This window comes from Streptomyces sp. NPDC002386 (assembly GCF_053593175.1).
This window is the reverse complement of the sequence record NZ_JBSFBX010000020.1, coordinates 1-56,550: the sequence shown is the minus strand read 5'-3', so window position 1 is coordinate 56,550 and position 56,550 is coordinate 1. Positions and strand designations below refer to the sequence as shown.

Here is a 56,550-nt window from a genome sequence, read left to right as displayed (position 1 = left end):
GCGCCGGCACCGGCGCACGGTGTGGAAGCTGTGGGGTCCCTCCAGCGCCATCCTGACCGGTGACGCGATGCTGGCGCTCGCCCAGGAGGTGCTGCTGGACACCGGGCTGCCGACGGCTGCGCCCGCCGCCCGGCTGCTGGCGCGCACCACCCGGCATCTGATCCGCGGCCAGGTCCAGGACCTGGCCTTCGAACAGCGCTCGCACGTCACGGTCGAGGAGTGCGTCGACATGGCCGCCGGCAAGACCGGCGCGCTGCTGTCGGCGAGCGCGGCGATCGGCGCCGTCCTCGCCGGTGCACCGGAGGCCACGGTGGACGCGCTGGCGCTCTACGGCGACCAGGTCGGCATCGCCTTCCAGCTCGTCGACGACGTGCTCGGCATCTGGGGCGACCCGGCCGTCACCGGCAAGTCGGTCCACTCCGACCTGCGCTCCCGCAAGAAGTCCCTGCCGGTGAGCCACGCGCTGAACCAGGACGGTCCGCTCGGCGACGAGCTGGCCACCTGGTTCAGCACCTCCGGCGAACCGGACGAGGCGGAACTGCGGCGCGTCGCCGTCCTGATCGAGGACGCCGGCGGCAGGGACTGGGCGCTGGCCGAGGCCGCCCGGCGCATGGCGCTGGCCGAGGACGCGCTGCGCGGTGTCGAGCTGGACGCCGGAGCGCGGGACGAACTCCTCGCGCTCGGGCGGTTCGTCGTGGACCGCGAGGTCTGAGACCGGACCCGCCCCCTGCGCCCACCCCTCGCCTCCCGTCCCCCATCCCGCCCTTTGACCATGCCCGCCGCACCCCCGCAACCCACTCCTAAGGACTTCCCCCCATGCCCCAGGACGTCGACTTCCACATACCCCTGCCGGGTCGGCAGAGCCCGGACCACGCCCGCGCCGACGCCGAGCAGCTCATCTGGCCGCGCTCGCTCGGGCTGATCAAGTCCGAGGCGGCGGCCGAGCGCCATCTGCGCGGCGGCTACGCCGACCTGGCCTCCCGTTTCTACCCCCACGCCACCGGTGCCGACCTGGACCTGGGCGTCGATCTGATGTCGTGGTTCTTCCTGTTCGACGACCTCTTCGACGGGCCGCGCGGCGAGCACCCGGAGGAGACCAAACAGCTCACCGACGCGGTCGCGGCGGCGCTGGACGGCCCCCTCCCCGACACCGCGCCCCCCATCGCCCACGGCTTCGCCGACATCTGGCGGCGCACCAGCGAGGGCATGACGCCCGCCTGGTGCGTGCGCAGCGCCCGGCACTGGCGCAGCTACTTCGACGGCTACGTCGACGAGGCGGAGAGCCGCTTCCGGGACCGGCCGTACAACTCAGCCGCCCAGTACCTGGCCGTGCGCCGGCAGACCATCGGGGTGCAGCCGACGGTCGACCTCGCCGAGCGCGCGGGCCGCTTCGAGGTGCCGCACCGGGTATTCGACAGCGCCGTGCTCTCCGCGATGCTCCAGATCGCCGTGGACGTCAATCTGCTGCTCAACGACATCGCCTCGCTGGAGAAGGAGGAGGCCCGCGGCGAGCAGAACAACATGGTCATGATCCTGCGCCGGGAGCACGGCTGGTCCAAGGACCGCAGCGTCGCCCATATCCAGAGCGAGGTGCGGGTCCGCCTGGAGCAGTACCTCCTGCTGGAGTCCTGCCTGCCGCAGGTCGGCGACATCTACCGGCTCGACGATGCCGAGCGCGAGGCACTGGAGCGCTACCGCGACAACGCGGTGCGCACCGTGATCCGGGGTTCCTACGACTGGCACCGTTCCTCGGGCCGCTACGACGCCGAGTTCGCGCTCGCCGCCGGTGCCCAGGGCTACCTGGAGGAGCTCGGCAGCACCGCCCGTTAGCGGCACCGCCCACCAGCCCACGCGGCGCGCCCGGTCGGCGCGGGCGGCGGCACAGCCGCGGGCGGTCCGGACCGGCTGTCAACAGATCAGTAGAGACGGGAAGTTGAGAATCGAATGAGCGAGCAGACCACCTTCTCTGCGGGAGCGGCGCCCGGCGCGCTGCCCATCGTGGGACACGCCCTCCAGATGATGCGTCATCCCGTAAACTTCATGACCTCGCTGTCCGCCCACGGCGATCTGGTCGAGATCAGGATCGGCCCCACCACGGCCTACGTCCCGACCCACCCCGAACTGCTGCGGCAGGTCCTGACCAACGACCGCGTCTTCGACAAGGGCGGCGTCTTCTACGACCGCGCCCGTGACATCGCCGGCAACGGCCTGGTCACCTGCCCGTTCGCCGACCACCGCCGCCAGCGCCGGCTGATGCAGTCGGCGTTCACCCGCGGCCAGCTCAAGCGGTACGCCGAGGCCATGCACGCCGAGATCGAGGACACGGCGTCGCGCTGGCAGGACGGCATGGTCGTGGACGCCTTCCAGGAGATGTACGGCATGGCCCTGCGAACGGTCGGCCGCACCCTGTACTCCACGCCCGTCAGCCCCGAGCTGGCCGCCAAGGTGGAACGTTCCTTCGATGTCGTGCTCAACGGCCTGTTCCGGCAGATGTTCCTGCCGGCCTCCATCCGCCGGATGCCCCTGCCCTCCCAGCGCCGGTACAAGAGCAACCTGGACTTCCTGCACGAGACCACCCAGCAGCTCATCGACGACTACCGCAGCTCCGACACCGAGCACGACGACCTGCTCGCCGCCCTGATCGCCTCCCGCGACGACGACGGCGGCCGGCTCGGCGACACGGAGATCCACGACCAGGTCATCACCGTCATGGCGGCCGGCACCGAGACCGTCGCGGGCACCCTCACCTGGGTCTTCTACCTCCTCTCCCAGCACCCGGAGATCGAGGCGGCGCTGTACGACGAGATCGACACCGTCCTCGACGGCCGCGCCCCCGAGTGGGACGACCTGCCGAACCTCTCCCTGGCCGACCGGATCATCTCCGAGACGCTGCGACTGCACCCGCCGGCCTGGCTGTTCACCCGCCTCACCACCTCCCCGGCCGAGCTCGCGGGCCGCCTGCTGCCGGCCGGCTCCACCGTCGTGTTCAGCCCCGCCGCGGTCGCCCAGTACGAGGACGCCTTCGAGGACCCGACGAGGTTCGACCCCGACCGCTGGCTCCCCGACCGTGTCTCGCCGGGCGCCCGCCCCGCCTACGTGCCGTTCGGCACCGGCGCCCGCAAGTGCATCGGCGACCTCTACGCACGTACCGAGGCCACCCTGGGGCTCGCCACCATCCTCGGCCGCTGGCGGGTCACCTGCGAGCCCGGCATGGACATCCGCCCGGTCCCGCTGGCCACCGTCTACCACCCGCGCCGGCTGCGGCTGCGGCTGGACGCACGCACCCCCCGCCGGATGTCCTCCGCCGTCCCCGCGCCGGCCGGGGGCGACGCGACATGAGTGAGGGGAACGTCGTCCTGGCCCAGCGGCGCGGCTTCCGCGCGGGCGTGCGGTGCGCCCACGGCATCGTCGAGCGGGCGCTGGACCTGCACGGAACGCCGGTGTACGTCCGCAAGGAGATCGTGCACAACCACAACATCGTCTCGGAGCTGCGAAAGCGCGGTGCGGTCATCGTCGACAGCGACGCGGAGGCGCACCCGGCGGCAGCCCGGTTCCCGGCCCCTCGTCGTCCTCCAGCGCCTGACGGCCGTCGCGGCGTCCGAGGCGCCGCCGACCGCTGACAGGGACGAGCCGAGCGGACGTCTCGGGCGGGCCAAGCCGCGGCCGGCCCAGGGCGCGTCCGCTCGCCGGGCAGCCGTCCGGGGTCCCGGACGCGCCAGGGGTCCGGCAACAGCCTCCAGCGCGTCCACGATCCGCGACCGCCAGGTCCACCGCCGGTCGACCGGCCCTTGCATCACTCCGTTACGGGCATGCACTCGGCGAGCAGGTCGGTGACGTCACGCCAGGCTCGCCGCGCATGCTGCGGGTGGTAGCCGACGCCGGGGCGTACGGGATGGTCGACGGGCGGGTGGTGGAAGGCGTGCAAGGCGCCGCCGTAGACCACGAGGCGCCAGTCGACGCCCGCGGCCCGCATCTCGGCGGTGAACGCCTCCCGTTGTGCGGGCGGCATGATCGGGTCTTCGGACCCGACCCCGGCCCACACCGGGCAGCGGATGCGCGCCGTCTCCTCCGGTCGGCCCGTGGTCAGGGCGTTGACCGTCGCGATCGCGCGCAGGTCCACGCCGTCGCGCCCGAGTTCCAGGCCGATGGCGCCCCCGGTGCCGTAGCCGATGGCGGCGACGCGGCCGGGGTCGGTACGCGGCTCGGCGCGCAGCACGTCCAGGGCCGCGTGGCCGAGGCGCCGCATCCGCCGGGGGTCGGCGAGAAGCGGCATGCAACGAGCCAGCATGTCCTCGGGATCACTCAGGTAGCGTCCACCGTGGAGGTCGAAGGCCAGCACCACGTATCCCCGTTCGGCCAGCGCATCGGCCCGGGCGCGCTCGACGTCGCCGAGTCCCGGCCCCTCCGGTCCGAGCAGTACCGCGGGCCGGCGGTCGGTGCCGGCCGGGAGGGCGAGGTGCCCGATCATCGTCAGGCCGTCGGCCGGGTACTCGACCTTGCGCCGTGTCACCGTCGTCATGCGACTGGACTGTAGTGAACGACGAACTGGGACAGGCCGGCATTCTCCGGTCGGCAGAACAGGTCGGACGGGCCCTCGCGGTGCGCGACTGCGAGACTGGCTCCGTGCAGGCGATCATCGAGGGTATGGCCGGCCGTCTGGCCGAGGTGCCGGGCGTGGTCGGAGTCATGCTCGGCGGCAGCCGGGCACGGGGAGAGCACCGGCCCGACTCGGACTGGGACCTCGGCGTCTACTACCGCGGCGAACTCGATCTTGCCGCGTTGCGCGTGCTGGCGGGCCCCGATGTGGAGGTGGCCGGCCCGGGCGAGTGGGGGCCCTGGGTGAACGGTGGTGCCTGGCTCCGCGTCGACGGCGTGGCGGTGGACTGGATCCTGCGGGACCTGGACCGGGTCGGGCAGGTGTGGGCGGACTGCCGGGCCGGCCGGTACGAAGTGGGCGTGCAGCCGGGGCATCCGCTCGGCTTCTGGTCACCGTGTTACGCGGGCGAGGTGGCGCTCGGTCGGGTACTGGCCGACCCTTCCGGCGAGTTGACGGACCTTCGGCGCCGGACCGCGGACTATCCGGAGCCGTTGCGCGAGGCGCTGGTGGCGGGAGCCTGGGAAGCGGAGTTCCTGACCGGTCTCGCGGGAAAGGGCGTGGCCCGGGCGGACGTCCTCTACGTCTCGCTCTGCCTGTCCCGGGCCGTAGGCGTGCTGGTGCAGGCGGTGTTCGCCGCGGAACGGCGATGGTGCCTCAATGAGAAGGGCGCGCTGGCCGTCGCCGAGGGACTGCCCGTGGCACCGACCGGTTTCGGCCCGCGAGTCCGCCGACTGCTGGGGGCTCCGGGCGAGACGGCCGAGTCGTTGGCGGTGACGGTGGTCGAGGCGCGGGCTCTGGTGGAGGACACTCTCGCCGCGCTGCGGAACCGCACCGAGTGACGACAGCCGTCCTGAGTACCGGAAATCGCATGCGCCGCCGGTGCGGTGCGGGACACCGGGACCCACCGGGTTCACCAGCCCGGACAACCGCTCCTGCCGGCACGGCGATGCGGGAATCCGGAGCCGCCGGAAGACCTGTGCCCGTGTCGCCGGCGCCGTAGTATCGGTGATCTCTGGGGAGGTGGTCATGGGCAGGCGGCAGCCGGGCGCTCCGACACTCGAGGAGGTGGCCGCCCGCGCCGGGGTGGGCCGGGGCACCGTCTCCCGGGTCGTCAACAACGCGGCGGGCGTCAAGGAGTCGACGCGGCGAGCGGTGAAGCGAGCCATCGCGGAACTGGGGTACGTGCCCAACCTTGCGGCGCGTTCGCTCGCCGGGCAGCGGGCCGACGCCGTCGCGCTCGTGATGACGGAGCCCAGGTGGCGGCAGTTCGCCGAGCCCTTCTTCTCCGAGATCGTCCACGCGATCGGCGACGCGCTGGCGGGCACCGGGCCGCAGCTGCTGCTGACCCTGGTCCGCTCGGACGCGGAGCGGCAGCGCTTCCTCGAGTACGCGCGCGGCGGGCGGGTCGACGGCGTCCTGCTGATGTCCGTCCACGCCGACGATCCGCTGCCCGACATGCTCGCCGAGGCCCGGATGCCGACGGTGCTGATGGGACGCCGCTCGAGCGAGGAGCGGGTCAGCTACGTCGACGCGGACAACGCGGGCGGGGCCCGCGCCGCGGTCGCCCACCTGCTGGCCGCCGGACGGCGGACGATCGCCACGATCACCGGGCCGCTCGACATGTACGTCGCCCAGTGCCGGCTGCGCGGCTACCGGGAGGCCCTCGCGCTGGGCGGGCTGGAAGCCCGGCCGTCGTGGGTCGGCGAGGGCGACTTCACCGAGGAGGGCGGCCACCGGGCCATGGCCCGGCTCCTCGAACGGCATCCGGAGATCGACGGTGTCCTCGCGGCTTCGGACACCACGGCCGAAGGCGCCCTGGCGGCGCTGCGGGCGGCGGGCCGCCGGGTGCCGGAGGACGTCGCCGTCGTGGGTTTCGACGACTTCCCGCTCGCCGAGCGGACCGATCCGCGCCTGACGACGGTGCGTCAGCCGCTCGAGGAGATCGGCCGGACCATGGTCCGTCTCCTCCTGCAGGAGATCGAGGAGCCGTCCGTGGCGTGGCGCCACGTCATCCTCCGGACCGAACTGGTGTTGCGCGACTCCGCCTGAGCGACGCCGCCGGCCGGGACGACGGCGGGAACCCGCGTGCTGCGGCGCGGTGCCGTGCCCCAGAACGGTTCGGGAGCGCTCCCAGTCCAGCGGCGGCCTGGTCGCCGCATCCGCCCCACCCGGCCGACCTGCACCTTCGAAAGAGTTTCGACGGGATCCCGCGCACTGCCTTGTCAGGGCCACGACGCTCTCCTACAGTCCCCGAAAACGGAGGCGATGGGAGCGCTCCCAATCCAACCCCGGATCCAGGTCCGGTTCGGGCGCTCCCGCTATCTCTCCCCACCCCTCCGAGAGGACCCGCATGCGAACCTCACGGCACCCCCTCACCAGCAGGACACACGCCCTGTTAGGCACACTGCTCGCCTCGCTCGCCACCCTGGCGGCGCTGCTCGGCACCGCCCCGGCGGCCCACGCAGACACCTCCATCTGCGACGCGTTCGGAACGACCACGATCCAGGGCCGCTACGTCGTCCAGAACAACCGCTGGGGAACCAGCCAGACCCAGTGCATCACCGCGACCGACTCCGGGTTCAGGATCACCCAGGCCGACGGCTCGGTCCCGACGAACGGCGCGCCGAAGTCCTACCCCTCCCTCTACAACGGCTGCCACTACACCAAATGCTCGCCGGGCACCCGCCTCCCGGCGCAGCTCAGCGCCATATCCAGCGCACCGACCGGCATCTCCTACAGCTACGTGAGCGACGCGGCGTACGACGCCGCGTACGACATCTGGCTCGACCCCACACCTCGCACCGACGGGGTCAACCGGACCGAGATCATGATCTGGTTCAACAGGGTGGGTTCCGTCCAGCCCGTCGGCTCGCAGGTGGGTGCCGCGACCGTGGCCGGACGCCAGTGGCAGGTGTGGTCCGGCAACAACGGCTCCAACGACGTCCTGTCCTTCGTCGCCCCGTCGGCGATCGCCAGTTGGAACTTCGACGTCATGGACTTCGCCCGGCAGGCCGTCTCCCGGGGGCTGGCACAGAACAACTGGTACCTGACCAGCGTTCAGGCGGGCTTCGAGCCCTGGCAGAACGGCACCGGCCTTGCGGTCACCTCCTTCTCCTCCACCGTCAACACCGGCGGCGGGGACACCGGGAACCCCGGGACCCCCGCGGGCTGCACCGTGTCGTACGCGACGAACGTGTGGCAGGGCGGGTTCACCGCCGACATCACCCTCACCAACGCCGGCTCCTCCCCCGTCGACGACTGGAGGCTGGGGTTCACGCTGCCGTCCGGGCAGCAGATCACCGGCGTCTGGAACGCGAGTCTGACCCCGTCGTCCGGAACGGTCACGGCGAGCGGTGTCGCCTACAACGCGCAGATACCGGCCGGCGGCAAGGTCTCCTTCGGCTTCCAGGGGACGTACGGCGGCACCTTCGCCAAGCCCGCGGCCTTCAGCCTCAACGGGACGGCCTGCGGCACCGCGTGACCCACCCCGTGCGGCCGTTCGCGCGCCGCACGGAGGGTCCCCCACCTCCGGTAGGGCGCACCCCGGACGGGGTCGCACACCCGGGGCCCGCCCCGCTCGGTCAGCACGGCCGGGCGGGCCCCGGCATTTCCCGCACCACGGTGCCGGACGGCTCGTCGCCGGCACCGTGGACCCCGGGGCGGCGTCGCCACCCGGGGGACCGATGTCTTCGGGCCGTCTCGGAGAATCTATGGCACGACCAAGCGTGATAACTCCCGATGAGTACCCCCATCGATTCCGTCGGCGCTCTCTCCTGGGTCTTTCGCCGACGTCTTCGGGCGTTAGGGTGACGGGCGCCTGACGGTTGCGCGTCCCAGGCGGCCGGGCTCTCGGCGTAGGTATCCGCTCACGCGTGGGCGGGGCTCTCGGCGGTTCCGGTCCAGCGTCCGACGATGACGTCGTCACGCTCCTGTTGAGGGTGTCGGCGTGGAGAGAAGAAGGTACGTGAGTCCCATGTACAGCGCTCGCCTGCGAACCGGCGTCGCGCCTGTCGCAGCCACGTCGCGCCACGGCGACGCCCATGCCGGAAGCCACCCCGCGACACCAGCGGCCGGGCGCGCGGCTGTCATCCCCTCCCCCGCCCCGGCCCTCGGACGGACGTCTCCGGCCCGAACCCCGTCGGGCCGACGTCGCCCGGCCCCGGGCAGCACCCGAAGAAGGTGCCGCGACTCACAGGAATCGGACGTCCTGACCGCCGGGCGGCGGCACGCGGGCGACACGGTTGGACTGGGCCGACTCGTGGAAGAAGTGTCCTGCCTTCACGTCTGTGCGGCTTCAGTGACGAATCATGCCTGGGATCGGCGATGACGGGCAGGTTCGAGTCCATGCAACTCACCTCGCACGCCGACAGAGCCACCGGGCCGGCGGACGCATGGAGCAGGGCCGCCGCGGCCCGCCCGGCTCCGCCTTCCATGCCCGGTCACACAGCAGCAGCCCAGCCCCCTGTCAGTGCTGAGGACATCGCGCTCGTGCGGGCCAGCCTCGACGTCGTCAGTCCTCACGTCGCCGAGCTGGCCGCCCACTTCTACAGCATCCTGTTCGCGCGTTACCCGCAGGTCAGGGATTTGTTTCCGGCGGATCTCGATGTCCAGCGGGAACGTCTGGTGCGCGCCCTGCTGCGCATCGTGGAACTGGTCGACGACCCGGCCAACCTCGTGGCGTTCTGCTCCCGTCTGGGACGCGGCCACCGCAAGTTCGGCACGCAGAGCGCCCACTACCCCGCGGTCGGCGAATGCCTGCTGCAGGCGCTCGCCCACTTCGCGGGCCCGGCCTGGAGTCCGGCGCTGGCGGGGGCGTGGCAGCGTGCCTACACCGCTGCCGCGGACGTGATGGTCCGGGCCGCGGAGGACGACGCCCGTGAGCGGCCGGCCGTGTGGGACGCGCACATCGTCGGGCACGTGCACCGCGGACACGGAATCGCCGAGATAACCGTCCAGCCACAGCTGCCGTATCCGTTCGTGGCGGGCCAGTACGTGACGGTCGAAACACCGTGGGTGCCCAGACAGTGGCGGCAGTACTCCCCCGCGCACGCCCCACGGCCCGACTCCCGGCTGACCTTCCATGTGCGTGCCGTATCGGGAGGGAAGGTCAGCAACGCGCTCGTGCACCACGCCCGTCTGGGAGACCCCGTCCGGCTCGGGCCGCCGGAAGGCGACATGGTCCTGCGTCATACCCCCCAGCGGGACCTGCTCTTCGTGGCCGGCGGGACCGGACTCGCCCCGATCCGCGCCCTCATCGAGGAGGCGGCCCGGGACGGCATCGGTGACGCGCGGGAAGTCAGCCTGTTCATCGGCGCCAGAACGGCGGACGAACTGTACGGGCTCGATGACATGCTGCGCATGTCCCAGCGCTACCACTGGCTCCGCGTCCGGGCAGCGGTGTCCCACGAGCGCATCGCGGGGCTGGAGGGCACGCTGCCCGAGGTGCTGGCGGAGTTCGGCCCCTGGTACCGGCACGAGGCGTACCTGTGCGGCCCGCCGCAGATGCTGGGCGAGGCCGTGCAGGCCCTGCGGCGTCACGGTGTCCCGCCTCGCCACATCCACTACGACCCCTGGGACACCCCCGTGCTGACCGCCCCGCTGGGGCCGCCCCCGTCCGACGAGGAGACCGACCAGCTGTGAACGCCCCCGAGACGACCGGCTCCTTCGGCGAACGAATGCTGCAGCAGCAGCTCGGCACCACCGACCGGGCGGCCGTCTTCTACGACCGTCAGGTGCACGACTACCTGACGCCCGCCATGAGGGAGTTCATAGCCCGGCAGAGCATGGTCTTCCTGTCGACCGCCGACTCCCTGGGAGCATGCGACGCCAGCTTCCGCGCCGGGCCGCCGGGTTTCTGCGTCTCCCTCGACGACCGCTCTCTGACCTACCCCGAGTACCGGGGCAACGGCGTCCTGGCCAGCGCGGGCAACATGACCGAGAACCCCCACCTCGGCATGCTGTTCATGGACTTCACCCATGACCACATAGGGCTGCACGTGAACGGCACGGTCCGGCTGTACACGGACCACGAACTCCGGGCCTCGTACCCGCACCTGCCGACGGACACCGCGCCAGGTCGCCAGCCGCACCTGTGGGTGCACGTCACCGTCGACGAGGCCTACGTCCACTGCTCCAAGCACATTCCCCACCTGGAGCCGGCCCCCCGCCCCCGCTCGACGACGGACCGGAACCGTCCCAAGGACAACGCGTACTTCCCGGAGCCCTCCCCCGCCCACCAGGCCGCGGCCGACTCCGGAACCGACCGTACCTCGTGGCGGGACCGCCTGCGGATCCGCCGCTGACCCCGTCCCGCCGGTCCGGCGACACCTCGGTCCCGGAAAACCCACGTCACACCCGCTGGGTCTGGTCTGTTCGAGGTGCGGTGTCCCGACCGGCGCGGTGGCCCGTGAGTGTTCTCCCGGGTACGGGCGACGGGCGAGCGGCACGGGCCAGGTCGTGTCGGAGGCGGCTGGCACGATGCTCCGCATGGATCTCGTACACCCGCTCGACGGCCTGGACGCCCGCCCCTGGGCCTCCTCCTCCCACGCGTACGGCAGTGCGGCGGATCTCCCGGAGCTGCTGCGGGCGCTGACCGGCGACGACGCCGACGAGGCGGAGGAGGCGCTGTCGGAGCTCTACGGCAGCGTTCTGCACCAGGGCACCGTCTACGCCGCCAGTGTGGAGGCGGTGCCCTTCCTCGCCAGGATCGCGGCGGCCGGCCATCAGCGCCGTCCGGGACCTCCTCGGCCCCGCGGCCCGGCTGCTCGCCACCCGTCTGCGGGCCGCACTCGACGATCCGGCTCAGGCACCGGCCGCGGTGGAGGCGCTCACAGCCGTGGCGGAACCCGACGCGCGAGAGCGCACCGCGCTCGCCGCAGCGGCCCTGCGGTCCGCCGAAGTGGACGCCGATCCGTCGGGCGCCTGCGACGCGCTGGAAGCCCTCGGCGCCGACGCGATGACCGGCGACCATCTCCGCCGCCTCGCCGTTCTCGCCGAGGGCGACGCGCGGATCGTGCGCTCCGGAATCGAGGACCACGTCATTCACCAGGACAACGTCTTCCGAGAACGCGCTCGGGCGCTCCTCACCACCTTCAGGGGTGCCTCAACTCCCTGACGGGTCGCCCTCCTCGGCCGCTCGGACATCAGCGGCCGGCGGCCGCGCCCGGGAGCGTCGGCCCGGATGCGTCCCGGCGGGACGAGTGACAGACTGAAACCAGTGTGGACGGCCGTCCGCGGCGAAGGCCCCATGGCCGCCCACTCCCCCTCCTCGCTGTGGTGCATCCCCCAGCGATCGATCCGTTCGCTGACCCGTCGGGAACCAACCGGCCTCCGAACCGTGGGATCCGCCGGACGCGACGGCTCTTCTGAGGGTCAGCCACTCACAGCCCGGGAGACACGAGGATGACCATGTGCGGCGTGCGCGGGGAGGTACGGGAGCCGCGATGTCATGGCGGTGACCCGCTGTGAGTGCCGCCGGAGAGGCCCGTCCGGTGGGTGGGGGCATGGCCGGACGAACGGTCGTGGTGGTGGGAGGCAGCGCGGGAATCGGTCTGGAGACCGCCCGGCAGGTGCGTGCGGCCGGGGGCGATGTGGTGCTCGCGGCGCGGAACGCCGACCGCCTGGAGCGGCCGGCGGCGGAGTTGAGTCCCCTGAGCACGGCCGCGTTCGACGCCCTGGACGCCGACCGGCTGGAGCGGTTCCTGCGTGACCTGCCGGGGCAGGTCGACCATGTGCTGGTCACGGCGGGCAACCCGACCTACACCCCCCTGGACGATCTCGATCTGACCGACGCCGGACGTGACTTCGGTGGACGTATCGCGATGATGCTGGCGGCGGGACGGGCCGGCCGGGAGAAGGTCAGGGCCGGAGGCACGCTGCTGTTCATCGGTGGCACCGGCGGCCGGCGGCCCGCGGCCGGGATGGCCGTGACGGGCGCGCTCACCGCGGCGCTGCCGGCGCTCACCGCCAACCTGGCGCTGGAAGTGGCCCCGGTCCGGGTCAACCTCATCGCGGCCGGGTTCGTGGACACACCGCTGTCGGCCTCCCTCCTCGGTGACCAGCTCGAAGCACGCCGGGAGGAACTGCGGAAGACCCTGCCCATCGGCCGGGTCGTCGGCCCGGCGGATGTCGCGGCCCTGGCCCTGCACATCATGGCCAACGGCGCCCTCACCGGCGCCACCTACGACATCGACGGCGGCCAGCAGCTCGTCGCGCACTGATCGTCCGAGCAGCGGCCCAGGGCATGATCTCTGGACGGAGACACAGACGATGGACATGAAACTGGAGGTCGTCGTGGTGCCGGTGTCCGACGTCGACCGGGCCAAGGACTTCTACACGGCGCTCGGCTGGAGACTCGACGCGGACATCGCCCCCGACGCCGGGTTCCGGGTGGTCCAGGTGACCCCTCCGGGGTCACCCGCATCGGTCATCTTCGGCACGTCCGTCACGGAGCAGGCGCCGGGCTCGGCGCAGGGCCTGCACCTCGTGGTCGACGACATCGAGGCCGCCCGCGACGAGCTGACGCGGCGTGGTGCCGACCCGAGCGAGGTGTTCCACGACGCCGGCGGCGTGTTCCACCACGCCGGCGGCGACGCACGGGTGCCGGGGCCCGACCCGGAACGCGGCAGCTACGGCTCCTTCCTGTCGTTCACCGACCCGGACGGCAACGGCTGGCTCCTGCAGGAGATCACCACTCGGCTCCCGGGCCGACTGGACCCCGCCACCACCACGTTCGCTTCGGCCGAGGACCTGGCGAGCGCCCTCCGCCGCGCCGCGGCGGCCCACGGCGAACACGAGGCACGCATCGGCGCGGAGGACCCCGACTGGCCGGACTGGTACGCGCGGCACATGGTGAGCGAGCAGGCCGGAACCGAACCACCGTCATAGGCCGACCACACGCTTCGGGACACCGGATCTCGCACCTGGTGGAGGATCTGCTCTTCGACGAGGGCTGAGCAGTCACTGCTGCGCGCAGTGCTTCCTGAGCCAGGTGAGCAGGGCCGCGAAAGCGGGGGTCATGGCGGCGTCCGACTGTTCGAGCACCGTCACGTGGTCGCCGGACTCCGCGGTGATCGTGTAGCTCATCGCATCCGGGGCGGGGTCGGCCCGCTCCTCCTGGGGCGTAGCGGCGGCTTCCGTCAGCAGCCGGGCCAGTTCGGCCGTGGCGGTCTCGGACAGGGCGTCGGTGTCCAGGACCTCGGGCGGGCGGTGAAGGTTCGTCACCGCCGCCAGCCCGCCGTAGGTCTCCAGTCTCATCCTCACCTGGTCCCCCTGAACGCGGCCATCTCCTTGGCCAGTTCCGTGATCTTGTCGTTCAGTGCACCGATCTGCCTGGCGAGGGCCGTCATGCCGTCCTCCCGGCCCGCGCCGCCGTGCCCGTCGGCCGTCAGGCTCCGCAGCCGGGCGACTCCGGCCGGGACGCCCGGGACCGGCACCTCGACCTCCTGCCACGCCGACAGCACGGCCGACTGCTCGTGACTGCCGGCGCCGAACAGTTCCCCGGCCTTTTGGAAGGTGGTGCCCGCGAAGTCCTGGAACTGGTCCTGGGAGCTGGACGCCTTGAGCGACTCGTACCAGATGGTTCCGGCCGCCTCCCACGCGAATCCGCCTATGTGCGCGGCCGTCAGGAAGAACGCCCTGTTCGGAATGCCCGAGTTGAAGTGGACTCCGCCGAAGTCCCCTTGCTTGGTGTCGGGCAGGTGGATGAACCTGCTCATCCGGTCGGGCTGGGGGTCCTTTCCGAACCGCGGGTTGTCGAAGGCGTGCCCCGGCTCCTTCATCGACCGCAGGGCGTCGCCGTCGACGCCCGGGGTCCACACGTCGGCCCCGATCAGCCAGTCCGCCTCCTCGGCCGTCTGCTTCAGGGACCACTGCTTGACCAGCGACCCGAAGACGTCCGACATCGACTCGTTCAGGGCACCCGACTGTTTGTGGTACTCGAATTCGGCCGTGTGATCCGTGACTCCGTGCGTCAGCTCGTGGGCGATCACTTCGAGGGATCCGGTGAGGTTTTTGAACCTCTTACCGTCCCCGTCGCCGAAGAGCATCTGCCGGCCGTCCCAGAAGGCATTGTTGACCTGGAAGCCGAAGTGCACGTATCCGTCCAGACGCATTCCCTTGCCGTCCACCGAATCGCGCTGGAACACCTCCTTGTAGAAATCGCGGGTGAGACCGAGCGCGTCGAACGCCCGGTTGACGGACGGGTCCGCGACCTCCTGGCCGTCCTCGGGCCTGGCCAGAACGGCGTCGGAAAGCGTCTCCCCCTGCTCGCAGTCGAAGACGGTGCGCCGGCCGTTTCCGGGGGCGGCCGCGCCGGCGAAGGACGCCCGGACCGCTCGCTCACCCCGCAGCCGCGCGGTGACCAGCAGCGTGTCCAGAGCCGCCTGTCGAACCTCCCTGTCCTCACTGTCCAGGAGTCTGTCGAGAATGTACGGGGGGATGATGCAGTTGATCGGGCGAGTCCTGCTCATGGGGCACCTCCTGCGTGAGAGGACCGACGGCTGATCGTTCGTCGTCACGACCGCGCACCCGTCTGCTCCCGGATCACCGCTGGTCGCGTTCGCTCACCAACGCGGGAGAGTGGCTTTTCGACACGCGAAATGGGCAGTCGCGAACAAACCGCAGATGCCCGCTCATGGGGCAGCAAAGGGGGAAGCGGTGACACCGGCCATCCCCGTCTCCAGCGGCGCTGTCACGCTGACAGCACCAGTTTCCTGCCGTCCGAAGTGGCTGGCAAACGCAACACGAGGACCGAAAAGACAGATTTGGTTGAACGAGACGGTAATTGACATGCCGTCCCCGAGATGCAGCTGAGCAGCCGTTCCCATAGCGTTGCGAGTAAGAGTGCGTCCAGGGTGTTCCTCTCCCTTTTCGTGGGGTTCGGCCGACGGTCCCGTCAGCGCGAGAATCACCACACCCCCAGGAGACATCATGGCCACGGTTCCCCTCTCGGCCCGCCCTCTGCCGGTCTATGTCCTCGCCGGCATCAGACTGTTCAACGGAGCGGCCGGTCTGCTGGCACCGGAGATGCTCATCCGGCGGTTCGACCCCGACCGCGATCCGCCCAGTCCGGCGGCCGTCTACGCCTTCCGCCTCTTCGGCATCCGAACGGTCCTCCTCGGCCTCGACCTGCTGACCCACAGCGGAGACCGGCTGCGCGACGACGTGTGCGAGGGCATCCTGATCCACGGCAGCGACACCGCGACAGCGGCCACGCTCGGCCTCCACGGGCACGTCCCGCCGCGCACGGCGTTCCTGACCACCTTCATCTCGGCCGTGAACACCGCCCTCGCCATCGGCGCCGGCGTCTCACTCGCCAACTCTTCGAAGGACAAGCGGAAGTGAACACGCAGTCCGGGACCACTCCACCCGCCGAGACCGGCTTCGACTACGTCGTCGTCGGGGCCGGTGCGGGTGGCGGGCCGCTCGCGGCCAACCTCGCCGCAGCGGGCATGCGCACCCTCCTCCTCGACGCCGGCGGTGCGGAGGAGAACGACAACTACCTGGTGCCCGCCTTCCACGCCGACGCCTCCGAGGACCCGGTCCAGTGCTGGAACTACTTCGTCCGGCACTACGCCGACGAGCAGCGGCAGCGGCGCGACAGCAAGCTCGTACCGGACCGGGGTGTCCTCTACCCGCGCGCCGGAACGGTCGGCGGGTGCACCGCGCACCACGCGCTGATCACCGTCTACCCCTACAACCGCGACTGGGACGCCATCGCGGAGGAGACCGGTGACACGACCTGGCGGAGCACCTCCATGCGCCGGTACTTCGAGCGTCTGGAACGCTGCACGTACCGTCCCCGGCCCAAGCAGCCGCCCGGCAACCCGCTGCTGGCCGCGCTGCTCCGGGCGCTTCCCCTCGTGTCGGAGCGGTACCGCAACGACGCCCGGCACGGGTTCGACGGCTGGCTGCCCACCTCGCTGGCCGACCCCCGACTGGCCGTGCAGGACGAACAGTTGCTGAAGGTCGTCCTGTCGGCCGCCGAGGACACCCTCGCGGGATTCCTCGGCCGGCCGCTGTCCCCGCTCGAAGGCCTCGGCTCGCTCGTCGACCCCAACGACTGGCGGGTGCAGACCCAGGCGCTCCAGGGGCTGTGGCAGATTCCCGTATCCACCGCCGACGGCCGCCGCAGCGCCGTACGCGAGCGTGTCCAGGCCGTACAGCGGAGCCATCCGGATCGACTGGTGGTCCGGACCCACGCGCTGGCCGCGCGGATCGTGCTGGACGGGGCCAACGCGGCGACCGGCGTGGACTACCTGGACGCGGCGCACGCCTACGGAGCCGATCCCGGTTCGCGGCCGCGGTCCGGTCCACCGGTGCTGCGCCGGGCCGTCGCCTCACGCGAGGTGGTGCTGGCCGCGGGAGCGTTCAACACACCCCAGCTGCTGATGCTTTCGGGCATCGGACCACCCGAGGAGCTGCAGCGCCACGACATCCCGGTGCGGGTCGGTCTGCACGGAGTGGGCGCCAATCTCCAGGACCGGTACGAGGTCGGCGTGGTCAGCCAGACGGACCGTGACTTCCCCGTCATCAAGGACTGCTCCTTCCACGCTCCGCGGCCCGGGAGCGAACCGGACCGCTGCTACTCGGCCTGGCAGCAGGGCAAGGGCCTCTACACCACCAACGGCGCCGTCCTCGGCATCACCCGGAAGTCACGCCCGGACCTGGACGCCCCCGACCTGTTCATCTTCGGCGGCCCCTTCGACTTCCGGGGATACCGGCCGGGCTACTCCCTGGACCTGACCCACCACAAGGACCGCTTCACCTGGGCCATCCTCAAGAGCCGCACCCACAACACCGGAGGCCGGGTCCGGCTGCGCTCCCCCGACCCCCGCGACACCCCACTGGTCAACTTCCACTACTTCACCGAGGGCACGGACACGGAGGGCCTGGACCTCGAAGCGATGGCCGACGCCGTGGAGTTCGTGCGCGGGATGAACCGCAGGGCCGGCTCCGTGATCCTCAAGGAGCTGTGGCCCGGCGAGGACGTCGGCGACCGCGACGCCGTGCGCGGCTTCGTCCAGGACGAGGCCTGGGGCCACCACGCCTCGTGCACCTGCCGGATGGGACGCTCCGACGATCCCTCGGCCGTGGTCGACAGCGCCTTCCGCGTCCGCGGAGTGGACCGCCTGCGGATCGTCGACGCCTCGGTCTTCCCCCGCATACCCGGGTTCTTCGTCGCAGCGCCGATCTACATGATCAGCGAGAAGGCGAGCGACGTGATCCTCGGCGAAGCGGCCCGCGCCTGAACCCGTACGGGCCGCCCTCGCACGAACGCGCTTCACGCGCGAACGAACAGGAGCCACCCAAGGAGTACCGCGATGAGCACGCACCGACGCGCCGCACGACGTTCCCCGGCCGGATACCGCACGTCACTCCCCTGGCGGATCATCACCGGCGGCGCCCAGTACATCGACCGCCGCTTCGGCTGGGACAGACTCCCCGTCGTCGCCGGCCTGCTGACGCTCTTCGGACTGCGGGTCAGGCTTCGGCAGAAGAACCTGTACGACACCGGCGGGCTGCCCTCGGTCAACGGGCCCGAGCCGGCGCCGCCGTCCGCGAACAACCGGGTCAACCGGACCGCCGACGGCAGCCACAACGACCTCGGCGACCCGCGCATGGGCATGGCGGGCACCCGCTTCGGGCGGAACATCCCACTGGCGGACATCGCCCCGGCCGCGCCCGAGGACGTCCTGTCCGCGCCCAGTCCGCGCGAGGTCAGCCGCACCCTGCTCACCCGCCGCGAGCTCATCGCGGCCGAATCCGTGAACTCCCTCGTGTCGGCCTGGCTCCAGTTCATGATCCGCGACTGGTTCAGTCACGGTACGAGCCCCACGGACCGGCCGTGGGAGGTGCCCCTGCTCGACGACGACCCGTGGCCGGAACACCCCATGCGGATCTTCCGGACCCCGGACGACCCGACCCGTGACCCGAAGGCGCCACCCGGCACACCGGACACCCGCGTCAACGTCTCCTCCCACTGGTGGGACGCCTCCCAGATCTACGGCAGGAACGAGATCGAGCAGCACCAGCTGCGCACCGGGCGACTGGGCGCACTGCACCTGTGGGACGACGAGCAGGCCCCCGTTCCCGCGGACCCCTCCCAGGACCCCACACGGGTTCCCGGCTTCTGGCTGGGCCTCGCGATGATGCAGGACCTGTTCACCCGGGAGCACAACGCGATCTGCGACCACCTGCACGGCGCCTACCCCTCCTGGAGCGACGAGGAGCTGTTCCAGCGGGCCCGGCTGGTCAACGCCGCGCTCCTCGCCAAGATCCACACCGTGGAGTGGACCCCGGCCGTGATCAGCCACCCCACCACCGTCAAGGCGCTGCGGGCCAACTGGTGGGGCGTGGCGGGTGAACGCGTCCACAACCTGTTCGGCCGGATCGGTGACAGCGAGGTCGTCAGCGGCATCCCGGGCGGCGAGACCGACCACTACGGCGTCCCCTACGCCCTCACCGAGGAGTTCGTCGCGGTCTACCGGATGCACCCGCTGATCCGCGACGACTGGCACCTGCGCTCCGTCGCCGACGACTCCACCCTGCGGCAGTGCACCCTGCGCGACATCTCGGGCCCGGGAGCACTGAAGTTCCTGGAGACCACGGAGATGGCCGATCTGCTGTACAGCTTCGGCACGCTCCATCCCGGGCTGGTCACGCTGCACAACTTCCCCAACTTCCTGCAGGAGTTCGAGCGGCCCGACGGTCATCTGCAGGATCTCGCGGCGACCGACATCCTGCGCTCCCGGGAGCTGGGGGTGCCCCGGTACAACGAGTTCCGGAGGCTGCTGCGGCTCAAGCCCGCCAAGAGCTTCGAGGAGCTGGCGCACGACCCGGCGTGGGCCGAGCAGATCGAGCGGCTCTACGGCGGAGACATCGAGAAGGTAGACCTCATGGTCGGGCTGTACGCGGAGCGGCTTCCGGCCGGATTCGCCTTCAGCGACACGGCGTTCCGCATCTTCATCCTGATGGCCTCGCGCCGGCTGAACAGCGACCGCTTCTTCACCACGTACTACACCCCCGAGGTCTACTCCAAGGCCGGCATGGCCTGGATCGACGACAACACCATGGTCACCGTCCTGCTGCGCCACCATCCCGAACTGCGTACGGCCCTGTCCGGGCTGGACAACGCCTTCGTGCCGTGGCACAACGCCGTACCGAAGGAAACCTGAGATGGCAGCGGTGGAGAGGCTCCGGCAGGAGCGCGCGCAGCAACTCGTGGCGGCCGCCGAGCGGTACCGGGCAACCGGCGACGAACGCCGGGCCGTGGAGCGGCAGCAGGACGCCGGGGTCGCGTTCCCGGACTCCCGGCAGGCGCTCGCGGCGCGCGCCGCGCGCCTGCTGGAACGGCACGCGGTACCCGCGGCCTTGGCCGTGGAGGCGGTGCGCGCGGAGCCGCTGGCCGCGCCCGACGCCTACGAGCGCATCCTCGGGGTGTCGAAGGATCTGCAGGCGTGGAGTTTCCTGCCGCGCGGTGCCCGGGCGGCGCGCACCGTCGCCCGGATCTCGACCCGGGAGAACGGACGCGAACTGCCGCTAGGCACCGGCTTCCTGGTGTCGCCGAGCCTGCTGATGACCAACCACCACGTGCTTCCGGACGCGGAGACGGCCCGGCAGTGCTTCGTCGAGTTCGACGCCCAGGTCACCGTCGACAACATCCCGCAGCCCGCGACGCGGCTGGAGTTCGCCCCTGACGCGTTCTTCGTGGCCGACGAGCGCCTGGACTACGCCCTGGTGCCGGTGGCCGCCGGGCCGGACGGGCGGCCGCCGGGCGAGGTGTTCGGCTGGAACCGGCTCAGCGTCCAGCCCGGCAAGCTGGTCATCGGCGAGCCGGTCAACGTGATCGGCCACCCGATGGGGCGGCTGAAGGAGATCGCCGTCCGCGACAACATGCTGCAGGTCCGACTCGACGACTTCCTCCAGTACCGGACGGACACCGAGCCCGGCAATTCGGGTTCCCCGGTCTTCAACGACCAGTGGGAGGTGGTCGCCCTCCACCACAGCGGGGTGCCGAAGACCGACGAGCAGGGGCACGTCCTGCGCACGGACGGGCGGGTGTGGCAGCCGGGGGACGGCGACGACGCGGTCGACTGGGTGTCCAACGAGGGGGTCCGGGTCAGCTCCATCCTGCGGCACCTCGCACAGTTGCCGGCCGGCACGCGGTCGGGTCCGCCGGCGGAGATGGGCGTCGAATCGGGGCTGGGGGTGGCGGAGTCCACGGCTCCCGCCCCGGTGCCCGCGACCGCCGTACCGGGGCCGGTCTCGGCGGCGGCGGTCACGCACACGGGCCTGCGCGCCCGGGACGGCGCGTTCGGCGGCGGGCGTCATCTCGTGTTCCTGCACGGTCGATCCCAGGAGCGCAAGGACCCGCGGGACCTGCGCCGCGAGTGGACGGCCGGGCTCAATCAGGGTCTCGTCCGCGCGGGGCTGCCGCCGGTCGATCCGGCCGACGCCTGGTTCCCGTACTACGGCGACCGGCTGGTGGAGGTGCTCGCCGCGCACGAGGCCGTGCCACGGGTCACCGCCTCGGCCGGCCTCTCCCCGGCCGAGGCGGTCGCGCCGGTCTCGCCCACCGCCCGAGCGGTGTACGAGGAGATGATCGGCGAGGCGGCCCGCCGCTGGGACCTCCCCGAGGAGAGGCAGCCCGACCTCGAACGGATCACCGTCGGCGACGTCGTCGGAGGTCTTCACCGTCAACTGGGCTGGCTGGCCGCGAGGAGCGGCCTCGACGCCTGGACGATCGCCCTGGTCCTGCACGACGTCGCGGCGTATCTGGACGACCGGCCGGTCCGGGACGCGGTGCTGGACGGTGTGCTGGACACGCTGCCCGAGGAGGGCGAGATGATCCTCGTCAGCCACAGCCTCGGCACGGTGGTCGGCATGGACCTCACCACACGGCTGTCCCCCGCCCTGCGCACCGTCCACCTGACCACGGTGGGCAGTCCGCTGGGTCTGGACAGCGTGTACACGCGGCTGCTCATCGGCGGGCCCAAGCGCCCCGACGTGGTGACGGACTGGCTCAACGGGTGGTCACCGGCCGACGCGGTGGCCATCGGCTGCCCCCTGGCCGACGAGTGGGCGGGCACGGTGACCGACGTCGCCGTCATCAACGCCCGCGACCGCGCCCACAACATCGCGGAGTACCTCTCCCACCCGGAGGTCGCCGGGGAGATCGGCAGCCGTCTCGGGCTGACCTCGGCCGTCGCCCGTACGGGCGGAGCCTGAGGCCCCGCCCGTTCCGGACCCTGGTCCTTCACGCCCTTGATGCCGCCCGCGAAAGGGTCTTCACGCCGTTGATGCCGCCCGCGAAGGCGACCAGCTCCGCCTTGGAGGCGAAGACGCTCACGTTGGTGTCCAGCGGTTTGTCGGTGTACTGGTGGAACACCCACTTGCTCCGGATGTCCGGCTTGCCCGCGGGCACCCCGTACACGGCGATCCACAGGAAGTCACCCGCGTTGCCGGTGGTGTCCCGGTGGCGCCAGAAGTCCCGGTTGCAGTACAGCCCGATCTTGTGGCTGGAGCCGCGCAGTCGCCTCACCTCGGCGATGAAGGAGTCCTTCTCCGCACAGGTCGCGGCGGTGCCGTCCGGGTTGGTCTCCCAGTCGACGACCAGCATGTCGTAGTCGACGCTGGCGCTGCCCTCCACGAAGTGAGCCGCCTGCTCCTTGACGTGCCCTGGGTGCAGGAAGTGGTAGAAGCCGACGACCAGTCCCGCGGCGCGGGCGTGCGCGGCCTGCTGCTTCTGCCTGGGGTTGACGTACGACCGTCCCTCGGTTCCCTTGATGAACACGAAACCGGTACCGGCGGTGGGGAAGTTCGCGTCCTGGAAGGCGGATACGTCATGGCCTTTGATCATCACGGTCATCCTCCCGATGCGTTGATCCGGAGGGAACACCGCGGGGCGGCCACGCGGACGGCCTCGCGCCTCGTCCGAGGGAGCCGTCAGTGATCCCGGCGTGATCGAGGCCGAAATCCCGCGGCTCCGGCGGTCGCTGACGAGCGGGCAGCGGACCGGTTCCCCGAGCTGCCCGTCCGTGTCGGTGAGCCCGCTCGGGCCTGTTCTCCGCACGGCCACCACCGTGTTCTGCCGGGGTGGCCGTGATGCCGCCGCTCCAGACACCGGGCGTCCACGCGCCGGTCCGGCACGGTGCGGTCCTCCACGGTCTCCTTCCACGATCTGCCGGGCGGGCGCGTCGCGCAACTTGCGGGTGGCGGTCATGGTGGGATGATGCCGCCGCGCCGAGGGCCTCTCGACCCGCTGCCGACAGGCCCGCTCCTGAGGACCGGTCGGCGACGGGCGCACCCCGGGGGACCTCAGGGCGTCACACGGAAGTCTTCTCCAAGTGCCTGCTTGGGCAGGGGAAGAGTGCGCGGCTGCGCGGGCGTGACGGGTGAAGCGGGGGCCGGGGCCAGCAGCCAGCCGACCGGGGGCCGGGTCAGCGGCTGGGCCAGGCGGCGCACGGGCGCCGAGGCGAGGAGCGCCGTGAGCAGGACGCCGCCCAGCAGCAGGGCGATCAGCTCCGGCGTGGTGTCGGCCCGCTCGATCAGGCCCTTCTCCCGCAGCGGCAGGATGACGAGCGGATGCAGCAGGTAGACCGTGAAGCCGCCCGCGCCGAGCGCGGAGACCATTGGCAGCCGTCGCTTCGGCATCAGCCGCAGCAGGCACAGCACGAGCGTCGCCGCCGAGGCCAGGACCGCCAGCCGCACCAGCCAGGCGCCCTCCATGCCCAGCGCGGTGTCGGCCTGGTAGGCGTGGCGCATCGACAGCCAGGTGCCCTGGATGTCCCGGTGCCACCGCCAGGCCGCGAGTCCCGCCGCGACGACTCCGGCGGCCGCCACCGGGAGGCTCCACCGGCTCTCGAACCACTTGCTGAACATGCCCTGCCCGAGCCGCCAGCCGAAGTAGAACAGCGGCATGTACACGAGGGTCCTGCTGGCCGAGAACTGAAGGCCGAACTCCTCCACGTAGCCGACCGCGAGGGCCACCGCCGTGGTCACCGCCAGCGGGTGGCGCAGCTGGGCCACCAGCGGCAGCAGCAGCCTCCAGAAGAACAGCGACATCAGGAACCACAGGGTCCATGGAAGCTGGGTGATGTGCAGGGTGAAGGGCGAGCCGAGGGCGTACGACTCCACCGAGAAGAGCACGCTGAACAGGAGGGCGGGGAGCACGATGCTGCGCAGCAGGGTGCGCAGATGACGCGGGCCGAGTGGCCCGGCACTGCTGAACACCCCGGCCAGTACGACGAAGGCGGGGACTCGGAACGCCCAGGCCGCGACGTGGAAGGCGTGCAGCGCGCCGTAGCGATCCATGATGCTGCCCATGGTGTGCAGGACCACGATCAGTGCGGCGGACACGAACCGGGTGTTGTCCCACCAGGGGTTGCGGGCCGCACTCTCCTCGGTGGCACGGGTGCGGTCGCAGGGGCCGCGGGTCTCGGCGGGTCTCGGCGTCGGGCTGTCCATCGCGGGCGTGTTCTCCTGACAGGACTTCAGCAACAGGAGAGCCCACTTTCGCGATCCCTGTGGAGGACCCGGTTACGCCACACAGCCTGGACGGTGAACGGCGCGTGTACGGCCTGGGGCACCGGCGCGGTCCGGGGACGGGCGTGGACCGGGCTGAGGCGGGGACCGAACCGCGTTGCTCGATGCTGCGCCGGACGGATCAGATTGCCACGCGGCGGATCGCGACCACGGCCGCGTCGTCGTCGAGATGCCCTTGGACGTGGGCCAGCAGGTCCTCCCGGAGACCGCGCAGGAGTTCGTCGGGGTCGTCCCTCGCCCATGCGGGCGCCCGTTCGGTGAACGGATAGAAGCGTCCGTCGGCACCGCGCGCCTCGATGACGCCGTCCGTGTAGAGGAGTAGCAGGTCGTCCACCTCGAACGGGAACGTCTGGACCTCGTAGGCGGAGATGCCGAAGGTTCCGCCGAGCCCGACCGGGAGGTGGCTCGCCTCGGGAAGGAGCGGGGTGACCCGGGTTCCCCGCAGGAGCAGCGGCGGTGGGTGGCCGCAGCTGATGAGGTGGACGACCGGCTCGTGGTCGGGGATGTCGAGCAGGATCGCGGTTGCGAAGTCCTCGTCGGTGTCCTGAGCCTCCTGTGACCGCCACTGGCTGGTGTCCCAGCGGAACGCCGCGTCCAGGTGGACGGCGAGGCGGGGCAGGGTGGCCTGCCGGTGGGCGGCCGCGCGGAAGGCGCCGAGCAGCAGGGCTGCGTTGTTGATCGTGGCCAGCCCGTTGCCGCGCACATCGCCGATGAGGAGCCGGGTGCTTTGGTGGTCGGTCCGCGCGGCCGCGTACAGGTCTCCGCCCAGATCGGCTTCCTCCTCGGCGGGGAGGTACAGGCCGGCGATCCGAAGCGGGCCGGTGCGGGCGGGCAGCGGCCGCAGCAGGACGCTCTGCGCCGCCTCGGCGACGGACCGCACCCGGTGCAACTGGCGCTCTCGCCGGTCCCGTACCACGCAGATGCTGACGCAGACGACGGAGACGACGATCAGAGCGATGATCTGCGCCTGGATGTTGGCGGTGGGCAGGACCCCTCTGAGCACGCCGATCAGCACCTGTGCCGCCACCGCGAGCGCTCCCATCAGCGCCGTCGCACGGGTCCCGGCGAAGGCCACCGTGATCGCGGGTGCCGCCACCAGCAGCGGCCCGAGGTGGATGTGCGGCGGAGCCAGCACATCCACCACACAGACCATGACGATCAGCCCCAGGGGGATCACCATCAGCGCGGGCGTGTAACCCGGCCACCAGGACAGGCGGCCGTCCCGCCACGGTCGAAAGGCCATGTGCCAAGCCTTCCACCTGCCTCGACATACCGGAATGCGGCGCTCCGGGCGAGGCGGCGGCATGGGAGACGGCAGTTCACCGGACGATCGGGGCCGTCGGACCGCCGACCGCGATCTCGGCTGGTCGTTCCCGTTCACGCCCGACTAGGCTGCCGGTCATGGATCCGGCCTCGACCAGTGATGTGACCACTCGGCCCGCCGTCCTGGATGCCGCGGAACTGGCTTCCGATCCGGAACTGGAGACCGGATTCGTGGAGTCCGCCCACCGGATCCTGGCGGACCTGGTCAGTGGAGGTGCCGCGCTGGGCTGGGTGGAACCCCCCTCGCGGGACGAGGTGGCGGACCTTCTCGGCAACGTCGTGTCGGCGGCGCGGGCCGGGGACGCGGCCCTGCGCGCCGCCTACCTCGGCCGTCGGCTCGTCGGGCTGGGGTACTGGCTCCGCTACGCCCGCCCCACCCACCGACCGCACGCCGACCTGGAGAAGCTCGCCGTCGACGCCGCCGCCCATGGTCGTGGTGCCGGCCGGGCGCTGACCGCCGGCCTGATCACCGACGCCCGGACGGCAGGTATCGAGGTCCTCACCCTGGACGTCCGTGGCGACAACGCCCGTGCCCTGCGCCTCTACCGGTCGCTGGGCTTCACCGAGTACGGCCGGCTGCCCGGCTTCGTGGCAGTCGGCGAACGCCGCTACGACAAGGTCTTCTGCATGCTGGACCTGCGCGGGCACTGTACGGGCACGGCGGATCAGCGGGTGTAGGGACGGTTCCCGGCGTCGCGGGGACCGTCCGCCCGTACGGCACGGGAGACGGGACACGCCCGCGCTCCTTCACGAACTCCGCACGTCCGAGGTCGAGTTCGGGCGCGCTACGATCATGCCTGTGACCGCTCCGGAACCGACCGTCCTCGCCACGTCCGGAGGGCACCGTGTCGGCACTCGCACCCGGTTGCTCTTCGACGCGCTGGTCCACCACGCGGTCGACCTCTCCGGCGTGCACGGCAGACGTCCGCGCATCCTGTACGTCGGCACGGCGACCGGTGACGCCGAGCACGTGACGGCGCGGGTGGCGGAGGCGGCCCGGGCGGCGGGCTACGACCTCACGCCCCTTTACCTGTTCCCCATGCCGAACGTCGAGGACGTCGAGGCCACGGTCCTGGCCCACGACGTGGTCTGGGTGATGGGCGGTTCGGTGGCCAACCTGCTCGCCGTGTGGCGGGTGCACGGCCTGGACGCGATCATGCGGCGCGCCTGGCGGGCGGGTGTGGTGCTCGCCGGGGTCAGCGCGGGGTCCATCTGCTGGTTCGAGGGCGGTGCGACCGACTCCTTCGGGCCCGGACTGCGCCCGGTCACCGACGGGCTGGGCCTGCTGCCGTACGGCAACGGCGTCCACTACGACTCCGACGCGGGGCGCCGCCCGCTGATCCACCGGATGGTCGCCGAGGGCGCCTTCCCGGTGGCGCACTGCACCGACGACGGGGTCGGCCTGGTCTACCGGGGCACCGAGCTGGTCGAGGCCGTGGCGGAACTGCCCGGCAAGGGCGCCTACGTGGTCCGCCGTTCGGGCACCGGGGCGGTGGAGGAGCGGATCGAACCGCGGTTGCTGCCCGCGCCCCGGCTCTGACGCGGTATGCCACGGGGATCGGCCGCGCTGACCTCCGGTTCACAGTGGTCCGGGGCGGTCACGTGACAGTCACTCCCCATCGGTGGGACGGGTGCGCAGGAATATGGGGGTCACTTCCCCATGTGCGGGCCGCCGGGGGTCTGACACCTTCATCCTCGTGACTGAGACCGCCAGCCTCCCCACTCCCCGGACCGCCACCCTCCCGACTCCCAGGAGCTCCGGCCTGCCGCTCGCCTGGTGGGCCCCGGCGCTGACGCTCGCGGAACGGCTCGCCGCGCCCGGCCTGCCGGCGGCGGCCCCAGGTCCGGCCACCGGGCCCGCTCCCTGGGACGTCGGGGACGGCGACGGCTTCGCCCTGCGGCTGGCCCACCTCGCGGTGGAAGGGGCGACCGCGGCCGCCCTCGCCGCGGAGACCGCCGAGCGGCTCGCCGCCCGCGCGGCCAAGCCCCACTGGGCCGAGTACACCGAAGCGGCGCTGGCCGCCGCCCCCGAGAGCCTGGACGAGCTGACCGCGGACGGCACGGGCCCCGAGGTCTTCGCCGTCGTCGTACGGCCGCTCGTCACCCCGGCATCGGACCGGCTCGCCCGCCGCACGGCGGACGTCCCCGCCGCCGAACAGGCCGTGTGGCGGGCCGCGTTCGAACGCCGGCTGACCGAGCAGCTCGTCCGGCAGGCCGCCCGGACCCTGGTCCACGAGCTGTCCCTGGCCCGGCGGGCGGGACGGCTCGCCGGAGCGGGACCGCGCGAGCGGTTCGCGTCGTTCGTCGCCGCCACCGGCGGCGGACCGGGCCTGGTGGCGCTCTTCGCGGCCTATCCGGTGCTGGCCCGGATGCTCGCGCAGACCGCGCTGGACGCGGCGGACGCGGCGGCGGAGCTGGTGACGCGGTTCCAGGCCGACCGGGAGGACCTGGTCGCCGGGCTGCTCGACGGGAGGGGGCCCGGCGCGCTGGCCGGCGTCGACCTCGGCCAGGGGGACGCCCACCAGGGCAACCGGGCGGTCGCGATCCTGCGCTTCGCCGGCGGCGACCGGCTCGTGTACAAGCCCCGGCCGCTCGACCAGCACGCCCTGCTCGACGGCCTGGTGGCCTGGCTCGGCGCCAAGGTGCCCGGCCTGGCGCTGCGCACGCCGCGCAGTGTGCGGCGGCCGGGATACGGCTGGCTGGAGTTCGTGGAGCACCGCTGGTGCCGGTCGGTCACCGAGACCGACGCCTTCTACCGGCGCCAGGGTGCGCTGCTGGCCCTGCTCTACGCGGTGGACGGCGCCGACATGCACTACGAGAACGTCATCGCCTGCGGCGACCAGCCCGTCCTGGTGGACGCCGAGACCTTGTTGCACACCGGTTTGCCGCAGGCCATGACCGCCGGTGCCGATCCGGCCGCCGACGCCCTGCAGGCCTCGGTGCACCGCGCCTGTCTGCTGCCCCACCTGCTGATCGGTGAGCACGGGGCGCTGGACATCTCCGCGCTCGGCCGGTCCGCCGACGGCACCTTCCCGAGCGAGGGTCTGCACTGGGAGGACAGCGGCAGGGACACCATGCGGGCCGTACGGGGGCCCGTGCCCAGCCCCGCCGCGCAGAACCAGCCGCTGCCCGCGGGGGCGCCGCTGGAAGGGGCCGACCACCGGGCGGCCCTGCTGGAGGGATTCCGCGCCGCCTACACGGCGCTGGCCGCGCACGGTGGTGAACTGCTCGGCCCGAACGGGCCGCTGACGGTGCACGCCGGCAGCCCGGCACGGCTCGTCGCACGCTCCACCCGCCTGTACGCCACGCTGCTGGAGGAGTCCGCCCACCCGTCGCTGCTCCGTGACGCGCTCGCGCGGGAGGGCGTGTTCGCGGTGCTGTGGACCGAGTCCGAGCACGACGAGGCGCGTCGGCGGCTGGTCGAGCACGAGACCGCGGACCTGTGGCGCGGTGACGTCCCCCTGTTCGTGCATCGGCCGTCCGGTACAGGGGTCCGGACGGCCGACGGCACGTGGCTGCCGGGAGTGCTGCCGGTGGCGAGCCTGGCCGCGGTCGGCGCGAAGCTGGCCCGGCTGGACGAGGTCGACTGCCACGACCAGGAGTGGGTCATCGCGGCCACGCTGGCGGCGCGGGGTGCCGGTTCGCCCCTCGCACGGCGCTCCGAACTCGCCCTCGCCCCGCTCCCGGCGGTCGTGCCGGACGCCTCACGGCTGCTGGCCGCGGCGTGCGGCATCGCCGACGAGATCGCCGCCCGCGCGATACGCGGCGGCGGCCGGACCAACTGGCTGGGCCTGGAGCAGGTCTCCGGACCGCACTGGGCCGTGCTGCCGATGGGCGCCGGACTGGGTCAGGGGTACTGCGGCGTGGCGCTGTTCCTCGCCCAGGCGGACGTGCTGACCGGGGCCGGACGGTACGCGACGCTGGCCCGGGAGGCGGTCCGGCCGCTGCCCGCCCTGATGAAGGCGCTGGCCGCCGATCCCGAGCTGAGCGCGGCGGCCGGACCGGGTGCCTACACGGGGCTCGCGGGTATCGTCCACGCGCTCGTACGGCTGTCCGCGCTGCTCGGTGAGGACCTGACGGGCTGTCTGCCGGACGCTCTCACCGCGCTCGGGCACGCCGTCGCCGCCTGCTCCGATCCGGGGCTGGCCGGTGGCGTGGCCGGGGCGCTGGCCGCCGCCGTCGCCGTGCACGAGGCGACCGGGTCCCCTGAGGCCCTGCGGCTGGCGGACGCCGTGTCGGATCTGCTCCTGGCGACGGCCTGCGGACCGGAGCTGCCGGCCCCCCTCGGGGACGGAGCGGGCACCGGCGGCGGTCCCGGATTCGCGGACGGCGCGGCCGGGATCGGCTGGGCACTGCGGCGCTACGCCGTCCGCCGCCCGGAGCGCGCCGCCGCGCACGCGGGCGCCGCGGACGCCTTGCTGCGTGCGGCGGTACGCGAGGTACGGACCGTGCCCGCGGACGCGTCCTGGGCCTCCGGGCTCGCCGGAGTGGCCGCCGCCGCGCCCCCGGACGCGGCCGGCACGCTGACGGCCCCGCTGGCCGACGCCGAGGTGTGCCCCGGTCTGAGCCTCGGCCAGGGCGCGCTCGGCACCCTGGAGGCCCTGGCCGTGCTCGCCGGTCGGGGCGACCCGGTCGCCGCGGGCGCGCTGTCGCGGCGTACCGGGCAGGTGCTCGCGCTCGTCGAGGCGCGGAGCCACCGCTGTGCCACCCCCGACCACGTCCCCTCCCCCGGGCTGCTGGCCGGACTGTCCGGCATCGGCTACGGACTCCTCCGCCTCGCCCGGCCCGGACACGTGCCGTCCCTCCTGCTCCTGGAGCAGCCCGGCCGCTGACCCGTCCGCGCCCGCTGCCCCGCGCCAAGGCACTTCCTCCGCCTCCCCCGTGCCCTCCCGCACGGGACACCAGAAGGGGATCACCGTTCATGGACCAGCGCCTCACCTCCGCCTCCGCAGACGCTCCCAGCGCCGGGACCGCCACCGGGATCACCTCGCACGGCCAGGACGCGGCGGGCGGCATCACGCTCAGGGGCCGCAACCGGGCCTGCGCACGCGCCCGTGTGCTGGCCGGCATGGTGCTCACCAGCGGCCTCGTCATCACACTCAGCACGATCGACACCTCGGTCTCCGCGCCGCGGTGACGCCGGGCCGGTGCCGGCCGCCAGGAGCGAGGGCCCGCCCGACGGGCCGTACCCGCCGTTCGGGCGCGGCGGGCACGGCGAGGGCGGAAACGAGTCCGCGTCCGTGCGGCCTGCCGCAGGCCCCGCCGTCCGATTACTATCTGCGTTCATGCGTTCCCATGCGCCCTCCCTGGTCGGACGGGACTCCCAACTGTCCCTTCTCGAAAGCGCCTTGGCCGACGCGCGCCAGGGTCGTGGCGGTGTCGTCTTCCTGGTGGGAGAGGCGGGCGTCGGCAAGTCACGGGTCGCGGCGGAGGCCGTCGGCGGGGCGCTGGGCGCCGGGATGCGGGTGCTGCGCGGCCGCAGCAGCATCACGGGTCCGGCCGTACCGTTCCGGCCGCTCACCGAAGCCCTGATGTCGCTGTTCCGCAGCGGCGAGCCGATGGACGACCTGGCCCTCGGCCCCTACCGGCCGGTTCTGGGGCGGCTGATCCCGGACTGGGACACCGGGGAACGGGACAGCAGTTCCATGGTGATCCTGGGTGAGGCGGTGCTGCGTCTGCTCATGGCAGCCGGGCGCGGGCAGGGCCAGTTACTGCTGCTGGAGGACCTGCACGACGCCGACCCGGAGACGCTCGGGGTCCTCGAATACCTGGTGGACAACCTGGAGTACTCGCCGGTCCTGCTGCTCGCCACGATCCGCACGGACTTCAGCGACGCCCTCGACCTCGCGCAGTCCGCCCGCCGGCGCGGCGCCGCCACCCTGGTGGAACTGCCGCCGCTGACCCGGCCCCAGGCGCACGAGATGATCGCGGCTCAGCTCGGCGCCGACGGTCCGGAGCAGGTGCCCACGGAGGTGCTGGAACGGCTGTGGGAGGACAGCTCGGGAAGCCCGTACCTGGTCGAGGAGCTCCTCCAGTCGATGATCGGCGCCGGCGCCCTGGTGCGGGGGCCGGAGGGCTGGCGGGCCGTGGGCGACCTGCGCAGTGACGTTTCCTCCTCGCTGGCGCGTGGCATTCTGCGGCGCATCGACCGCCTCGGCGCGCAGGGCCTGACCCTGTTGTCCGCCGCCGCCGTGCTCGGCCGCCGCTTCCCGCTCACGGTCCTGCAGCGCATGACCGGCGTCGACGACCGGGCTCTGCTGAGCCATCTGCACGCGGGCGTGGCCGCGCGGCTGGTGATTCCCGACGAACCCGCGCCCGACTGGTACTCCTTCCGGCACTCGCTCACCGTGGAGGCCCTGTTCACCCAGATGACGCCGGGCCAGCGCGCGGACCTGGCGCGGCGGGGCGCGGAGGCGGTCGAGGAACTGCACCCCGGCCTGCCCGGCGACTGGTGCCCACTGGCGGCCGGGCTGCGCAGCGCGGCCGGCGACAAGGTGGAGGCCGGGCTGCTGTTCGCCGAGGCCGGCGGGCGGGCGCTGTCGGCGGGGGCGCTCGGCTCCGCCGTCACCCTGCTCAGCCGGTCCGAGAGCCTGCTGGCCGACGCGGGCGACCCGCAGGCACGGGCCATGGTGCTGGAGAACCTGCTGCCGGCCCTCGCCGAGGCCGGTGACTTCGCCCGCGCCCTCGACCTGGCCGAGGACCTGCACGTGCTGGACGGGTCGGGGCTGAGCCCCGTCCGCCTGGCCACCCTGCACACCCGGCTGGCCAAGGTCGCCCACACGGCGGGCCGGTGGAGCGACGGCAACCGGCAGATAGCCCGCGCCCGGGAGGTGCTCGCGGCGACGCCGGACGAGTCGGCCGCCGCGGCCGTCGACGTCACGGCCGCCTACCTGGCCCTCGACACGCCGGGTTCCGACCGCACCCAGCACGCGGAGAAACTGGCCCGGTCCGCCGCCGACACCGCCGAACGGCACGGGCTGCCCGTCGTGGCCTGCCAGGCCCGGGAACTCCTCGCGACGGTGGCCCGCGAGCGGGACCCCGAGGAGTCGGCGGCGATGCTCGGGCAGGCACTGGCCACGGCGGAGCGCCACCGTCTGCCCCTGCAGCGCATGTACGCGGCCACCCGGCTCGGCGGCAACGACTGGCTGGCCGACGGCGACACCTCGGGGCTGCTGGCCGCCCGCGAGGAGGCGCTGCGCCTCGGCTCCGTGAACATCGTCCACACCGTGGACGGCATCCTCGTGCTGGACGCGGTGCTGAGCGGCCGCTACGACGCGGCCCGGTCGGCCGCCGCCGAGTGCCTGGCCGTCGTACGCCGCCTGCGCCTCGCGCCGGCCGTCCGGTACGTCCTGATGTCGCAGGCCGTCCTGGCGGCCCACCACGCCGACCGGGCGGCGATGGAACGGTCGCTGGCGGATTTCGCCGAATGGGACGGCGCCGGGTCGCAGGAGGAACCCCTCGGCCGCGGCCTGGCGCGGGCCTTCTGCGCCCTGCTGGAGGAGGACCGCGGCCTGGCCCGCGAGGAGCTGCGGCAGGTGCTGGCGCTGGAGGCGGGCAATCCCTCCACCTACCACCTCAGCGGCACCCACGGCCTGGTCCTGCTGCTCGACGTGCTCGCCGGGGACGCGGACCGGGCCCGGCACGAGGAGATCACCGCCACCGCCGTCGCCCGGATGCGCTGGAACCGACAGTTCGTGCTGCTCACCGACGCCGTCCTGCTGGGCCGCGAGGGTGCCGGGGACCGGGCGGCGGCAGCGGTGGAGTCCGCGCTGGCGGTGGCCGAGGCGTACCCGCTGGCCCAGCACCTCGGGCTGCGGCTGATCGCGGACGCCGCCCACCAGGACGGCTGGGGCGATCCGGTGGGCTGGCTGCGGCGGGCGGAGCATTACTTCCACGAGCGGGACGTCCAGGCCGTCACGGGGGCCTGCCGGGCCGGGCTGCGCCGGCTCGGCGCCTCGGTGCACCAGCACCGCACCGGCACCGGCGGCATCCCCGACCGGCTGCGCGCCCAGGGCGTCACGGTCCGGGAGTTCGAGGTGTTCCGGCTGCTGGCGGAGCGGCTGAGCAACAAGGACATCGCCGACCGGCTGTTCATCTCACCGCGCACGGCGGAGAAGCACATTGCCAGTCTCGTCACGAAGACGGGAGCGGCCAACCGCGCGGACCTGTGCGCACGCTCGGCCGCCCTGCGGGACGCGTAGCAGCGCCGCCCGGCCGGGCGAGGAGGTCCGGCCGGCCGCGCCGGGCCGGCGCGCCGAGCGGCACGGGGCGGTCAGTGCGGGGCCGACACCGAGGTGTCGATCGAGGTGAGGGTGATGACGAGGCCGCTGGTGAGGACCATCCCGGCCAGGACGCGGGCACGGGCGCAGGCGCGGTTGCGGCCCGACAGGGTGATGCCGCCGGCGGCGTCCGTCTCGTCGGCCGGACGGGCGGTGAGGTCGGCGGGGGCGGAGTCGGTGTTGCGGCGGAGCTCGTCCATGCGAGGAACCTCGTGTCTGTGAGGGCGGGTGCGGGAAGGGGAGCGGGGCGGCAGGTTCGCCGGGTGACTCTCAGCGCGCGAAGGCCCGGCCGGGACGGGGAAGTTCGAGGATCGGTGCTGCCGGGACGGGGGCGCCGGTGCGGAGCGGGGCGCGGCCGGTACCGGCCTGGAGGGTCGCGGTGGCCCGCCGGACGGGGGCCGTGGGGTTCGCGTCCGGCGGGGTGGCGGGTGCGGCAGCTTCGGTCACGGGAACAAACTCAAAGATGCGGTGCCGGACCCGCATGGGGAACTGTCCCCCATATTCTCCGGCGGCCCGTGCCCGGTGCTCCTTACCGCTGAGCGGCGAGGGGGCACGGATCGCGCGACTTCGGCGGACGACGGCGCGCGGCCGTCCCGCCTGACGAGGCGAAACGACAGGTCGGCGGCGTGCGTGCGGCTGGGGGCGCATCTGGGTGCCGCGCGGCCGGGGTGCGGGCGGGCGGGCGGCCCTGTGGGTACATGGGGGCACACGTGCCCCGCCATGGGGTACGCGCGCCACCCCGGCCGCCCTCTCGGCCCGGTTCGCCGCGCTCGCCGTACGGGCCCGCGGGGTTCGGACGGCCGCCCGATCGCCGTGAGGGCGCGGCAGCGTACGCGACGGGGGCCTCTACCGCAACGACCCCCGCACCCCGGCACCCGTACGCCCCTGGCCGAGGGTCGAGGTGCCGGGGCGGGCCGGCTCCGACCGGCGTCACCCTTCCGCCCGGAAGTCCCACGGAGGGGCGGCGCCGGGAGAGGTGGCACCCGATGGCACGCCCGCGGCACCCGGAGCGCGGTCGCGCTCTACAGCGGAGTGGGCTTGATCATGGCGAACGGGGCGCCCTGCGGGTCGGCGACCACCGTCATTCGGCCGGCCATCATGTCGAACGGCGGGACGAGCACCGTGCCGTTGCGCTTGACCAGCGCGTCCACGGTGGAGTCGACGTCGTCGACCGCGAAGTAGGTCAGCCAGTGCGCCGGGGTGCCGGGCGGGTCGTTGGCGAGGAGGGTGGCGCCCCCGACCGTACGCCCGCCGACCCGCAGCTCCCAGTAGGAGTCCGCGCCCTCCATCGGCTCGATCTCGATGCCGAACGCCTCGCCGTAGAAGGCGGTGGCCCCGAGCACGTCGCTGGTGTGCAGCTCGTTCCAGGTCAGCGCGCCCGCCTCGTTGACCACCCGGGCGCCGTGGAACTCGCCGGGCTGCCAGACCCCGAACACCGCGCCCTGGGGGTCGGCGGCGACCAGCATCCGGCCGAGCGTGCCGACGTCCATCACCGGGACGAGCAGGGTGCCGCCCGCGGCGACGATGGCGTCCTGGGTCGCCGGCGCGTCGGTGCTGGCCAGGTAGCTGGTCCAGACGGTGGGCGGTTCCGGGGCTCCCTCGGGGCCCATCGCCGGCCCGATCCCGGCCACGGCCTTGCCGTTCAGCTCGCAGACCGCGTAACCGCCGAACTCGGCCGGACCTCGCTGGCCCTGCCAGCCGAGCAGGTCACGGTAGAAGTCCAGCGCGGCCTGCTGATCCTTCGCCATCAGGTCGACCCAGCACGGTGTGCCGGTCGGATACGGAGTGGTGACTTCCACCATCTTTCACCCTTTCTCGCACAGTGTGTCCGCCAGCCTTCCGCCGGAGCCGGTGTTCCGCCCGCCCGACACGCCGTCGCCCGTTGCCCGTCGCCCGTTGCCCGTCATCCTTCAAAGGAGAACCAGCGCGTCGCCGTCGCCGCGGTGGACCGCAACGGCAACACCGTCGTCACCCTGCGGGGCCAGGAAGGCCTCTTCCTGGCCGGTGGTGCCCCCGTGGCCGCCGCCGGCTCCCCGATCGCGGGCATCGGCGTAGCGGGCGCCCCTTCCGGCGGCCTGGACGAGAAGTTCGCGCGCGCCGGCGTCGCCGCGATCACCCAGGAGCACTGACCCGCCGCTCGCCGGCCCCGGCCGGGCGTCGCCCCAGCGAGTCGCACCGGCACGGGGCTCGGGGAGCCCGTGTCGCACGGGCTCCCCGAGCCCTCGCGTCCTGGGGTCTGCGGACCCGGTTTCCGGCCCGGGCGGACTAGACGGCCTTCTGTGAGGCGGCCGCCCCGGGATGCAGGTCGTCGAGGGTGAGCTGGTGCGCCGGGGGATCCGGCAGGAGGATGTGGCGACCGACGTGCAGGTCGATGCCGACGTGGAGGAGTTCGCCCGGTTCCAGGAGGCGCCAGTCGGGATGGTCGTCCATCCGCTCGCTGGCGACGATGACGGCGGGATGCTCGGCGAGGGCGGCCGAGTGGACGCGCATACGCCCGTGACTGCCGCTGTGATCGAGATGCCGGTCGCCGTGCCGGCCACCCGCCGGACGCTGGAGGACATACAGCGCGTGGGTGTCCGGGTAGCGCAGCGCCCACAGCTCCTGGGGCGTGATGAGGATCAGGTTCATGGCGAAGACGGGCAGGTTCGCGGCGATCCACCGGGCGGCCTGCCGGATGCCCTCGGTGACGTCACCGCCGCCGCGCCGGGTCTCCCGGGTGATCAGGGCGAAGAAGCGCTCGGAGTCGGTGTCGCCGCCGACCAGTGACCGGTCCTCGCCCAGGCGGTCGTCGAGCGCGTCGAGGCCCTCGATCACGCCGTTGTGCGCGAAGAGCCGCCCGTCCTGCTCGAAGGGGTGGGTGTTGCGGACGTCGAGGCTGCCGGTCGAGGCGTACCGCACATGGGCGATGAAGGTCGCGGACTCGTCCCGCCGGGCCTCCTCGGCGAAGGCACGGTCGCTGTACGCGGCGATGGGGGCCTTGTCGACGCGCGGGGTGCCGTCGGAGGAGAAACGGCCGAGGCCGGTGCCGTCGGGGTCGCGGTGGCTCTGCCGGCTGAGGCTGTCGGGGGCGTCCAGCAGCCAGAACGTGGCGTGCGTACGGAGTGGAGCGCTGCTGAGGCCGAAGAGGCGGCACATGGTTTCCTCCGTAACGGCCCGCTTCCGACGGGCTGCCGACCGGGTTTCCCCGCACTGACGCGCCATGCGCCCGAAGAACCCCGGCACGCTCTGGCCGGCGCTCGTCCCCTCAGCATCGGGCACGGTGTGAGCGTCGGCGAGCGGGCCCGCGGGGCACGTGCGAAGGGGATCCCGTGGCGGGCGTGTGGGCGGGCGGCGAGCACCCCGCGGCCGGGCGCGAGGGGATCACCCGGTGGCCCTTTCGTCCGGGTCGACCGCCTGGTACGGGTGCGTGCCGATCAGCGTCTGTCGGCTCCGGCCCGGGTACGTCCTCGCTGCTTGCGGTATTCGTCCAGGACGTCCTGGCGGAGCAGGAAGCCGAAGCCGGCGGACTCCAGCCGCAGCCCCAGCCGGGCCTCGTCCACACCGAGGTCGGCCGCCGTGCTCGCCAGGTGCCAGTCGTTGGCGGCGAGCCTGCTGAGGAGGTGACCGCGACGAACCTGGTTCTCGGAGAGCCGGAACGTCTTGAGGTAGGCGATCCTGCCGCTGTCGTCGGTGATGGCCTCACCGATGTGGTTCTCCTGCTTGGGACGGAACGTCGGCAGGAAGCGGGAGAGCGTGAAGCGCCCCATCCGGTGGACCGACTGCCAGGTGTACGCCTGCGCCAGCAGGCTGGTGGCCATGCTCGTGTCGTGGAAACGCGTCCAGTCGCGTTCCTGCTCGGCAACCGCCGTGCGCAGGTGGGCCAGGGAGCGGATCCCCGCATCGGGTATGCGGGCCCGGAAGTCCGGCACCGGGGGCATCAACGTGGCGTAGTGGTGGATCAGTTCGCCGTACAGGTCCCGCAGGAGCGTCGGGTGGAGTGCGCGGTAGTCGTCGGGATGCGGGACGACGAACGCGGCGGCGAGCGCGTCGGCGACGTAGACCATGACGCCGCACTGGTGGGGATGGATCTCGAAGACGCGCAGTGCGTCGGCGAGCCCGTGCACGTCGGCGCCCGCATAGGCTTCCTCGACGCGGGGAGAGAGTCCCTGGCGGATGGCCCGCTGCGACCACTCCTCCCAGGCCAGAGCCACGGCCAGGGGCCGACGGCGCTTGTGCACCGATCCGAAGGCGGAGTAGCTGTCGTCCAGGACCGCGCTGACCTTGCCCCAGCTCCCCCGGTGGACGCCGGCCACCCGGTCGGCGGCCGCTTCCAGGGCCTCGGTCAACTCGGCACGCCGGCGCCGGCGGTCGTCGACCGGCAGCGAAAGCACGTAGGTCGCCAACCGGGTCAGCGGCATCCCCGCCAGGTCCGCCGGTTCCGGTGTGGCCCCTCGTGCCTGCGCGGACTCGCGCAGCGCAAGCGCTCCAGGCGGGTCATCCGTGGCGCGATGCGTTCGAGGAAGACGTTCCGGGGAATGCCGTGCTTGGCGGCGAAGCCCTCGGCGACCGTGTAGGGGAGCTCGTACACGGCGGCCTGCTCGAAGTGCGCGCGACGCCATGCCTCCAGGACGGGTGTCGCGTAGTGCGGTCGGGCAAGCGGCGTGAACATGAACGTCTCCAGCTCCTCGGTGGCTGGGGCCAGGTGTGCGTGCCGGAGGGCTCGCTTGAGGCCGCCGCGGTACTTCACGGCGTCGAACGCCGGGTCCTTGCGGGTGGACAGCCAGTCACGCATGATCGCGCGGCTGCGCCGGTTGTTGACCCTGGCCCTGCCGAGGGCGTCGAACAACCCGTACACGCGCTGCGGAGGCAGGGTCGCGAGCCGGGCCGCGATCAGACGGCCCTCGCTGCGCCGCTGATCGGCGGTGGCCTCACCGCTGCTCTCCAGAAGCCCCTCCACCGACTTACTTCGCCCGCAGGCACGGGGCGATGCCGGTACGCCGACGGCCTGGTCGAGAATGGGTCCGTGGCAGACGAGGCGAACGAGATCACGCTGAGCAGGCAGGACCTCCGTGAGGTCACCGCGTTCGCCGCGGCGTGCGCGGACGTCGTGCTCGAGGTCTTCGAGGCCGATCAGCCGGACGACTCGCGGCCCCGGGACGCCATCGGTGCCGCCTGGGAGTTCGCTCGGGGCGGTGAGCGGGGGAAGTCCCTGCGTGACACGGCCTGGGCGGCCCTGAAGGCAGCCAAGAGCGCGGACACCGAGGCCGGGCGCGAGGCGGCCCGGGCCGCCATGTCCGCGGCAGGCGCCGCCTACCTGCATCCGCTGGCCAAGGCGACCCAGGTCAAGCACATTCTCGGAGCGGGCGCGCACGCGGCCAGGGCGGCGGAACTCGCCGCCGGCCAGGATCCGCACACCGGCGCCGAACACGTCCGGCGAGCGGTGCGTCGTGCGACACCGGTCGTCGTGGAGGTACTCCGGCGTTTCCCACCGGCACCCGGTGGCGGTGGCCGGGTCGGAGAACTGACGCGCATGCTGGACGCCGCCCTTCGTTCGGTCACCCCACCGTCTCGATCTCCCAGATGAGGAGCGCCAGTTGAGCATCGTCCTGATGTCCGACCCCCGTGTCGCCGCCGTCCCCGTCCAGGACTGCGGGGAGGAACTCGTCGACACCCGCGCGTCCGGTCTGTTCCTCGTCGACGAGCGCAAGTACGACCCGGACGGCCACTTCGCGCACCTGCGCCGAGGAGTGGTCGACCGCCTGCAACTCGCCCAGCGACTCCTCCCGTCGGGATTCCGCCTCCTGATCGTGGAGGGCTACCGCCCGCTCTCCCTCCAGCGCGCCTACTTCGAGGAGTACGCCGCGTCCCTCCGGAACGCCCACCCCGACTGGCCCGACAGCCGGATCCACGAGGCAGCGAGCCGCTACGTCTCCCCGCCGCGGATCGCACCGCACAGCGCCGGAGCCGCCGTCGACCTGACTCTCGCCGACCACGACGGCAACGAGGTGGACATGGGAACGCGTATGAACGCCTCTCCGGAGGAGAGCGACGGCGCCTGCTACACCCACGCGGCCGCGGTCGGTCCGTCCGCCCGGGCGCATCGCGAAACCCTCTGCCGCGCCATGTCGGCGGCAGGATTCGTCAACTATCCGACCGAATGGTGGCACTTCAGCTACGGAGACCGGTACTGGGCGTTCGACACCGACCGGGCGGCAGCCCTCTACGGCCCACGAGCGCACCCGGTCTGAGCGGCCCGATCAGTCCGGAGTTCTTCACCATCGTGCCCACGGGCGGCACGGGAGAGCTGGCGGGGATCACCGGCGCGGGAGGAATGGCCGTCGACGCCGACGGAACGCATCGGATCTGGTTCGACTACGAGCTGTGAGCGGCGGGCGTCGACACAAGCGGCTCGGAGCCGAGCCCAGCGTGGAAGCCACCTCCCACAGCCGCCCGCGGCCGTAGAGGATCCATCACGGCACCGGGCGTCGGCCGGGAGTGGCACGCCCCCCCCGGCCGACGGCCGGCAGCCCGCGACGTCCTGGTCAGTTCCCGTCCGGCTCCCCGCTGCTGCGCACGATCTCCTTCACCTTGGCCAGCGCGAACCCCCAGCCCTGCTCGACGGTCGGCTTGGCCGGGACGGCGATCTCGTCGGGGTTGGTGAGGACGTCGAGCAGCACCGGTCCCGGATCCTGGAAGGCGCGTCGCACGGCGCCCTCCACGTCGGCGGGATCCGTCACGCGGATGCCGGTGATGCCCATGGCCTCGGCCACGGCGGCGAAGTCGGGGTTGTCGAGCACGGTGCCGAACTCGGGCAGGCCCGCCTGCTCCTGTTCGAGCTTCACCATGCCCAGCCGGCGGTTGTCGAAGACGACGAGCTTGACGGGCAGCCGGTAGGTCTTCAGGGTCATGAGATCGCCGAGGAGCATGCTCAGTCCGCCGTCGCCGCAGAACGCGACGACCTGCCGCTCGCGGTCGAGGCCCTGCGCGCCCAGGGCCTGGGGCATGGCGTTGGCCATCGAGCCCAGGTTGTAGGAGCCGATGAGCCGCCGCTCCCCGCGCATCTCGACGAAGCGCGAAAGCCACACCGTGGCCATGCCGGTGTCGGAGGTGAAGACGGCGTCGTCCGCCGCCGCACGGTCGACGGCGGCGGCCAGGACCTCCGGGCGGATGTCATGGGCACGGTTGTCCAGAGCGGAGCGGATGCGGCCCACGACACCCTTGTCGTGGGAGGGGTCGGCGAGCCGGGCCTGACCGGTGCGCCACTGGTCGAAGCGTTCACGCGCCTTCTCCAGGTGCGAGCGGTCGCGTGCGCCGTCGGATCCGCCGGGCGCGGCGGTGAGGTGGCCCAGCAGGTCGCGCACGGTAGCGCCGGTGTCCCCCACCAGCCCGACGTCGACCGGCACGCGGCGTCCGATGTGGGTGGCCTCGGTGTCCACCTGGATCACGGTCCGGCCCTCCGGATACCAGTCCCGGTAGGGGAAGTCCGTGCCGAGCAGCAGGAGGGTGTCCGCGTCGTCGAGGGCCGTCGCCGCGGCGGGGTTGCCGATCAGGCCCGTCTGGCCGACCTGGAAGGGATTGCCGTCGCCCTCGAAACCGGCCTTGGCCTTCAGGGTGAGCACCATCGGCGCGGCCAGGCGGTCGGCGAGGGTGAGGACGTCCTGACGGGCGGCGCGGGCTCCTTCGCCGACGAGCAGGGTGACACGCTCGGAGCGGTCGAGGAGTTCCGCGGCGCGGCGCACGGCCGACTCGTCCGGACGGCTCACCGGGGCGTTCAGGGAGAAGCGGGCGGGCCGGTCGGCGGTCAGTTCGCGCTCGCCCAGGTCGCCCGGCACGGTGAGGACGGCTACACCCTTGCGGCCCAGCGCGTGACGCACCGCGGTCTCCAGCATCTGCGGCAACTGGTCGGGCGAGGTGACGGTCGCACGGAAGACGGCGACGTCGCTGAAGAGGGCGTCGTTGTCGACCTCCTGGAAGTAGTCGCTGCCGAGCTCGGCGAGCGGCACCTGGCCGGCGATGGCCAGGACCGGGGCGTGGCTCTTGGCGGCGTCGTACAGCCCGTTGAGGAGGTGGACGGAGCCGGGGCCGACGGTGCCCATGCACACACCGAGGGTTTCGCCGAGCTGGGACTGGGCGCTCGCGGCGAAGGCGGCCGCCTCCTCGTGCCGGCAGCCCACCCACTCCAGGCCGTCGGTGGTGCGGATGGCGTCCGTCAGCGGGTTGAGGGCGTCTCCCACGACGCCGAACACCTGGCGCACGCCGAGTTCGCTCAGCGCGTCCACGATGACTTGGGCAACGGTACGGGGCATGTGAGTCCTCCAGGTCACACAGTGAATCGATCGGGGTCGGCGGCCTTCCAGTCGGCCGCCCAGGAAGCCGGCGGCCCGGTGAGCAACTGCCCGGGCTCGAGCCACTCGTACAGTTCCTCGTAGGAACGTTCGGTGAGGGGGTCGACGCGTCGGCGGAGCATGTGCGGGCGCAGCTCAGCGGGGTCGGTGACGCCCATGGACGCCATGATCTGCAGCGCGCTGGCCACGGTCGCCTCCTGGAAGCGCTGGACGCGCGGCGTCTTGTCACGGACGTCGAGGGCGCGGGCTCGGCGGGGGTCCTGGGTCGCGACGCCGGTGGGGCAGGTGTTGGTGTGGCACCGCTGCGCCTGGATGCAGCCGACGGCGAACATCATCGCCCGCGCGGCGTTGGCGTAGTCGGCGCCCTGGACCATGCGCTTGACGAGGTCGGTGCCCGTGGCGATCTTGCCGCTGACGCCGATCCTGATCCGGTCGCGCAGTCCCGCCCCCACGAGGGCGTTGTGCACCGTGAGCAGGCCCTCGGTGAGCGGGGTGCCCACATGGTCGGCGAACTCCAGCGGGGCGGCTCCGGTTCCGCCCTCGGCGCCGTCCACCACGATGAAGTCGGGCGTCGTGCCCTCGTCCAGCATGGCCTTGCACACGGCCAGGAACTGCCGGCGTGAGCCCACGCACAGCTTGAACCCGGCGGGCTTGCCACCGGACAACTCGCGCATGCGGGCGACGAAGCGAACGAGTTCCCGCGGGGTGGAGTACACCCGGTGGTACGGCGGGGAGATGACCGTACGTCCCTCGGGCACGCCCCGGACCCGGGCTATCTCGGCGTTCACCTTGGCTCCGGGCAGCACGCCGCCGATGCCGGGCTTGGCACCCTGCGACAGTTTCAGGGACACACATCTCACGTGGTCGTGCGCGGCCTTGTCGGCGAACTCGGCCGCGTCGAAGTCGCCGTCCCGGGTCCGGCAGCCGAAGTACCCGGTGCCGATCTCCCACACCAGGTCGCCCCCGGGACGCAGGTGGTACTCCGACAGCCCGCCCTCGCCGGTGTCCTGGGCGAAGTTCCCCGCCGCGGCACCGCCGTTCAGGGCCAGGACGGCGTTGGCCGACAGCGAGCCGAAGCTCATCGCCGACACGTTCAGCAGTGCCATGTCGTACGGCCGGGCGCAGTCCGGGCCGCCCACCCGGACGCGCGGCGGTGTCCTCGGCACCGGGCACGGCGCCAGCGACGGAACCAGGAACTCGTAACCGGGCTGGTACACGTCCCGTTCGGTGCCGAACGGTTCCTCCGCGTCGGTGCCCTTCGCGCGCTCGTAGACGATGCTGCGCACGTCCCGGTCGAACGGACGCCCGTCGAAGTTGCGCTCGATGAAGTACTGCTGCAGCTCCGGGCGGATGCGCTCCAGGAGGAAGCGGGCATGGCCGAGGACGGGATAGTTGCGCAGCACCGAATGACGGCGTTGCACCAGATCCGACACGGCGAGCAGACCGAGCAGGACCAGGGGCACGGCGGCGAGCGACCACCAGGCGGAGACCCAGACCGTCGCCAAGGACGCGAGTACTCCTGTGACGAGGGTCAGGACGACGATTGCGATGCGTATCACCACCTGCTCATTGCCGTGTGATCGCTCCCCAGTCCCATGGCTGCGTCAAGAACCCGCCAAACACGGTGAGCGGCCGTGCCGCGGTCGACCGGCGGAAGCAGGAAGGGACGCGGGACGAGTGAGCACCGACGGACCCGGTCCTACCGCCAGTCGCGTGCGGTCGCGGAGTCGGCGGCCATCAATGCCGACGGTGGGGGTATGCGTCAGTGACCCCAGCCGTTCGTACGAAAGTGATGCCCTGCCATGGCCGAGACACGGGACGTCGTCGAGCTCATCCTTCAGGACCACCGGCGTATGGAGGACCTGTTCCGCCTGATGCGCAGCGTCGAAGCGGACCGCGCCGCCGCACTCCGTGAGTTCGCGGAGCTGCTGATCGCCCACGCGCTGGCCGAGGAGGCCAAGGTCTATCCGGCCCTGAAGAGGTACAAGAACATCGACGACGAGGAGGTCGAGCACGGCGAGCACGAGCACGACGAAGGCAACAAGGCCCTCCTGGACCTCCTGGAGGTGGAGGAGGTCGGCTCCGAGGAGTGGGACTCCAAGCTGGAGGGGCTGGTGGAGGCCGTCGCACACCACGCCGACGAGGAGGAGCGCACGATCCTCAACGGCGCCCGCGAGAACGTAGCGATGGAGCGGCGGGAGGAGCTGGGATCGGCGTTCCTGGAGGAGCGCGAGCGTCAGTTGAAGGCCGATTGCGGCTCGGTCGACAACGTGCGGCGCATCGTCAACTCCTGACCGGGCCCGTGGGCGCGGGATCCGCTGTCGTAGACGGCTGCCCGCGGTGGGAGGGGGGTCCGCCGACCGTGCGTGACCGCTGCTCGCGGTCTCACCAGGTGGGAATGAATCCGCCGTCGATGATCATGTCGCTGCCGGTGATGTTGCGGGCCTGGTCACCGGCGAGGAACAGCACCAGGTCGGCGACTTCCGCCGGTGTGGAGAAGCGGCCGGTGACGGTCGAGCCGGCCGCTTGGGCGACCACGTCGTCCGGGGTGATGCCGGCGGCCGCGGAGACCGTGGCCGCGACCCCGTCCCGGGCCAGCCACAAGTCGGTCTGCACCGGTCCGGGGCTGACCGTGTTGACGCGGATGCCCTTGGATCCGACTTCCTTCGACAGCGCCTTGGAGAAGGCGACGACAGCGGCCTTGCTGGCGCTGTAGTCGATCACCAGGGGGTCGGGCAGGGTGGCGTTGACGGAGGCGACCGTGATGATCGAGCCTTGCCTGGCCTGAAGCATGAGCGGCAGGGCCGCGCGGGTGACCCGTACGGTGCTGAGCAGGTTCAGATTCAGGATGTGCTGCCAGTCGGCGTCGGTCACCGACAGGAAGCCGCTGGTCCGGGCAGGCGCGGCGCCCACGTTGTTGACCAGGATGTCGACGCGTCCCCCGGCCCCGTCGATGAGCCGCTCCGCGTCCTGAGGATCGCCGAGGTCGACGGGAACCCAGGTGACCGCGCCGTCCTCGACGAGTGCTTCCAGCTCGGGCGTGGCGGTCCGGGATCCGGCGACCACCTTCGCCCCGGCCTTCACCAGCGCCTCGACGACGGCCAGTCCGATGCCTTTGCTGGCACCGCTCACCACGGCGGTGCGGCCGTGCAGGGGGCTGTTCATTGGCGCTCCTGGTTCTCACGGTGCCGACATGCACCGGTGTCCGGTATCGCGTCCGACGGGTTCGCTCCCCTCAGCTTCGGCCGACCACGACGAACCGCGCATCAGCCGGCCGACCACGGACCCCGGCGGGACGGGCCGTTCGCGCGGGCGCGCGCCGGGTCCTCACCCGTACGGACGTCCTTCGGCCAAATCGGTGAGGGCGGCGCGCGGTGCCCCCACCGGCATCGAGGCGGCTGACCGCCCAGGCCCGGGGCGATGAACCACAGCTCCGGAGGGGCCAGGGCATGTCTTTGCCTGATCAAGGTTGGCCTGAAAGTTTTCATGGGACAACAGTTGAGCATTGGACTGCTGAAGATCGGGCAGGCGTACACCCGGACAACTCGCGTGTTTCATTGGGGGGATCGATGCGCGGATTCGGCGCGCGAAGACGTACCAGGGTTCCCGAGGTGGAGAGCGGCGACGCCCGTCCGGCGCGTCGACCGCCCGACGGCCCGACGGCCTTCGCACTGTCCCTGCCGGAGTACCGGGCCCTCGTCCGCGTCATCGAACACGCTCAGGCCTGCCTCGTCCGGCACAGCTGCAGCGACGACGAGACCATCCGCAACGCCAGCGGCGCCGAGCTGGCGTCCCTGCTCCGCCGGCGAGCGGCCGCCGCGGACGGCCGGGGAGCCGCCGGTGTCCCGATGCTGGCCCGCGAGATCCGGCACCTCGAGGCGGCGGTCGTGAACCTGGAGTCCTACGGCGGACACGAGACCGTGCTCTGCGAGGGCTACGCCCTGCTCGATCGGTGCGAATCCCTCAGGGAGGGCGCCGGCATCGCGCGCACGGGCGAAGGGGTGATCAACCTCGGCTCGCCCACGCCCCCGGCGGCCACTCCTTGATCGTTCGCCGTCGGTGTGCCGCCGCTCCGGGCTGGGCGATCCGGCAAGAGTGATCACCCGATTAGCACACTAGCGGGCTCGCCGATCAATCTTGATCGTTCTTGAGCAAGCTTCTCCCCCGGTGGGTCACTACGCATACGTTGCGTCCACGGGCGGGCCCGGAAACGGAGCCCGCCGCCGCCGATATCCAAGGGGAGGGCGCCGATGGCGACCGTGGAAGTGGCATTGAAGGAAATGGTGACCGGGATCGAAGGCGCGCTGGGGGCGGCTGTCGTCGACTACACCAGTGGCATGGCCCTCGGCACCCTGGGCGGGGGCAAGGACCTGGACCTGACGGTCGCCGCGGCCGGGAACACGGACGTGATCCGTGCCAAGGTGCGCACCATGGAACTCCTCGGGCTGCGGAGTCAGATCGAGGACATCCTGATCACGCTCGGAGGGCAGTACCACCTCATGCGCCTGGTGACCGGCCGGGAGGGGAACGGCCTGTTCCTCTACCTCGTGATCGATCGCGACCGCTCGAACCTGGCCATGGCACGCCATCAGCTCAAGCGGATCGAAGGGCAACTCGAGGTCTAGATCCTCCTCGCGGCCCGGCCGACGCATGCTCATGAATTGAAGAATTCTTCAAGCCATCACATGGAGAGGCCGACAATTCATGAACGGCGGCCGCCCGGAGCGAGAAAGATGAACAGGCAGGACTCATGGCGCGGCCGTGTCCTCGGGTGCGGGCCGCGCCATGAGAGGCCCCTAGACAGGCGGGAAGAACGCTATGCAGGTTCCTCTTTACCAAGCCAAAGCAGAGTTCTTCCGTATGCTCGGGCATCCCACCCGCATCAGGGTCCTCGAACTGCTGCAGCACGGCCCGGTCCCCGTACGGGACTTGCTCGCCGACATCGAGATCGAGCCCTCCAGCCTCTCCCAGCAGCTGGCCATCCTGCGCCGGGCGGGCATCGTCGTGTCCACACGAGAGGGCTCCACCGTCACGTACGCGCTGGCCGGCGGCGACGTCGCCGAACTCCTGCGTGCGGCTCGCCGTATCCTCACCGAGCTTCTCGCCGGGCGGAACCAGCTCCTGGCCGAACTTCAGCAGACCGACGCCGCCTCGTCGACCCGCTGAACTCCGGTCGGCGTCCGCCGCGACCGAGGCACCGGACACCGCTGCCGCCCGTGGCGGGCCCTGCCCCGCGATGTCCGGTGCGGAGCCGTGGACGGCTCGGACGTGGGTGGTCAGTGGCACACGAACGACTTGTTCGCCGTACTGGTGCTCAGTGCGCACGTCTGGCCTCTGACGGCTCCGGCCGCGTCGTGGAAGGTGAGGTTCCATGTTCCGCCGGTGTCGGCCAGTTCCGCGTAGCCGAAGACGCCCTGGCCTCCTGGGGTCTGCTCCTGCGTGATCGACTGGTGGACGGCCTGCGGCGGCGTGCCGATCGTCTTCCCCACGACCTTGGTGTCGTCCGGGCCGTTGTCCAGCGGCCCGCCCGAGGAGCCCACGGTCAGCTGGGGCGGACGACGGGTGTCGAAGTCGAGCATCTGGTAGAGGTGGATGTGGCCCGAGAGCACCAGCCGTACGTTGTCGGCCAGCCGGTGCAGTCCGGTGCGGGCGACGGCCGCGTCGAGTACGTGGGTCACCTATTCCACGTTCTGCGGCAGGGTGCCGGCCGCCTTCACCATCCACAGCGGCTTGTGCGTGAGCAGGAAGTAGTCGTTGCCGGGATGTTGCTGCGCCGCTTGGTTCACGGCGTCGAACTGCCTGGCGAAGATGCCGGTCTGGACGGTGCTTCCCGTGTCGCTCGGGTCGGCGAAGGAGGAATCCACCGAGACCAGGTTCAGGGTGCCGGCTCTGATCGGTGTGGTGGGGGTGTACACGCTGCACGAGCCGTTGGCGCGCAGGTCGTCGGCGAGGTACCGGAACCAGGCACCTCCCGCGCCCCCCTGCTGTGCCGCGTTGCAGTCCTCGTGGTTGCCGCGGGTCAGCGCGACGGGCGCCGAGGCCAGCAGTGGCTCGGCGGGCCGGAAGAAGTCGGCGACCACGCAGTCCCAGCCGGCCCGGTCGGCGGTCGTGGTGCAGCCGGGGTTGGCCGCCTTGTCGTTGGCCCTCGCCGGGTCGTCCCGGTAGAGGTAGTCGCCGACGTGCACCACGAGGTCCGGCCGCGTGCTGCCGGCGGCGCCGGCGGCGATCCGCGGGAAGGGCCAGCCGGTCTGATGGTTCGCGCAGTCCTGCACAGGACCCGTCGCGGGGACCTCGCAGCCGGTGTCGCCGATGACGGCGATCCTGCGCGGGCGTGTGGTCGAAGTCCAGTCGGGAAGCGGGAGCTGCCGGTTCGCCGGGTGCACCGTGGCCGCCTGGACGGTCGACTGTTCCAGCACCGCGTTCGAGGCGGTGAGCGGCACGGCCAGTTCGCACACGGTCGTCGGGAACTGGGATCCCATGGGCGTGCTCACCCGGGTCATGGGAAACGGGTTCCTGCTCGTGCCCAGGGAGTAGCGGACGACGGGGCAGGTCTGGCTGGTGTCGGTGGACACGTAACGGATCCGCGTGCCCTGTCCGGTCAGCTGTGTCCAGGCCCATGCCTCGCCGTTGGCCGCGCCGGGCGGGGGCGGTGACGTGGCGGGGGGCCGCGGTCCGGCACCGCCCGCCGGGGTCCGGGCGGGCGCGGCCCCGGCGGCCACTCCCGTGGCCAGCACACCCACCGCGGTGAGAACGACGATCCGACGAAGCATGGGCGCAGTTCCTCCGGCCGAGTGTCAAGGTCACCGACGCTCCCCGTGACCGGGGCCGCCGCACCAGGAATGCTCATCCATGCCGCCGTACCGTGCAGCGCCGACGAGGCGTACGGCTGACGGCCGCGGGGGTGACGGAACCGCCGGAGCGGGCGAAGCCGGTGGTGGTCAGCGGGTGAGGATTCCCGCGACGAGGTTGATGGCGGTCGCCGGAATGCCGGTGCCGAAGACGCAGGAGAGGAGACAGTGCCGCAACGTGATGGCGCGGATCACGGAACGGGAGGCCTCGGTGTCCGAGACCCGGTCGCGCTGGCCGCCGCCTCGGCCGCGTGGGACCATGAAAGCGTCACAGCCCACGATGCCACCGGTCATGTCCGCCTGCTTCCCGTGCGGCGGGCGGCGGGGCCGGCGACAGGCCTTCGGACACCGGCGGGCAGCGGTGGGGGCGGCTCACCGGCCCGTCGCGGAGGCGGTCGACCATGAAGGGCGATATCCGTGGTTGAGTCACAGTCCGTGATCGCCCCGCCGGCCGAGTCCGCCGTGTTCCTCGTCTGCACGATCGCGTCCGGGGGCGAGACGGTCGTACGCGATCTGCTTCCCGACCTGGCGGGGTTGCGGCGGTCGGTGGCGTTCCGGGCACCGGAGGACGGGCTCACGTGCGTCCTCGGCATCGGTTCCACCGCGTGGGACCGGCTCTTCACCGGACCGCGCCCGCGCGACCTGCACACCTTCGTGCCGCTGACGGGCTCCCGGCACCACGCGCCGTCCACCCCGGGCGATCTCCTCGTCCACCTCCGGGCCCGCCGCATGGACCTCTGCTTCGAGCTGGCCCAGCTGATCGCGGAACGGCTGCGCGGAGCGGTCACCGTGGTCGACGAGGTCCACGGATTCAAGTCGTTCGACGAACGCGACCTGCTCGGCTTCGTCGACGGTACGGAGAACCCCGAAGGCCGCCCGGCCGACGAGGCCGTGTTCGTCGGCGCCGAGGACCCGCCGTTCGCCGGCGGCAGCTACGTCATCGTCCAGAAGTACCTGCACGACCTCACCGCGTGGAAGGCGCTTGCGGTCGAGGAGCAGGAGATGGTCATCGGCCGGACCAAGGTGGACAACGTGGAGCTGCCCGACGACGTCAAACGCCCGGACTCCCACGTCGCCCTCAACACGGTCACCGACGAGGACGGCCAAGAGCGGAAGATCGTCCGGGACAACATGCCGTTCGGCCGCGTCGGGGACGGGGAGTTCGGGACGTACTTCATCGGCTACGCCCGCACGCCCGAGGTGACCGAGCACATGCTGCGCAACATGTTCCTCGGCGACCGCCCGGACGTCCACGACCGGATCCTGGACTTCTCCAACGCGGTCACCGGCTGCCTCTTCCACGTGCCGAGCGCCGCCTTCCTCGACGATCCGCCCGGCCCGCCGGCGCGCACACACGCGGCGGAGGGGTAGCCGGGGATCGGCAGCCGCAGACGAGCGTGATCGCAAGTCCGCCCCCGCCAGGCCACCGCAGGACGCCGGGAGCCGGCGAGTCAGCCCGAGGTCGTGCTCGACCGCGCAGGCACCGGTTCCAGGCGGACCACGATCCCCTTGGAGGTCGGCTGGTTGCTGATGTCGGCCACGCTGTCCAGGGGCACCAGGACCTGGGTCTCGGGGTAGTAGGCGGCGGCGCAGCCCCGGCTGGTCGGGTACGGGACCACCTCGAAGTCCTCGGCCCGGCGTTCGGTGGCGTCGCTCCACACACCGACCAGGTCGACGTGCTGTCCTTCGGCGAGGCCGAGTTCAGCCAGGTCGTCCAGGTTCACGAGCACCACGCGGCGGCTGCCGTGGATGCCCCGGTAGCGGTCGTTGGGCGTGTAGGGAACGGTGTTCCACTGGTCGTGCGAGCGCAGCGTCTGCAGCAGCAGGTGCCCCTCGGGCAGGTGCGGCATCTCCCAGGCGTTGCGTGTGAACATCGCCTTGCCCGTGGCGGTGGGGAACATGCCCTCGTTGACCGGGTTCGGCAGTTGGATGCCGCCGGGGCGGGCCACTCGCCGGTTGAAGTCGTGGAGTCCCGGCACGATGCGGGAGATCCGGTCACGGATCGTGCCGTAGTCGGCCTCGAACTGCTCCCAGGGGATGCCGGCTCCGCCGTCGAGGGTGCGGCGGGCCAGTCGGCACAGGATGGCGACTTCGCTCAGCAGGAGCTTGGAGGCCGGCCTCAACCGCCCGTGGGAGGTGTGGACCTCGCTCATCGAGTTCTCCACGGTGACGAACTGCTCGCCGCCGGCCTGGATGTCCCGCTCGGTGCGGCCGAGGGTTGGCAGGATGAGCGCGGTCCGTCCGCAGACGGTGTGGGACCGGTTGAGTTTGGTGGAGATGTGGGCGGTCAGGCGGCAGTTGCGCATGGCGGCCTCGGTGACCTCGCTGTCGGGTGCGGCCCGCACGAAGTTGCCGGCCAGCGCGAGGAAGAACCTGATCCGGCCCTCACGCATCGCCCGGATCGAGTTCACCGAGTCCAGTCCGTGGGCGCGCGGCGGGTCGAAGCCGAACTCCCGCTGCAGGGCGTCCATGAACACGTCGGGCATCTGTTCCCAGATCCCCATGGTGCGGTCGCCCTGCACGTTGCTGTGTCCGCGCACCGGGCAGGCTCCGGTGCCCGCCCTGCCGAGGTTGCCGCGCAGCAGAAGGAAGTTCACGATCTCCCGGACGGTGGGGACACCGTGCTTGTGCTGGGTGACCCCCATGGCCCAGCAGACGACGACCCGCTCGCTGCGCAGGACGTCGTCGCGGACCTGCTCGATCTCCTTCCGGGTCAGTCCTGTCGCGGTGAGCACGTCGTCCCAGAACAGCGTGCGCGCGTGCGCGGAGAACTCCTCGAAGCCGCTGGTGCTGGACCGGATGAAGTCGTGGTGCAGCACCTGCCCGGGCCGGTCGTCCTCGGCCTCCAGCAACAGCCGGTTGAGCGCCTGGAACAGTGCCAGGTCACCGCCGGCGCGGATGTGCAGGAACCGGTCGGCGATCTGCACGCCGCGTCCGATCACACCGCGTGCCTTCTGCGGGTTCTTGAATCTCAGCAGGCCGGCCTCGGGCAGGGTGTTCACCGCGATGACGCGGGCGCCGTTCAGCTTGGCCTGTTCCAGCGCGGACAGCTGCCGGGGGTGGTTGGTTCCGGGGTTCTGCCCCACCAGGAAGATCAGGTCGGCGTGGTGGAGGTCCTGCAGACTGACCGTTCCCTTGCCCGTGCCCAGTGTCTCGTGGAGGGCGAAACCGCTGGACTCGTGGCACATGTTGCTGCAGTCGGGCAGGTTGTTGGTGCCCAGTGCCCTGGCGAGGAGCTGCAGTACGAACGCGGCCTCGTTGCTCGCCCGGCCCGAGGTGTAGAAGACGGCCTCGTCCGGCGTGTCCAGGGAGGTCAGCTCGGCGGAGAGCAGTCCGAAGGCGTCGTTCCAGCTGATCGGCTCGTAGTGGTCGGACTCCGGCCGCTTCACCATCGGTTCGGTGAGCCGTCCTTGATCGTTCAGCCACATGTCGGACCGCCGGCTCAGCTCGGAGACGCTGTGCTCGCGGAAGAAGTCCGCGGTGACGCGTCGCGTCGTGGCCTCGTCGTTGATGTGCTTGGCGCCGTTCTCGCAGTACTCGTTGCGATGGCGGTGCCCCGGCGCGGGGTCTGCCCAGGCGCAGCCGGGACAGTCGATGCCGCCCACCTGGTTCATGGTCAGCAGGTCCACCCCCGTGTTCAGCGGGGACGTCTGCCGCAGCGAGTACTCGAGGGCGTGCACCACCGCGGGCACACCCGCGGCCCATGTCTTGGGCGGTGTCACGGTGAGCTCGTCCTGCGGCTCCTCGCCCGGGGGCTTGTTCATCGGGTCGCCTCTCGCTCGTGGTCGCGCACGCGGTCAGCCCACCGGCCAGCAGGGCACCTGGCTCCTCGGCGGTTCCGGTTCCGCGTGCCGCACGTGTCCGTTGCGGATCGTCCCTCGCCAGGAGCCGCCAGCCTCCCCCAGCCCCTCGATGTACTCCTTGAAGTGTCCGAGCTCCGAACGCACGACCCGCCTGGTCAGCCCGGGTACGACGGTGAGCGGGCGGCGCACTCCGCGCGGCTCGATCTCCAGCCGCAGGCTGACCGACGTCCCTCCCCGCGCGGTGGGCCGGAACAAGACCTCGCCACGGTGGGAGGGACGCCGTTCCAGGCTCCGCCAGGCCACATGGGAGTCGGGTTCCTGTTCGACGATCTCCGCCTCGAACTCGCGGCGCACCGGTCCGACGCCGATGACCCACGTGGTGACGTTGGGCTTGACCTGCTCCACTCGTTTCACCACGGTCATGAAGCGGGGAAAGCTCTTGAACTGCGTCCACTGGTCGTACGCGGTACGCACCGGCACCGCGATCTCGATCGTCTCGTTGACGGTATTCATGGCTCACCCATCTCCGGCCCCGATGTCCCCCAGTCTCGCCGCCCGGTGCGGGGCCTGCCACACGGCCGCTGAGCCGATCGGGCCCCGAGCCGCCGACCGGGCGGTCCGGCGGTCCGGCGGTCCGGCGGTCCGGCGGTCCGGCGGTCGGGTAGGGGTGAGCGCCGGCAGCGCTGCGAGGCGGTTCGCGCCCTGGCCGGGCGATCCGAGGACACGAGGCGACGGATCACCAGCCCGGCTGACGCGCCTTGCGCGGAGCACTCAGGTAGGTCTCGTAACCCGCTTCCCTCAGCACCGCTTCGACTCGCGTCGTGACCTGCCCGGCGCTCTTCCCGGCCGCGAGCAGTTCCCGCATGGCCCTGACGAACAGGTTGATGTCCTGCTGACGCACGGCGCGTTCGCAGTCCGCGCTGCCCTGCTGCGCACCGAGGCCGAGGGCCTGCCAGGCCGCCTGCGCCGCACCGTCGGGCACCCGGAAGTAGGAACCGTTCACCCACCCGGCGATTCTGCCGTAGTCGGCGCAGAGGGGCTGGAGGCGGCCCAGGTAGGGCAGCCGGACGTTCTTGGCGGCCACCGCCGCGCGCAGGACGGCGAGCAGGTAGTCGTCGTCGGCCTTGGCGTGTTCCAGCAGATAGCGGCCGCCCAGCCGGTGCCAGGCGTGGACCTGGCGTGCCCTGGTGTCGGCCGACACCGTCACGACCGTGAGGCGCGCCCACTGCCGGGCAGTCCGTTGGGTGGTGGCGGCGTCGGGGATCATGGTGTGGAATCTCGCCAGGCAGACCGGCTCCACCACGGCGATCGCCAGCGCCGTCACTGCCACCATGGCCGTCCCGAGGCGCACGCCGAGGCGGCGGGCCGCACCGGATCGGCCGCCGGAGCGTGTGGACCGCTCGCCCGCCGGATCCGTCGGCCGCGTCCGTCGCGGGCGGGCGCGCCGGACGGCCGACACGGCCGCGGCCGCCGCGAGCGCGGTGATCGCGGCCAGCGTGAGGACGCCGTTGACCAGCCGCGGCAGCGTCCACGACATGGTGTCCCAGACCGGACGCCAGGAGCAGCTGCTCTCCAGGGTGTTCAGTGGCCCGAGACAACCGTCCGAGGAGACGAGCAGGACCATTCCGCCAAGTCCCAGCAGGGCCGCCGATTCCGCTGCGATCAGGGCGGCGGCCAGCCGGCGCCCGCGGCCCGACCGCGTCGCCGCGACGGCGGCGGCCGCCCCTGCCGGCACCACCAGGGCGACGAACAGCGACGCCAGATAGTGGGCCTCGTGGACGCCGATCTCGCGCTGCGGACCGGAAGGCGGTTCGGGCAGGAGGGCTTGCGCAAGGGCGACGGCGAGCCAGCATGCACCACCGCCCAGCGCCCCGGGCCGCAGAGCCAGGCGCAGGGGCGGCGACGGCTCCCCCGTCGTCGCCGGCGGGCAGCCTCCGCCGGGCAGCGCGTTGGTCACCCAGCGTGGGCTGCCCGGGGTCTCGCCGAGCGCCCAGGCGGCCAGCGGCACCACCCACAGGGCCGCGATCGCGGCGGGGATCAGCGGCGAGGCGACGAATCCACCCAGGATCGGCCACGCGGCCGCCAGAGCCGCCACGACGGTCGAACCGCCCGCCGACGCCTGGCCGGAGGCGACCGCACCACCGGCACCGGGGAACGCGTTCAGGACGCCCTGCCGCATGCCACCGCTGTTGTACGACGCGCCGGCCGCCCAGCTCGCCCCGTCCATGGTCCACCAGGCGAACCAGGCCGCCAGCACCAGCGTGGCGGACACCAGACCGATCAGCAGCGGCGGACGGAGGGAGCGCCCGCGCCAGGCACCGGCCCACAGGCGAGCGCACTGGGTGACCCACCAGGCGAACGCGATCCCGGCGCACACGACGAGCAGCAGTACGGCGGGCCGCTGCGGAAGCCACTGGGCACCGCTGATCCCGTAGCCGGTGAACAGTCCGCCGGCACCGAGTCCGGCGCCGAGCCACAGGCCTGCCCGCGCCCCCGACGGGATCCGGTCACCCGTCAGGACCGCGTAGGCGACGGATCGCCACAGGGCGGTTCCGATCACCCCGGCGACCAGTGCGGCCGGGGCGAGCGAGACCAGCTGGACCCGCCACAGGCTGTATTCGTTGTAGGCCGACAGATAGGTCAGCAGGTGGATGTTGACCATCGTCGCCGCGGCCCCGGTCAGGAACATCGGCAGAGCGTGGGCCCCGAACAGCGGCGCCGGATCCGCCAGGGCGCCACGGCGGTCCTCCCAGCGCGGGTGCGTGCCCCAGAGCTCCCGCAACGAGCGGAGCGTGTTCCGGAGCCGGCCGCCCGCCGGTGTCCGTGACACGACATCCCACTTGTGCGGGTCCGCGCCCCAGCGCACCGCCGCCACATCCGCGTAGACCTCCCGGCTGCGCAGCACGTCCGACCGCGCGAGGGAGACGAGCGCGACCGTGAGAGCGGGCAGCAGCAGGTTACGGGTGACGGACGGGAGGTCGGTGGGCTCCCCCCACCAGGTGAGGAAGCCATGGACCTGTCGGGTCGACCAGACGAGGTAGGGCAGGAGGACCAGCGCGAGGAACACGCGCCAGACGACGACCGTGCCGTAGGTGACGGTGATGTCCCGGTTGGTGATGTGGGCGAACTCGTGCAGAAGCACCGCCCGGAACCGCTCGGGGTCGCTGCGCCGACAGGCGAGCAGGCCGCCGAACAGGCACACGGTCGGCCGGCGGTTGCGGCCGAAGACCACGGCACCGGTGGCGACCGAGGCCCGGTCGACGACGACCCGGGGAAGCCGGGCCAGACCGGCGGTGGCCGCTATGCCGGTCAGCAGCGCCCGGATCTCACCGTGGGGATCCACCGATTCCAACGGAACGGCGCGCAGGCGCCGGGCCTTCCAGACCGGCAGCAGTACGAACAGCAGCGCGGCGGCGACGGACAGCAGGACCGGCCAGCCGTAGATCAGCCACTGGGCCGGCGGCGGTGCGTACTCGGCCATGCAGCCCCGATAGGCCACGGCCTGGCTCAGGGCGTTGATCACCGAAGCCATGTCCCCGCCCCGGTCCGGGTCGATCCCCGCGGCGAGCGTGCAGCCCAAGGCGTCCCTGCGCTGCAAGGACTTGACGACGGGCAGCATCATCGCCCCGCCCGCGGCGAGGAGCAGAACCACCAGCAGGGCGAACCGCACGGTGGTACCCGCGCCCATCGCCCTTTCGTCGATCCGGGGCCGAGGGGCCATCACGCCCATGGCGCGCTAGGTGTATTGACCTGAAGCGTTGTTCACGCGGCTGATCGGTGGGTGTCCGTCGAGTGCGGTGTGGCAGCGGTGGTGGTTGTAGGTGTGGAGGA

48 protein-coding genes and 3 pseudogenes (1 of these 51 only partly in view) are annotated in these 56,550 nt (G+C 72.1%); 30 read left to right on the top strand and 21 right to left on the bottom strand.

Features of this window, described 5'->3' with window-relative positions; genetic code table 11:
* The 4 genes from ACWCPN_RS31460 to ACWCPN_RS31445 all read left to right on the top strand — a co-directional run.
* Positions 1-712, top strand: partial view of a polyprenyl synthetase family protein gene (locus ACWCPN_RS31460; protein ID WP_451213103.1) — the 3' portion only. The gene continues 302 nt to the left of window position 1, outside the view; 712 of the gene's 1,014 nt are visible here — the last part of the coding sequence; the start codon falls outside the window, past its left edge; the stop codon is at positions 710-712.
* Positions 713-816: 104 nt separating this feature from the next.
* Entirely contained in the window at positions 817-1,830 is a 1,014-nt protein-coding gene (gene ptlA / locus ACWCPN_RS31455) for a pentalenene synthase (RefSeq protein WP_451213100.1), read from the top strand.
* A 114-nt stretch (positions 1,831-1,944) separates the two neighbouring features.
* The gene (gene ptlI, locus ACWCPN_RS31450; RefSeq protein ID WP_451213097.1) at positions 1,945-3,339 is read left to right on the top strand and encodes a pentalenene oxygenase; all 1,395 of its coding nucleotides are present in this window, start codon (positions 1,945-1,947) and stop codon (positions 3,337-3,339) included.
* A complete protein-coding gene (locus tag ACWCPN_RS31445; protein WP_451213094.1) occupies positions 3,336-3,620 on the top strand; it encodes a hypothetical protein in 285 nt (94 codons plus the stop codon). The genes ptlI and ACWCPN_RS31445 overlap by 4 nt, the downstream gene beginning before the upstream one ends.
* Positions 3,621-3,793: 173 nt before the next feature.
* Here ACWCPN_RS31445 and ACWCPN_RS31440 read toward each other — a convergent pair whose 3' ends face one another.
* Positions 3,794-4,519, bottom strand: coding sequence for a dienelactone hydrolase family protein (locus ACWCPN_RS31440; protein WP_451213091.1), 726 nt, complete (start codon positions 4,517-4,519; stop codon positions 3,794-3,796).
* Positions 4,520-4,644: 125 nt separating this feature from the next.
* Between ACWCPN_RS31440 and ACWCPN_RS31435 the strand changes: the two genes are divergently transcribed.
* The 8 genes from ACWCPN_RS31435 (at position 4,645) to ACWCPN_RS31400 (ending at position 13,483) form a co-directional block, all read left to right on the top strand.
* Complete coding sequence (locus tag ACWCPN_RS31435) at positions 4,645-5,436, top strand: DUF4037 domain-containing protein (RefSeq protein WP_451213088.1); 792 nt, start codon at positions 4,645-4,647, stop codon at positions 5,434-5,436.
* A gap of 187 nt (positions 5,437-5,623) precedes the next feature.
* Positions 5,624-6,646 carry a LacI family DNA-binding transcriptional regulator gene (locus ACWCPN_RS31430; protein ID WP_451213085.1) on the top strand — a complete coding sequence of 341 codons (1,023 nt, stop codon included), beginning with the start codon at positions 5,624-5,626 and terminating at the stop codon, positions 6,644-6,646.
* Between the two features lie 301 nt (positions 6,647-6,947).
* Positions 6,948-8,078 (top strand): GH12 family glycosyl hydrolase domain-containing protein, encoded by a 1,131-nt coding sequence (locus tag ACWCPN_RS31425; protein ID WP_451213082.1) that lies wholly within the window; start codon positions 6,948-6,950, stop codon positions 8,076-8,078.
* Between the two features lie 1,007 nt (positions 8,079-9,085).
* Entirely contained in the window at positions 9,086-10,237 is a 1,152-nt protein-coding gene (locus ACWCPN_RS31420; RefSeq protein WP_451213079.1) for a globin domain-containing protein, read from the top strand.
* The gene (locus ACWCPN_RS31415) at positions 10,234-10,899 is read left to right on the top strand and encodes a pyridoxamine 5'-phosphate oxidase family protein (protein WP_392403901.1); all 666 of its coding nucleotides are present in this window, start codon (positions 10,234-10,236) and stop codon (positions 10,897-10,899) included. Before ACWCPN_RS31420 ends, ACWCPN_RS31415 begins: the two co-directional genes overlap by 4 nt.
* A gap of 533 nt (positions 10,900-11,432) precedes the next feature.
* Positions 11,433-11,711, top strand: a complete 279-nt coding sequence (locus ACWCPN_RS31410; RefSeq protein WP_451213075.1) for a hypothetical protein — start codon at positions 11,433-11,435, stop codon at positions 11,709-11,711.
* Between the two features lie 388 nt (positions 11,712-12,099).
* Entirely contained in the window at positions 12,100-12,816 is a 717-nt protein-coding gene (locus ACWCPN_RS31405) for an SDR family oxidoreductase (RefSeq protein ID WP_451213072.1), read from the top strand.
* Positions 12,817-12,865: 49 nt separating this feature from the next.
* Positions 12,866-13,483 (top strand): VOC family protein, encoded by a 618-nt coding sequence (locus ACWCPN_RS31400; protein WP_451213069.1) that lies wholly within the window; start codon positions 12,866-12,868, stop codon positions 13,481-13,483.
* Between the two features lie 72 nt (positions 13,484-13,555).
* Here ACWCPN_RS31400 and ACWCPN_RS31395 read toward each other — a convergent pair whose 3' ends face one another.
* The gene (locus tag ACWCPN_RS31395) at positions 13,556-13,852 is read right to left on the bottom strand and encodes a protealysin inhibitor emfourin (RefSeq protein ID WP_451213066.1); all 297 of its coding nucleotides are present in this window, start codon (positions 13,850-13,852) and stop codon (positions 13,556-13,558) included.
* A 2-nt stretch (positions 13,853-13,854) separates the two neighbouring features.
* The gene (locus tag ACWCPN_RS31390; RefSeq protein ID WP_451213063.1) at positions 13,855-15,066 is read right to left on the bottom strand and encodes a M4 family metallopeptidase; all 1,212 of its coding nucleotides are present in this window, start codon (positions 15,064-15,066) and stop codon (positions 13,855-13,857) included.
* A 460-nt stretch (positions 15,067-15,526) separates the two neighbouring features.
* Here ACWCPN_RS31390 and ACWCPN_RS31385 point away from each other — a divergent pair, with 460 nt between their 5' ends.
* From ACWCPN_RS31385 to ACWCPN_RS31370, 4 genes are all read left to right on the top strand, one after another.
* Positions 15,527-15,940, top strand: coding sequence for a hypothetical protein (locus tag ACWCPN_RS31385; protein WP_199209185.1), 414 nt, complete (start codon positions 15,527-15,529; stop codon positions 15,938-15,940).
* Complete coding sequence (locus tag ACWCPN_RS31380) at positions 15,937-17,847, top strand: GMC family oxidoreductase (RefSeq protein WP_451213060.1); 1,911 nt, start codon at positions 15,937-15,939, stop codon at positions 17,845-17,847. The genes ACWCPN_RS31385 and ACWCPN_RS31380 overlap by 4 nt, the downstream gene beginning before the upstream one ends.
* A gap of 72 nt (positions 17,848-17,919) precedes the next feature.
* Positions 17,920-19,773, top strand: coding sequence for a peroxidase family protein (locus tag ACWCPN_RS31375; protein WP_451213057.1), 1,854 nt, complete (start codon positions 17,920-17,922; stop codon positions 19,771-19,773).
* A 1-nt stretch (position 19,774) separates the two neighbouring features.
* The gene (locus tag ACWCPN_RS31370; protein ID WP_451213054.1) at positions 19,775-21,826 is read left to right on the top strand and encodes a trypsin-like serine peptidase; all 2,052 of its coding nucleotides are present in this window, start codon (positions 19,775-19,777) and stop codon (positions 21,824-21,826) included.
* A 28-nt stretch (positions 21,827-21,854) separates the two neighbouring features.
* Here ACWCPN_RS31370 and ACWCPN_RS31365 read toward each other — a convergent pair whose 3' ends face one another.
* The 3 genes from ACWCPN_RS31365 to ACWCPN_RS31355 form a co-directional block, all read right to left on the bottom strand.
* Positions 21,855-22,457 carry a glycoside hydrolase family 25 protein gene (locus tag ACWCPN_RS31365; RefSeq protein ID WP_451213051.1) on the bottom strand — a complete coding sequence of 201 codons (603 nt, stop codon included), beginning with the start codon at positions 22,455-22,457 and terminating at the stop codon, positions 21,855-21,857.
* Between the two features lie 458 nt (positions 22,458-22,915).
* Positions 22,916-24,064, bottom strand: coding sequence for an acyltransferase family protein (locus ACWCPN_RS31360; protein WP_451213048.1), 1,149 nt, complete (start codon positions 24,062-24,064; stop codon positions 22,916-22,918).
* Between the two features lie 199 nt (positions 24,065-24,263).
* Positions 24,264-25,385 (bottom strand): PP2C family protein-serine/threonine phosphatase, encoded by a 1,122-nt coding sequence (locus tag ACWCPN_RS31355; RefSeq protein WP_451213045.1) that lies wholly within the window; start codon positions 25,383-25,385, stop codon positions 24,264-24,266.
* 158 nt (positions 25,386-25,543) lie between these two features.
* Here ACWCPN_RS31355 and ACWCPN_RS31350 point away from each other — a divergent pair, with 158 nt between their 5' ends.
* The 5 genes from ACWCPN_RS31350 to ACWCPN_RS31330 all read left to right on the top strand — a co-directional run bounded on the left by ACWCPN_RS31350 (position 25,544) and on the right by ACWCPN_RS31330 (position 33,666).
* On the top strand, positions 25,544-26,143 hold the full coding sequence (locus ACWCPN_RS31350; protein WP_451213042.1) for an N-acetyltransferase family protein: 600 nt from the start codon (positions 25,544-25,546) through the stop codon (positions 26,141-26,143).
* A gap of 121 nt (positions 26,144-26,264) precedes the next feature.
* Positions 26,265-27,005: a Type 1 glutamine amidotransferase-like domain-containing protein gene (locus ACWCPN_RS31345; RefSeq protein WP_451213039.1), complete on the top strand. Its 741-nt coding sequence runs from the start codon at positions 26,265-26,267 to the stop codon at positions 27,003-27,005.
* Positions 27,006-27,162: 157 nt separating this feature from the next.
* Positions 27,163-30,297 carry a type 2 lanthipeptide synthetase LanM family protein gene (locus tag ACWCPN_RS31340; RefSeq protein ID WP_451213037.1) on the top strand — a complete coding sequence of 1,045 codons (3,135 nt, stop codon included), beginning with the start codon at positions 27,163-27,165 and terminating at the stop codon, positions 30,295-30,297.
* 89 nt (positions 30,298-30,386) lie between these two features.
* The gene (locus tag ACWCPN_RS31335) at positions 30,387-30,602 is read left to right on the top strand and encodes a hypothetical protein (protein ID WP_451213034.1); all 216 of its coding nucleotides are present in this window, start codon (positions 30,387-30,389) and stop codon (positions 30,600-30,602) included.
* Positions 30,603-30,750: 148 nt separating this feature from the next.
* A complete protein-coding gene (locus ACWCPN_RS31330; protein WP_451213031.1) occupies positions 30,751-33,666 on the top strand; it encodes an AAA family ATPase in 2,916 nt (971 codons plus the stop codon).
* Positions 33,667-33,737: 71 nt separating this feature from the next.
* Here the strand turns inward: ACWCPN_RS31330 and ACWCPN_RS31325 are convergent, their stop codons facing one another.
* From ACWCPN_RS31325 to ACWCPN_RS31315, 3 genes are all read right to left on the bottom strand, one after another.
* Positions 33,738-33,944, bottom strand: coding sequence for a hypothetical protein (locus ACWCPN_RS31325; RefSeq protein WP_451213028.1), 207 nt, complete (start codon positions 33,942-33,944; stop codon positions 33,738-33,740).
* Between the two features lie 70 nt (positions 33,945-34,014).
* Positions 34,015-34,191, bottom strand: coding sequence for a hypothetical protein (locus ACWCPN_RS31320; protein WP_451213025.1), 177 nt, complete (start codon positions 34,189-34,191; stop codon positions 34,015-34,017).
* 575 nt (positions 34,192-34,766) lie between these two features.
* On the bottom strand, positions 34,767-35,546 hold the full coding sequence (locus tag ACWCPN_RS31315) for a VOC family protein (protein ID WP_451213022.1): 780 nt from the start codon (positions 35,544-35,546) through the stop codon (positions 34,767-34,769).
* Positions 35,547-35,657: 111 nt separating this feature from the next.
* On the opposite strand from ACWCPN_RS31315, the pseudogene ACWCPN_RS31310 reads away from it, so the two are divergent.
* Positions 35,658-35,873: pseudogene (locus ACWCPN_RS31310) on the top strand (heme-binding protein); the annotation flags it as partial.
* Between the two features lie 136 nt (positions 35,874-36,009).
* On the opposite strand, the gene ACWCPN_RS31305 reads toward ACWCPN_RS31310, so the two are convergent.
* The 3 genes from ACWCPN_RS31305 to ACWCPN_RS31295 all read right to left on the bottom strand — a co-directional run bounded on the left by ACWCPN_RS31305 (position 36,010) and on the right by ACWCPN_RS31295 (position 38,680).
* Entirely contained in the window at positions 36,010-36,879 is an 870-nt protein-coding gene (locus tag ACWCPN_RS31305) for a class II glutamine amidotransferase (RefSeq protein WP_451213019.1), read from the bottom strand.
* A 278-nt stretch (positions 36,880-37,157) separates the two neighbouring features.
* Positions 37,158-38,141 (bottom strand): ARPP-2 domain-containing protein, encoded by a 984-nt coding sequence (locus tag ACWCPN_RS31300; RefSeq protein WP_451213016.1) that lies wholly within the window; start codon positions 38,139-38,141, stop codon positions 37,158-37,160.
* Positions 38,132-38,680 (bottom strand): hypothetical protein, encoded by a 549-nt coding sequence (locus tag ACWCPN_RS31295; RefSeq protein WP_451213013.1) that lies wholly within the window; start codon positions 38,678-38,680, stop codon positions 38,132-38,134. Before ACWCPN_RS31295 ends, ACWCPN_RS31300 begins: the two co-directional genes overlap by 10 nt.
* 66 nt (positions 38,681-38,746) lie before the next feature.
* Here ACWCPN_RS31295 and ACWCPN_RS31290 point away from each other — a divergent pair, with 66 nt between their 5' ends.
* The 3 genes and pseudogenes from ACWCPN_RS31290 to ACWCPN_RS31280 all read left to right on the top strand — a co-directional run.
* Positions 38,747-39,307: a putative immunity protein gene (locus tag ACWCPN_RS31290; protein WP_451213010.1), complete on the top strand. Its 561-nt coding sequence runs from the start codon at positions 38,747-38,749 to the stop codon at positions 39,305-39,307.
* 25 nt (positions 39,308-39,332) lie between these two features.
* Positions 39,333-39,971, top strand: a complete 639-nt coding sequence (locus ACWCPN_RS31285; protein WP_392294830.1) for a M15 family metallopeptidase — start codon at positions 39,333-39,335, stop codon at positions 39,969-39,971.
* Between the two features lie 17 nt (positions 39,972-39,988).
* A pseudogene (locus ACWCPN_RS31280) lies at positions 39,989-40,108 on the top strand (DUF3224 domain-containing protein); the annotation flags it as partial.
* Positions 40,109-40,265: 157 nt separating this feature from the next.
* Here ACWCPN_RS31280 and ACWCPN_RS31275 read toward each other — a convergent pair.
* Both ACWCPN_RS31275 and ACWCPN_RS31270 read right to left on the bottom strand, forming a co-directional pair.
* Positions 40,266-42,029 carry a thiamine pyrophosphate-dependent enzyme gene (locus ACWCPN_RS31275; protein WP_451213007.1) on the bottom strand — a complete coding sequence of 588 codons (1,764 nt, stop codon included), beginning with the start codon at positions 42,027-42,029 and terminating at the stop codon, positions 40,266-40,268.
* Between the two features lie 14 nt (positions 42,030-42,043).
* Complete coding sequence (locus ACWCPN_RS31270) at positions 42,044-43,627, bottom strand: FMN-binding glutamate synthase family protein (RefSeq protein ID WP_451213004.1); 1,584 nt, start codon at positions 43,625-43,627, stop codon at positions 42,044-42,046.
* A gap of 243 nt (positions 43,628-43,870) precedes the next feature.
* Here ACWCPN_RS31270 and ACWCPN_RS31265 point away from each other — a divergent pair, with 243 nt between their 5' ends.
* Complete coding sequence (locus ACWCPN_RS31265) at positions 43,871-44,362, top strand: hemerythrin domain-containing protein (RefSeq protein WP_365128563.1); 492 nt, start codon at positions 43,871-43,873, stop codon at positions 44,360-44,362.
* Positions 44,363-44,453: 91 nt separating this feature from the next.
* Here ACWCPN_RS31265 and ACWCPN_RS31260 read toward each other — a convergent pair whose 3' ends face one another.
* Complete coding sequence (locus tag ACWCPN_RS31260) at positions 44,454-45,233, bottom strand: SDR family NAD(P)-dependent oxidoreductase (protein ID WP_451213000.1); 780 nt, start codon at positions 45,231-45,233, stop codon at positions 44,454-44,456.
* A 446-nt stretch (positions 45,234-45,679) separates the two neighbouring features.
* On the opposite strand from ACWCPN_RS31260, the gene ACWCPN_RS31255 reads away from it, so the two are divergent.
* The 3 genes from ACWCPN_RS31255 to ACWCPN_RS31245 all read left to right on the top strand — a co-directional run bounded on the left by ACWCPN_RS31255 (position 45,680) and on the right by ACWCPN_RS31245 (position 47,234).
* Positions 45,680-46,114 carry a hypothetical protein gene (locus tag ACWCPN_RS31255; protein ID WP_451212997.1) on the top strand — a complete coding sequence of 145 codons (435 nt, stop codon included), beginning with the start codon at positions 45,680-45,682 and terminating at the stop codon, positions 46,112-46,114.
* 204 nt (positions 46,115-46,318) lie between these two features.
* The gene (locus ACWCPN_RS31250; RefSeq protein WP_199209198.1) at positions 46,319-46,693 is read left to right on the top strand and encodes a hypothetical protein; all 375 of its coding nucleotides are present in this window, start codon (positions 46,319-46,321) and stop codon (positions 46,691-46,693) included.
* A 193-nt stretch (positions 46,694-46,886) separates the two neighbouring features.
* Entirely contained in the window at positions 46,887-47,234 is a 348-nt protein-coding gene (locus ACWCPN_RS31245; RefSeq protein WP_199209199.1) for an ArsR/SmtB family transcription factor, read from the top strand.
* A gap of 110 nt (positions 47,235-47,344) precedes the next feature.
* Here ACWCPN_RS31245 and ACWCPN_RS31240 read toward each other — a convergent pair whose 3' ends face one another.
* The 3 genes and pseudogenes from ACWCPN_RS31240 to ACWCPN_RS31230 form a co-directional block, all read right to left on the bottom strand.
* Complete coding sequence (locus tag ACWCPN_RS31240; RefSeq protein ID WP_451212992.1) at positions 47,345-47,746, bottom strand: hypothetical protein; 402 nt, start codon at positions 47,744-47,746, stop codon at positions 47,345-47,347.
* Complete coding sequence (locus ACWCPN_RS31235) at positions 47,747-48,838, bottom strand: metallophosphoesterase (RefSeq protein WP_451212989.1); 1,092 nt, start codon at positions 48,836-48,838, stop codon at positions 47,747-47,749. It lies immediately after the preceding gene.
* Positions 48,839-49,006: 168 nt separating this feature from the next.
* Positions 49,007-49,153, bottom strand: a pseudogene (locus ACWCPN_RS31230) (DUF1345 domain-containing protein); the annotation flags it as partial.
* A 180-nt stretch (positions 49,154-49,333) separates the two neighbouring features.
* Between ACWCPN_RS31230 and ACWCPN_RS31225 the strand changes: the two are divergent.
* Entirely contained in the window at positions 49,334-50,287 is a 954-nt protein-coding gene (locus ACWCPN_RS31225; RefSeq protein WP_451212986.1) for a Dyp-type peroxidase, read from the top strand.
* A gap of 80 nt (positions 50,288-50,367) precedes the next feature.
* On the opposite strand, the gene ACWCPN_RS31220 is transcribed toward ACWCPN_RS31225, so the two are convergent.
* The 3 genes from ACWCPN_RS31220 to ACWCPN_RS31210 all read right to left on the bottom strand — a co-directional run bounded on the left by ACWCPN_RS31220 (position 50,368) and on the right by ACWCPN_RS31210 (position 56,407).
* A complete protein-coding gene (locus ACWCPN_RS31220; RefSeq protein ID WP_451212983.1) occupies positions 50,368-52,680 on the bottom strand; it encodes an FdhF/YdeP family oxidoreductase in 2,313 nt (770 codons plus the stop codon).
* 33 nt (positions 52,681-52,713) lie between these two features.
* The gene (locus tag ACWCPN_RS31215; protein WP_451212980.1) at positions 52,714-53,232 is read right to left on the bottom strand and encodes an SRPBCC family protein; all 519 of its coding nucleotides are present in this window, start codon (positions 53,230-53,232) and stop codon (positions 52,714-52,716) included.
* 223 nt (positions 53,233-53,455) lie between these two features.
* Positions 53,456-56,407 (bottom strand): M48 family metallopeptidase, encoded by a 2,952-nt coding sequence (locus tag ACWCPN_RS31210; RefSeq protein WP_451212977.1) that lies wholly within the window; start codon positions 56,405-56,407, stop codon positions 53,456-53,458.
* Between the last annotated feature and the right edge of the window lie 143 nt (positions 56,408-56,550).

Excerpts from the sequence above, each read along its gene's own strand:
- ptlA (WP_451213100.1), top strand. The coding sequence starts at position 817 with ATGCCCCAGGACGTCGACTTCCACATACCCCTGCCGGGTCGGCAGAGC.
- ptlI (WP_451213097.1), top strand. The coding sequence starts at position 1,945 with ATGAGCGAGCAGACCACCTTCTCTGCGGGAGCGGCGCCCGGCGCGCTG.
- ACWCPN_RS31445 (WP_451213094.1), top strand. The coding sequence starts at position 3,336 with ATGAGTGAGGGGAACGTCGTCCTGGCCCAGCGGCGCGGCTTCCGCGCG.
- ACWCPN_RS31440 (WP_451213091.1), bottom strand. The coding sequence starts at position 4,519 with ATGACGACGGTGACACGGCGCAAGGTCGAGTACCCGGCCGACGGCCTG.
- ACWCPN_RS31435 (WP_451213088.1), top strand. The coding sequence starts at position 4,645 with ATGGCCGGCCGTCTGGCCGAGGTGCCGGGCGTGGTCGGAGTCATGCTC.
- ACWCPN_RS31430 (WP_451213085.1), top strand. The coding sequence starts at position 5,624 with ATGGGCAGGCGGCAGCCGGGCGCTCCGACACTCGAGGAGGTGGCCGCC.
- ACWCPN_RS31425 (WP_451213082.1), top strand. The coding sequence starts at position 6,948 with ATGCGAACCTCACGGCACCCCCTCACCAGCAGGACACACGCCCTGTTA.
- ACWCPN_RS31405 (WP_451213072.1), top strand. The coding sequence starts at position 12,100 with ATGGCCGGACGAACGGTCGTGGTGGTGGGAGGCAGCGCGGGAATCGGT.
- ACWCPN_RS31400 (WP_451213069.1), top strand. The coding sequence starts at position 12,866 with ATGGACATGAAACTGGAGGTCGTCGTGGTGCCGGTGTCCGACGTCGAC.
- ACWCPN_RS31395 (WP_451213066.1), bottom strand. The coding sequence starts at position 13,852 with ATGAGACTGGAGACCTACGGCGGGCTGGCGGCGGTGACGAACCTTCAC.
- ACWCPN_RS31390 (WP_451213063.1), bottom strand. The coding sequence starts at position 15,066 with ATGAGCAGGACTCGCCCGATCAACTGCATCATCCCCCCGTACATTCTC.
- ACWCPN_RS31385 (WP_199209185.1), top strand. The coding sequence starts at position 15,527 with ATGGCCACGGTTCCCCTCTCGGCCCGCCCTCTGCCGGTCTATGTCCTC.
- ACWCPN_RS31375 (WP_451213057.1), top strand. The coding sequence starts at position 17,920 with ATGAGCACGCACCGACGCGCCGCACGACGTTCCCCGGCCGGATACCGC.
- ACWCPN_RS31370 (WP_451213054.1), top strand. The coding sequence starts at position 19,775 with ATGGCAGCGGTGGAGAGGCTCCGGCAGGAGCGCGCGCAGCAACTCGTG.
- ACWCPN_RS31365 (WP_451213051.1), bottom strand. The coding sequence starts at position 22,457 with ATGATCAAAGGCCATGACGTATCCGCCTTCCAGGACGCGAACTTCCCC.
- ACWCPN_RS31360 (WP_451213048.1), bottom strand. The coding sequence starts at position 24,064 with ATGGACAGCCCGACGCCGAGACCCGCCGAGACCCGCGGCCCCTGCGAC.
- ACWCPN_RS31355 (WP_451213045.1), bottom strand. The coding sequence starts at position 25,385 with ATGGCCTTTCGACCGTGGCGGGACGGCCGCCTGTCCTGGTGGCCGGGT.
- ACWCPN_RS31350 (WP_451213042.1), top strand. The coding sequence starts at position 25,544 with ATGGATCCGGCCTCGACCAGTGATGTGACCACTCGGCCCGCCGTCCTG.
- ACWCPN_RS31335 (WP_451213034.1), top strand. The coding sequence starts at position 30,387 with ATGGACCAGCGCCTCACCTCCGCCTCCGCAGACGCTCCCAGCGCCGGG.
- ACWCPN_RS31330 (WP_451213031.1), top strand. The coding sequence starts at position 30,751 with ATGCGTTCCCATGCGCCCTCCCTGGTCGGACGGGACTCCCAACTGTCC.
- ACWCPN_RS31325 (WP_451213028.1), bottom strand. The coding sequence starts at position 33,944 with ATGGACGAGCTCCGCCGCAACACCGACTCCGCCCCCGCCGACCTCACC.
- ACWCPN_RS31315 (WP_451213022.1), bottom strand. The coding sequence starts at position 35,546 with ATGGTGGAAGTCACCACTCCGTATCCGACCGGCACACCGTGCTGGGTC.
- ACWCPN_RS31305 (WP_451213019.1), bottom strand. The coding sequence starts at position 36,879 with ATGTGCCGCCTCTTCGGCCTCAGCAGCGCTCCACTCCGTACGCACGCC.
- ACWCPN_RS31300 (WP_451213016.1), bottom strand. The coding sequence starts at position 38,141 with ATGCCGCTGACCCGGTTGGCGACCTACGTGCTTTCGCTGCCGGTCGAC.
- ACWCPN_RS31285 (WP_392294830.1), top strand. The coding sequence starts at position 39,333 with ATGTCCGACCCCCGTGTCGCCGCCGTCCCCGTCCAGGACTGCGGGGAG.
- ACWCPN_RS31275 (WP_451213007.1), bottom strand. The coding sequence starts at position 42,029 with ATGCCCCGTACCGTTGCCCAAGTCATCGTGGACGCGCTGAGCGAACTC.
- ACWCPN_RS31265 (WP_365128563.1), top strand. The coding sequence starts at position 43,871 with ATGGCCGAGACACGGGACGTCGTCGAGCTCATCCTTCAGGACCACCGG.
- ACWCPN_RS31260 (WP_451213000.1), bottom strand. The coding sequence starts at position 45,233 with ATGAACAGCCCCCTGCACGGCCGCACCGCCGTGGTGAGCGGTGCCAGC.
- ACWCPN_RS31250 (WP_199209198.1), top strand. The coding sequence starts at position 46,319 with ATGGCGACCGTGGAAGTGGCATTGAAGGAAATGGTGACCGGGATCGAA.
- ACWCPN_RS31245 (WP_199209199.1), top strand. The coding sequence starts at position 46,887 with ATGCAGGTTCCTCTTTACCAAGCCAAAGCAGAGTTCTTCCGTATGCTC.
- ACWCPN_RS31235 (WP_451212989.1), bottom strand. The coding sequence starts at position 48,838 with ATGCTTCGTCGGATCGTCGTTCTCACCGCGGTGGGTGTGCTGGCCACG.
- ACWCPN_RS31220 (WP_451212983.1), bottom strand. The coding sequence starts at position 52,680 with ATGAACAAGCCCCCGGGCGAGGAGCCGCAGGACGAGCTCACCGTGACA.
- ACWCPN_RS31215 (WP_451212980.1), bottom strand. The coding sequence starts at position 53,232 with ATGAATACCGTCAACGAGACGATCGAGATCGCGGTGCCGGTGCGTACC.
- ACWCPN_RS31210 (WP_451212977.1), bottom strand. The coding sequence starts at position 56,407 with ATGGGCGCGGGTACCACCGTGCGGTTCGCCCTGCTGGTGGTTCTGCTC.